Raw genomic sequence first — 57,671 nt, 5'->3', positions numbered from 1 at the left:
TGATTCTTCAAACGATTCAAGGGTTGCAGGCAATTGAGATCAAAGATTTTTTTCATTCTAATGTAGATAGCTCTTATATAAAAAAACATTTTGCGTCAACCGTAGTGGAGGAAGATGAAAGTAAAAAGAAATATTTTCAATCAATGCTGACGGAAATTCAGGAAGCTCTGACATTCATTGAACGATTTGGTGAAAATTCTTCTAAAAAGAAGCCCTTAAAAAGGCAAATACGTACATTAAGCTCTCTTGAAAAAAGTTTTGACGAGTTGAGAATCACTGAATATTTAAGAGAAATTGCTTCACTTAAAAAGGGACTGGACACGATTGATTCTACAAGAAAAGAGTTGTTATCAAGGGAAAAATGGTTAGCTCGTTGGCAGTATTTAGATATTATTCCACAAACCAATTCATTAGCGAGTACCGAACTTTTATTGGGAACAATCAATTCAGCCAATCAAAGTGATTTTTTAGCGGATATAGAAAAGGTAGCATCTGTTTATGTTGAAGAAATTTACCATAGTCAAAATCATGTCTATTACAGCTTGATTTATTTGAAGAGTCAATCAGATGATCTGGAAGAAATCACGAGTAAATATAGCTTCAATGAGTTTCGTTATCCATATGATATTTTACCAAAAGAGGCATATCAAAAAAATAAAGAAGAATTGACCGTACTTGTTGAAGAAGAAAAGAGATTGAAAATCAGCTTGTCTTCTTATCGAAATCATTTGGAAGAACTATATTTTGCTGAGGAGATGACTTATGCGTATATCCATCGAGAAGGCGCAAAAAAACATCTGCTAAATACGTCTTATTTCTTTGTTATGCAAGGGTGGATTCCGATTGATGAGAAACAGGAGTTGACGGCTTCTTTGCAAAAGGCATTGCCTATAGATGAGGTTTATATTACCTTTGATCAACCAACTGAGGATGAGATTAAGACCGATATTCCTGTGAAATTAAAAAATAATTCTCTTGTAGCTCCTTTTGAAATGCTGACGGAAATGTACAGTTTGCCAAAATATGATGAAGTTGACCCAACGCCAATTATGACGCCTTTTTACATGGTATTTTTTGGTATGATGGTGGCGGATATTGGATATGGAGTGTTGATGTTGTTAGGTGCATTGCTTGCGCTTAAACTACTGGTGTTACCAAGAGGAATGAAACGTTTTGCGGATTTCTTTCTAATACTGTCTTTTCCAACCATTATTTGGGGCTTTATCTACGGTTCGTTCTTTGGTGCTACGTTACCCAAGATGATGTTTGGCATTCAGTTACCGTTTCCCATTTTATCAACGACTGAAGATGTAAATACAATCTTGATCTTGTCTGTTATTTTTGGGTTTATCCAGCTGTTAACAGGATTGATGGTCAACGGAATTGAATTAACTAAACGAAAACGCTATTTAGATAGTATTAGTGAAAGTTTTGCTTGGCAAGGTTTATTGGTGGGGATTTTAATTTCCGTCTTAGGTATGTTGATCTTTAACAATGATGGGTTGGTTACAATTGGAATTGTTGTAGCAGTTATTTCTGCCATATCAATTATTGTAGTACCGATTATTCAATCGAAATCAAAAATTAAAGGATTGGCTAAAGGTCTATATGGATTGTATGGTTTAACAGGTTATATTGGTGATTTAGTCAGTTACACACGTTTGATGGCCTTAGGGATTTCAGGTGGAAGTATTGCAGCAGCGTTTAATATGTTGGTGGCCTTTATGCCGCCTGTAGCTCGCTTCACTGTAGGGATCTTATTGATTGTAGCCTTGCACGCTTTAAATCTCTTTTTAAGCTTGTTAAGTGCTTATGTGCATGGGGCACGGTTACAATATGTAGAGTTTTTCGGGAAATTTTATACCGGCGGTGGTCGCGCATTCAAGCCGTTGAAAACAGAAGAGAAGTACATGAATATCGAAAAAAAATCAAAAGTAAAAGAATAGTGGAGGAATAAAAACATGATGGATTACTTAATTAATAACAATGGTGGAATTCTTTTTGCAGTTTTAGGAATGGCTATGGCAACAATTTTAGCAGGAATCGGTTCAGCTAAAGGTGTTGGATTTACCGGTGAAGCAGCGGCTGCATTAACAACGGAACAGCCTGAAAAGTTTGGACAAGCATTGATTTTACAATTATTACCAGGGACACAAGGGTTATACGGGTTCGTAATTGCTTTCTTGATTTTTATTAACTTAGATAACAGTATGTCAATGGTTCAAGGTTTGGATTACTTTGTGGCATCTTTGCCTATTGCTTTTGCTGGTCTATTTTCAGGTATCGCTCAAGGACGTGTTGCAGCAGCAGGGATTCAAATCTTAGCTAAAAAACCTGAACATGCAACAAAAGGAATCATTTACGCTGCCATGGTTGAAACATATGCCATTCTTGGGTTCGTTATCTCATTCTTACTTGTACTAAATGTGAAGTAACAGGAGGAAAAAAATGGATGCAATCGAAAGAATTGTCGAACAAATTCTAGAAAAAGGTCAAACTGAAGTTTTAGAACTGAAAAAAGTAGAAATTAAGCGAATTGACCAAGAGTTTGCAGAGCAAGAAGAAGCGCTTTTTTTACAAGAAAGAAAGTTAATCGAAAAAAATGAAGAACAAACAATTAAAGCTTTTAAACAAAAACAAAATCGTCAACAATTAGAGATCAAACAAGGGACGTTGAATCAAAAGCAAGGTTATTTGGAACTGCTTTTTTCAGAGGCAATCGAACGAATGAATCATTGGACAGAGGCAGAGTTTCAAATTTTCGTAAAGCAGATTATTAGTCAGTTACCTGTTGAAGGAGATGCTCGGTTAAAGTTAGGTGAGTATTCACAAGAGAAATTAGACGATCAATGGCTGGCAGAACATACTTCTGACAAACTGAGATTGGTACTGGAAAAAGAGTATATACCAAATGTTGGTGGATTTATCATTGCCAAAGATGGTATTGAATACAATTTTCTATTCCCTAGCCTTGTTCAAGAAATCAAGAAAACAGAGAGCTTTAAGATAGCTGAAATGCTGTTTCAATAAATTTAGTGTTGAATGAGCTAAGCGACTCGCTTCACTTTTTTTAGTTGAAACTGAACGAGTCTATTCAGCTTCACTATTATCTAGCTTCACAGGCTAGCTTCTCGGAAAAAAGATAAATTATGAAAGAGACAAAAAACGTCTCAGTCATAATTTCCTATTTTTCAGTCGAAGCTGAACGAGCCTGTTCAGCTTCACTATTATCTAGCTTCACAGGCTAGCTTCTCGGAAAAAAGATAAATTATGAAAGAGACAAAAAACGTCTCAGTCATAATTTCCTATTTTTCAGTCGAAGCTGAACGAGCCTGTTCAGCTTCACTATTATCTAGCTTCACAGGCTAGCTTCTCGGAAAAAAGATAAATTATGAAAGAGACAAAAAACGTCTCAGTCATAATTTCCTATTTTTCAGTCGAAACTGGACGAGCCTGTTCAGCTTTTAAATTTAGGAGGATCATGATGAAAGAGACTGCTTATAATCAAATCAATCCTTTGATTCGTCTTAAAGAAACAGAACTTTTAAGTAAGGCACAATATGAACAATTATTAAATGCAAAAAATATAGAAGAACTAAAGGATATTTTAAAAAATACTGTTTATGGAACCTACATGACGGATGATTTTGCGGACAGATTTGAATATATTTATTCAAAAGAAAAAGGTAAGTTATATGAATGGTTGTATGAAATGGCTCCAGAACCTGAAATTATTGCGATCTATACGTCTCGTTCAACTTTTCATAATTTGAAAGTTTTAACGAAAGCTGAACTGACAGGGAAAAATCTAGATCATTTGTTTATTGATGACGGACGTTATTCCATAGAGACATTGAAAAGTGCGATTCGTACAAAGGTATCTAACGAGCTACCAGAAACTTTAATGAATGCCATTCTCGAAGTATTGGATTATTTTCAAGAATCGTCTGTACTTCAAGCCGTTGATATTATTTATGATCGTAACTTCTTGACGTTCCAGCGACAACTTGCTGAGAGGTTGGGATATGATGATATTGTGGCAGAAGTTACAGCATTTATCGATTTGACGAATATTTCTACTATGGCTAGAGGGATTATTCAAGGGCATCATGAAAATTTCTTGTCAACCGTTTTATCTAGCTCAGGCAGTATTACTAAAGATAGATTTTTAGAATACACTGAACAACATTTATCCATCTTTACCGAATTTATTCTTAGCACGACATATGGTGGATTGGTAACTCCGATTGTTTCTACTGAAACGAAAGAATTAGACTTGGTTTCTTTTGAAAAGGTAAAAGATGATTATCTGACAAGCTTGTATGATAAAGCTAAAATTATGGCGTTTGGTCCGTTGCCACTACTTGCATTTTTAAATGCGAAGGAAGTGGAGTGGAAGAATTTACGTTTGATTCTAGTTAGCAAACGAAGTAATTTTCCAGTAGAAGTTGTTAGAGAAAGGATGCGGATGACAGATGGCATATAAAATAGGTGTAATTGGTGACAAGGATTCTGTCATGCCATTCAAGTTATTTGGTTTTGATGTTGTTTATGCAATTTCTGCAAAACAGGTTAGAGAATCAATCGAGTCGATGGCGAAAAATAATTTTGGTGTGATTTTTATTACGGAAGATGCATCTGAGCAAGCTGTTGAAACAATCGAACGTTATAAAAGTGAAGTCACTCCAGCGATCATCTTAATTCCAAGTCATAGTGGGACAAAAGGGATTGGTTTGAAAGAGATTCAGGATAACGTGGAAAGAGCGATTGGACAGAATATATTATAAGACATTGAAAAGATTAAACGAGCTTACTAAGCTTTACGTTTAATCTAGCTTAACAGGTTAGATCCTCGAAAAAAAGATAAAATCGGATTGTGGCGAGAAATACCACTCTCAGATTTTCCTATTTTTTAGTCGAAGCGAAACGAGCCTGCTAAGTTTTAAGGAATAGGAGGAATGATTTTGCAAACTGGTAGAATTGTTAAAGTATCCGGTCCTTTGGTTATGGCTGAGAATATGTCTGATGCAAGTATTCAGGATATTTGTCATGTTGGAGAACTGGGTGTTATTGGAGAGATCATTGAGATGCGGGGAGATGTTGCCTCGATTCAAGTATATGAAGAAACAACTGGAATTGGACCAGGTGAACCAGTGGTGACGACGGGAGAAGCACTGTCAGTTGAACTAGCGCCGGGGTTGATTTCAGAAATGTTTGATGGGATTCAGCGTCCGTTAGATACTTTTGCAGAAGTAACAGAAAGTGATTTTTTAAGCAGAGGAGTTCAGATTCCAGCTTTAGATAGAAAGAAAAAATGGGTCTTTAAACCGTGTGTTTCTGTTGGCGAAAAGGTTTCAACGGGTGACATTATAGGTCTTGTCCAAGAGACAAAAGTGATTCCGCATAAAATCATGGTGCCATTTGGAATCAATGGGACAGTAAAAGAAGTGAGACAAGGCGAGTTTACAATTGAAGAAACTGTTTATGTTATTGAAACAGAAAACGGTGAAAAAGAGTTTACAATGATGCAAAAATGGCCTGTCCGCCGTAGTCGTCCAATTTTAGAGAAATTAAATCCTGACGTACCTTTACTTACTGGACAACGAGTGATTGATACTTTTTTTCCTGTAACTAAAGGGGGAGCAGCAGCAGTTCCAGGACCTTTTGGAGCTGGTAAAACAGTGGTGCAGCATCAAATTGCTAAGTGGGCAGATGTTGATTTGGTTGTTTATGTAGGGTGTGGAGAACGCGGCAATGAAATGACGGATGTATTAAACGAATTTCCTGAATTGATTGATCCAAGTACTGGTGAATCAGTTATGGAACGAACTGTATTGATTGCTAATACTTCTAATATGCCAGTAGCAGCCCGTGAAGCATCCATTTACACAGGAATCACCATTGCGGAATACTTCCGCGATATGGGCTATTCTGTGGCAATTATGGCAGATTCAACCTCTCGTTGGGCTGAAGCATTGCGTGAAATGAGTGGACGTTTGGAGGAAATGCCTGGAGATGAAGGTTATCCTGCATACTTAGGTAGTCGCTTAGCGGAATATTATGAACGTGCTGGGCAAGTCGTAGCATTAGGAAAAGATCATCGTGAAGGGAGTATAACAGCAATCAGTGCGGTTTCTCCGTCAGGTGGGGATATTTCTGAGCCTGTTACTCAAAACACATTACGTGTTGTAAAAGTTTTTTGGGGATTGGATGCAACATTAGCTCAAAAACGCCATTTTCCATCGATTAACTGGCTACAAAGTTATTCTTTATATGACTCAGAAGTCGGTAAATATTTAGATCAGCAATTACAAGTTGATTGGTCTGATATGGTTATGGAAGGTATGCGTATTTTACAAGAAGAGTCACAATTGGACGAGATCGTTCGTCTAGTTGGTATTGATTCATTATCGGATAAAGATCGTTTGACTTTAGAGGTTGCTAAATCAATTCGTGAGGATTACTTGCAACAAAATGCATTTGATGATGTTGATACGTTTACTTCAAGAGAAAAACAATACAAAATGCTTCGCTTGATCTTAACCTTTTATAAAGAAGGTCAAACGGCTTTAGCTTTAGGTGCCTATTTATCCGAAATCATGGATGGGACGATCGCTTTGAGGGATCAAATTGCTAGAAGTAAATATGTACCAGAAGATCAAATCGATCGCTTAGATAGCTTGGTGGATGAAATCAAACAAGTTTTAAAACAAATTGTTGCAGACGGAGGGATGACGAATGATTAAAGAGTATCGTACGATTAATGAAGTTGTTGGTCCCTTGATGATTGTTGAAAAGGTTGAAGGCGTCAAATATGAAGAATTGATCGAAGTTCGTATGCAAAATGGAGAAATTCGTCGTGGACAAGTCTTAGAAATTAATGGAGACAAAGCGATGGTTCAGATATTTGAAGGAACTAGCGGCATCAATCTTCGAGATTCAAAAGTTCGTTTTTTAGGTCATCCTTTAGAATTAGGTGTATCAGAAGACATGGTTGGTCGGATTTTTGATGGTTTAGGTCGTCCTAAAGACAATGGACCTGAGATTCTGCCAGAAAAAATGGTAGATATCAATGGTGAAGTTATTAATCCTGTCGCTAGAGATTACCCAGATGAATTTATTCAAACGGGTATTTCTGCTATTGACCATTTGAATACCTTAGTTCGTGGTCAAAAATTGCCCGTATTTTCTGGTTCAGGTTTACCTCATAAAGAATTAGCGGCACAAATCGCACGCCAGGCAAATGTTTTGAATAGTGATGAAGATTTTGCGGTTGTCTTTGCAGCGATTGGAATCACGTTTGAAGAAGCGGAGTTTTTTATGGAAGATTTCCGTCAAACAGGTGCCATTGATCGTTCGGTAATGTTTATGAATTTAGCCAATGACCCGGCAATTGAGCGTATAGCTACGCCAAGAATGGCGTTGACGGCAGCTGAATATTTAGCCTATGAAAAAGGGATGCACGTGTTAGTGATCATGACAGATATGACTAATTATTGTGAAGCTTTACGTGAAATTTCAGCGGCACGACGTGAAGTGCCAGGGCGACGTGGTTATCCAGGTTATCTTTATACAAATTTAGCAACATTATATGAACGTGCAGGGCGTATTCGTGGGTTAAAAGGTTCTGTGACCCAGATTCCGATTTTGACAATGCCAGAAGATGATAAAACGCATCCGATCCCTGATTTGACAGGATATATTACTGAAGGACAAATCATTTTATCGAGAGAGTTGTATAAGAGTGGTATTCAGCCGCCAATTGATGTACTACCTTCATTGTCTCGTCTGAAAGACAAAGGAACTGGAGAAGGGAAAACACGAATCGATCATGCGCCGACAATGAATCAATTATTTGCAGCGTATGCACAGGGAAAACAGGCGAAAGAGTTAGCTGTTGTACTTGGTGAATCAGCGCTGTCTGATGTAGATAAAATCTATGCAAAATTTGCGGATCGCTTTGAGAAAGAGTACGTAAATCAAGGATTTTATGCGAATCGTTCAATTGAGGAAACATTAGAATTAGGGTGGGAACTTTTGTCAATGTTACCAAGAACAGAATTAAAACGAATCAAAGATGACATGTTGGATGAATATTTGACCGAAGGAGAGTGATCGAAAGTGGTGCGATTAAATGTAAACCCCACACGAATGGAACTCTCTCGACTAAAGAAACAGCTTGGAACCGCAACTCGTGGTCATAAGTTATTAAAGGATAAACAAGATGAACTAATGCGCCGATTTATTTTACTAGTCAAAAAAAATAATCAACTGCGGATTGATGTCGAACAAGAATTAACGACAGCATTATCTAATTTTGTCTTAGCTAATGCTACTCTGAATGAAGCCTTTATCGAAGAATTAGTAGCAGTTCCTGCAAATGAGGTAACACTTGATGTTATTGAAAAAAATATTATGAGTGTGACTGTTCCAATCATGAATTTTCACTATGATGAAACAGTTGTTGAAGCACCGTTGAACTATGGTTATTTAAATTCTAATGCTGAACTTGATCGTGCTTTTGATAAAATTTCGACTATATTACCGAAATTATTAGAATTAGCAGAAGTTGAAAAAACCTGTCAGTTAATGTCAGAGGAAATTGAGAAGACTCGCCGTCGGGTAAATGCGTTAGAATATATGACGATTCCTCAATTAGAGGAGACGATTTATTATATTCAAATGAAATTGGAAGAAAATGAGCGGAGTGAGATCACTCGTTTGATTAAAATCAAGAATATGGGCAGTTAAGCTAAAAAAACTAAGTGGGAACAAAGCCAAGGTGCATTTGTTCCCACTTAGTTTTTTTATTTTTCAATGAAAATAGTGTAATCACCGCGATAATTAGTAAATCCAGCTTCTACGACGATATAATAAAGTTGATTGAAACTCTAATGTATTTTATTATTATTACTACTAACGTTGATTAAGTTAAGTTTATTTTTTATGTTTCATGGGGATAGTCACTACTTTGTACAGCCCATAGTTGATCAGTTACAGTCGAAATAAAGGGGATTCCAGCATCCGTCTGTCCATTAGTAAAGACAGTTAGAATAAAAGGATGTTCTGTTTCTAAGATTCCGATATCATGGAGATAACCTTCATAAGAACCGATCTTATGAGCCACTTTTCCAGACGTAATGGGCGTATCCATTCGTTCATGAAAAACAGTATTTTTCATATAGTTATAAATTGTTTGATACTCTGAGTTTGATGCTTTTTCTTTGTATAAAATATTAAGGATTTTTGCTGCGTCTTCAGAAGTGAGCTTTGCATCATCCCAATCTGTTTCTTTTTGCAAGAAGTGAGCATAAAGGGCTTGTTTGGCTTTGACTCCACCACCAAAAGTGTCATACAGCATATTTTTGGCGATATTATCTGAATAAGTGATACTATATTCCTGCAATGTTCGCACCGAATATTTTGGCTGAATATTATTGATGATGATCCCAGTACCGACTTCATAATCTTCTTTTTCATTAAAAGTAAGCTGATCATCCCATTTTAAACTTCCAGCTTGCACTTTATCAGCAATCATCATCGCTAAAGGTACTTTGATTGTGCTGGCACTGTAAAATTCTTTCGTTCCATTAACCGAAATTTGTTTACCTGTAGTTAGATCTACATAAGTCATACCTACATCACCTTTGAAGGAATTTACAGCGTCTGTCATGGTTTGATTGATTTTATGATAAAAGACTGTAAGTTCTGGATTTTCTTGTGTTTGTGGTTCTGGGCCTTTAACTATTGAAGAAGAGGTAGTCTTGGTTGGTTTGCTGATTTTTTCACTCGTTTCTGTTTCGTTTGCGTAATCTACTGTATGAGTAGAAAAGAAGAATGAAACAATCAAAAAGAAACAAATAGAGAAAATCATTCCGTATAGCGTCATTTTCTTTTTTTCCAAATACCATTCGTTCCTTTCTAAATAATTAGATTGTAAACGGATCATATCAAATAATGATTAAAGGAAGCTTAAAACCGCTAAAGTCTTTCAATAAAAAATACGATCACAACCATTTAATCATTTTTCTCTTCCTTTTGCAAGATTTGTTGAGACAATGGTTAAAAGGATAAATGATGAGATAGTGTTTATGATTTGTTTCAATAAAAAAGAAAGAACTAGGACGAAAAATTGTCGTCTTAGTTCTTTGTCTATAAGTAAGAAGAGTGGTCATGATTTTCCAAATGTTGCTTTAACCTCTCAGTATCTTTAATCAAAGAGTGACCGATTGTTGTATCTCTTACTTTTAAGCGTTTCAATTGTCTATCAACTATTTGTCTAGTGGAAATAATATCATCATTTTTTTCAATAGCCGTTTCTTTATCAGAGAAGGGCTTATGAGCAGCTAATTGCATACCGAATGAATTGTATAGTAGGGTATACCCGCCAATTCCAGTTACTTTTTGATAAGCTCGTGAAAATCCACCATCAATCACAATCATCTTGCCATCCGCTTTAATTGGAGATTCTCCTTTAAGCAGTTTCACAGGTGTATGTCCGTTAATAATATGGGCATCTGTCTCTTTGAGATCGAATGCATTTAAAATCTGTTGACATATTTCCGAGCAGTTTCTCAATTCATAGTAAGGATTTTTTTCTTCAACATGGGTTTCACTTTCCTTGATGAAATAGCGTTCAAAAGTTTTCATTGCTTTTTTTCCAAAAAGAGAAGAACTTTCACCACACCAAAGATACCAGACGATATCTGTTGAAAAATCTTCTGTTTGCCACGGTTGGTCAAAGGCTTGTTTAATGGTTGTTTCAAAAAAATCAAGTAAGCTTTTGCCAGAAAATGTTTTTCCATCAAAAATCACAGATTGAAAAGTTCCATCTTCATTAAGAGGAATACAACCGTGAATTAGTAGGTTGTGATTGTAAGGAAGATAAAGAGAACCCTTTTCTATGAGAAATGCCATATGTTGATTTAACTTTTGAGCATGTTGAAACTGTCGCATTAAATCAGTAATGATTAGTTCTTCTTCCAAAGTCAACGTATAAGGATCTTTCCAATCAATGGTTTGAAAACAAGTATTTACAAGACTGTATGTCTGATTATGGATTGTAAGTGTGTTGTTATTCACTTTGTCTAACAATAAGCGATGATCCATTTGAAATTCCGGCCGACGTCTAATCAGCTGTCCTTCTAATTTCTCTTGAATGATTGCCATTGCTTGTTGGATTTTCATGGCATCAGTTATCTCCCAAATGGTAAGACTTCTGTAGGGATTTTCTTTAGGTTTAAAATGGATATTTTCCTGATAAGTTTTACGGCTAAATGATTTTAATAAATGTAAATCAATACCGTAAGCATCTTCTAAAAGATCAAGATTACCATAGCGAGCACAAATTCGCAGTACGTTAGCTAAACACGCCTTTGATCCACTCACCGCTCCTAACCAAATAATATCGTGGTTGCCCCACTGAATATCAAGAGAGTGGTAGTCCATCAAAGAGTCCATGATTTTGTCAGGATGAGGGCCTCGATCATAAATATCTCCAATTACATGCAAGTGATCAATCACAAATCGTTGAGTTAAATAAGCCAAATCAGTGATAAATCGTTCAGCTTCACCAAGTTCAATAATTTTTTTGATAATCTGACGATAATAGGCTTTTTTATCTGTATCTTCGTCATACTGATAGATCAATTCCTCCAAGATATATGCATAGGTTTTAGGTAAGGCTTTTCGAACTTTGGAGCGAGTGTACTTACTGGATGAAAAACGAACGATGACCAACAGGTGTTCAATAGTCTCAAACCACCAATTTTTCGATAGTTGTTGGCATCGTTTTAAAGAGTGCAATTTTTCTTCAGGATAATAAATCAAAAAACACAGCTCATCCATTTGTTCAACAGAGAGTTCTTGATCAAAAAGGGTATGGACTTTAGTACGAATGCTTCCAGATCCATTTCTTAAAATATGGTTGAATGCATCAAATTCACCGTGAAGATCGCTGATAAAATGTTCCGTTCCTTTAGGTAAATTCAAAATGGCCTCTAGATTGATAAGTTCGGCAATCAATTCATTGGATTGAGATTCATTCATCTATAGGACTCCTTAGTGTTCGTTTTTGGTCAGATTTTCAATGATGGTTGTTGTTTCTTCGATGGATTTTTTATCAACATTGATTACTAAAGCATTATATTTTTCAAAAACACTAGCTGCATAATTTAGTTCTTCTTGGATACGATCAGCATTTGTGTAGGCGGAGTCTTCTTTTAATCCTAATGAATGCAAACGAGATTTGCGAATGTCCATCAAGCTGTCGATATTGGTTGTCAGACCAATGATTTTTTTAGGGTCAATTTGATCCAATTCAGCCGGTAAAGCAACTTCTGGAATCAAAGGCAAGTTGGCTACTTTGTGGTTTCTATTGGCCATATACATACTCAGTGGTGTTTTTGATGTGCGTGAAACACCTAATAGTACATAATCAGCTTCTAAAAAGCCTTTTGAATCTTTACCGTCATCGTATCGGACAGCAAATTCAATTGCAGAAACACGGCTAAAATATTGTTCATTTAATTTATGAATAGCTCCCGGTTCTTGTAAAGGCTGAATACCAAAGGTTCCTTCAACGATTTCGCTTAATGGACTCATATAGTCGACAAATTGCAACCCAGTTCGTTTGGCAAAGTCTGCGACTAAGTTTACCAGTTTTTTATCTACCAATGTCGTAACAACAACTGCTTTATCATGTAAAGCATCCCTTAAGATAGGTTGTAGTAATTCCTCATCTGTAATGAAAGGAAAACGTTTGATGTCACTCATGTCAATACTTGGGTATTGAGCTGAGACTGCAGAAATAATTTTTTGCGCAGTTTCCCCAACTGAATCTGATACTAAATAAATTTTGATTTTGTCATTTTTCATTAATGTACGCTCCTCTTTTTTCTTCACTATTTCTATAATTATTTTTAATAGTTTTCTTTTTCAATATCATTACCAGCATGGATAAAATAAGCCATCATTTTCGTTTTAGTCACCTTACCAATAACTTTTTTAGGTTGATCGATTTCTACAACAGGTAAAGTGTCTATATTATGCTGAATCAATAAAGCTCCTGCTTCCAAAATTGTTCGTTCCCCTGTGATGGTAACAATATTAGGCATGCGAGTCATGATCATAGCGACTGGTGTTTTTTCGGTATTTGGATTACTAATTGCAGCCCGCAGTAAATCTTTCCTAGATAAAATGCCGATTAATTCATCGTTGTCATCTTTAACATATAAAGAGCCAACGTCATAAATGAATAAATTAGTTACGGCATCGTAAACCGTGGTACTTTGATGGATTGAAATCGGCGGCAACATAATATCTTTGACTTTCTTTTTATATAATTTTTCATAAAGCAGTGGTTCAACCGTTTGCCCTGTGTAGAAATAACCAACTTTTGGTCTAGCATCAAGCAAACCGGTCATCGTTAAAATGGCTAAATCGCTTCTTAAAGTGGCACGACTAAAACCAAGTGTCTTAGCAATACTATCACCGCTGATCGGCTCATTTTCCTTGACGATTTTAATGATCTCCAATTGTCTTGAGGTAAGTTTCATTCTATCGACCTACTTTCTTAATGTGACACACTAATGATTATATATTTCTTATAAAAATAAATCAACCGTAAAAAAAAGTTTCATTTTTGATTCTTGACTTGCAATGTGATACACAATATAATTGTTTTTAGATATATGTGATACACTATTTGAAAAGAAGGAGCGTTGTTCATGAACTATGTGGTTGATTTTTCAGAAGGAAGCAAAGAACAAGTCGATTTATTAGGAGGCAAAGGAGCCAATTTAGCTGAAATGACAAAGTTAAATTTGCCCGTGCCTACAGGATTTACGATTACAACAGAGGCATGTTTAGATTATTTAAAAAAGAAAGAACACATGTCAAATGAACTATATGAAGAAATCAAGCTACACATTAGTAGCATGGAAGAAAGAACGAAAAAAAGATTTGGTGATATAACAAACCCTCTATTAGTTTCAGTGAGAAGTGGTTCAAAGTTTTCTATGCCGGGAATGATGGATACGATTTTAAATTTAGGTCTAAATGACGAGACTGTTATCGGATTAATGAAAAAAACAGGTGACGGTCGTTTTGCCTACGATTGCTATAGAAGACTATTGCAAATGTTTGGCGATGTTGTTTGTGGTATTGATAAGAATCGTTTCGAAGATCAGTTAGATTTTTACAAATCAAAGAAAAATTATGTTGCTGATACAGAAATGCAAGTGGAAGATTGGCAAGAATTGGTAGCGGTTTATAAAAATATTTTTCTAGAAGTAACTCATCAACCATTTCCGCAAGACCCTTATGAACAATTGGCTTTTGCCGTAGAAGCTGTTTTTCGTTCGTGGAATAATCCCAGAGCAATTACTTATCGTCGGCTCCATGATATTTCAGAATTATTAGGTACCGCAGTTAATATTCAGGAAATGGTATTTGGAAATTTTGGTTCTGAGAGTGGAACAGGCGTTGCATTTACTAGAAATCCTGCAACAGGAGAGAAAGGGATTTTCGGCGAATTTTTACTAAACGCTCAAGGTGAAGATGTGGTGGCAGGAATCAGAACGCCTCAAGCAATTAGCGAACTTGAAGTGTTGATGCCTGATGTTTATCAAGAGTTTTTAAAGGTAAGTCATTTGCTTGAAAATCATTATAAAGACATGCAAGATATCGAATTTACCATTGAAAATCGTAAACTTTATCTTTTACAAACTAGAAATGGTAAACGAACTGCTAAATCTGCATTCAAAATCTGCATCCAATTGGTTGAAGAAGGAATTATTTCAAAAAAAGAAGCGATTCAACGAATCAATCCAACCATGGTGACTCAATTACTTCACCCAGTATTTGAACCAGAACAATTAGCACATGCCGAGATTTTTGCTAAAGGATTACCAGCTAGTCCAGGAGCTGCCAGTGGTAAAATCTATTTTACTGCGGAACAAGCAAAGAAAGCCAGTGAACAAGGTGAAAAAGTCATTTTAATTCGTCAAGAAACTTCCCCAGAAGATATTGAAGGCATGGTTGTTAGTGAAGCGATTGTGACTTCTAGAGGAGGTATGACTTCCCATGCTGCAGTTGTAGCTAGAGGTATGGGCGTTTGCTGTGTTGCTGGATGCGAAGAAATTTATGTAGATGAATTCTTAGAACAGGCAAAAGCTGGTGATGTTGTCATACATCAAGGTGATACGATTTCAGTGGATGGAACAACAGGAACCATTTATAGAGGGAGTATTCCTTATGTTGAAGGAGACGAGTGGCAATTACTTGAAACAATTACAGAGTGGGCAAAAGAAGAAGCTGCTATTAGTGTAAAAGCAAACGCTGAAACACCAGCAGATATAAAAACTGCATTGAGATTAGGTGCAGATGGTATTGGTTTAGCAAGAACTGAGCATATGTTTTTTGGTGAGGAACGAATTTTTGAAATGCGCAAAATGATTCTTGCAGAAGATGAGAAATCTCTATTAGCACCTTTAAATAAACTAAAAGAATTCCAAAAAGTAGATTTTTTAACAATGTTTACTTTGTTAAAAGATAAATCCTGTACCATTCGCTTGCTGGATCCGCCACTGCATGAATTTTTACCTAAAACAGAAGAAGAAATCATACATTTGGCAAATGCTACAAAGCGGACGGTGGCAGAAATTCATCACCGAATTGAAGAATTGCATGAACAAAATCCAATGCTAGGACATCGGGGGTGTCGCTTAGCAGTTACCACTCCGCAAATTTATGAGATGCAAGTTGCTGCAATTATTGAAAGCGCTATAGATGTCTCTCGAAATGAATCAGATATAACTATTGTACCTGAAATCATGATTCCTTTAATCGGAAGTCAAGAGGAGATGAGTTGGCTAAGAGAACGTTTAGTTCAAACGATTCAAACGATTTTTGACACTGAAGGGCAAATCGTACCGTACAAAATAGGAACGATGTTGGAAATACCAAGAGCTTGTTTAACTGCTGAAAAAATAGCGGAAGTTGCTGATTTCTTCAGTTTCGGTACGAACGACTTAACCCAACTAACCTATGGTTTTTCACGGGATGACTCAGTCAAATTTATAGGTGCATATCAAAATAAACAACTGCTAAAGGCAGACCCATTCCAACATATTGATGAAGAGGGGGTTGGGATGTTAATGAGAATTGCTGTTGATAAAATCAGAGCTTTTGATCCAACAATTAAAATTGGGGTCTGTGGTGAAGTCGGTGGAGACCCCCAATCAATTCGCTTCTTAAAAAAAATCGGTGTGGATTACATTTCATGTTCTCCGTATCGGATTCCGGCTGCTATTTTAACAATCGCTAAAGAGAAATAATCAGCAACTGATCTAAAAATATTGCTATAAAAGCAATATTTTTGGATCAGTTTTATTTTTTTGGTTCGTGATAGTCTGTTTTTGTTTTAGTAAATGGTATAATTTATAGGAAATGTTTTTGAGAAAGAAGTGACATAGATGAACAAGCGCTCAAAGAGCTATATTTTAATAGGCGTATTGTGTTTCTTTTTTATTCTTTTCATTGGATGGAATCTAAAAAGTGACACAGGATTTTTTGCCAAATATTCATCTGGAGAAAAACAACCTACTCATAATGTAGTAACAAAATCAGAGTTGGAAACGAACATCGACCAAGAAATCAAAACAAGTCATTTTCAAGGAACAGCTTTATTAGTTAGTCAAGGCAATATTTTTTTTCAACAAGGCTATGGCTATGCTGATGCAGAAAAAAAACTTGTCAATAAAACAGAGAGTGTATATCCTATTGCTTCTTTACAAAAAATAATTACTGGAGCGATTATTTTAGAACTAGTCCAGGCCGGGGAACTCAAAATGGATACGACTTTAGCAAGCTTTTATCCAGAGCTTAAGTATAGTCAAACGATTACAATCAGAGATATGCTTAATCATACTTCTGGTATTCTAATGCCAGAAGAAGAACCAGCAACACTTTTAAAAACTCAAAAAAGTCAAATCGATAATGCGTTAAAGTCGTTAGCAGTAATGCCGGATAAAGAGTTTATGTATACAAACGGGAACTATACATTACTGGCAGGAATAATTTCTAAAATTAGTGGACAAGAATATGAGGACGTAGTACAAAAACGAGTCATTGAAAAATTGTCTTTAAAACACACTTATTTTTGGGATAACTTGCCAAAAAATGAAACGAAAGTACAACCATATTTTTACGAAGGACAAGACTACCAAACTGATTCGTTTTCAGCAAATGAAAAGTTGTTTTCAAGTTTGTTAGGTGCTGGGAATATGTATATGTCTACGGCGGACTTTCTTACATTCATTCAAAGTCTAGCCAATGGTCAACTCTTTGACCAAAAACAATATGAACAGCTCGCAGATGCCAAAAGAGAAGGATATCAAGCAGGTATATTTTATTTTGATGGACTAAAGTATTCAGAAGGGAATTTAGGGGCTTACAATACGGTTGTCTATGGTGATCTCGCTAATCAAAATCTAGTGATTTTATTTGCTAATCAAGCACCTGTTAATGGAATGAGTGAGTTAAGTAGAGGTTTATATAATCAATTACTGAATAAGTAAGACGTTTTTTGTGCATAGGATGAAAAATAGATAGGAAGTTTTTCATTTTTATGCTATCATTTTTAATAAATCTATTAAAGAAGGTGAAGAGATGCCGCTATTATTTGGAACGGCTGAATTCAATGAAAAAGAACATTTGACGATTGGCGGGTGTGATACTGCTGTTTTAGCAGAGAAATATGGGACACCATTATTTGTATACGATGTTGCTCATATTCGCCAACGTGCTAGAGGATTTAAACAAACATTCAACTCTTTAGGCGTAAAAAATAAGGTGATTTATGCCGGTAAAGCATTTTGCTGCATCGCCATGTATAAACTTTTGGAAGAAGAAGGATTAGGGTGTGATGTTGTCTCTGCAGGAGAAATTTACACTGCAATCAAAGGTGGTATGTCGCCAGATAATATCGAGTTTCATGGGAATAATAAAACAAAAGAAGAACTTGTTTACGCTGTGGAACAAGGAGTAGGAACGATCATTATTGATAATTTTTATGAAATCGATCTATTGAGCGAGATTTTAAAAGGAAAAGATAAAAAGCAAAAGGTCATGTTTCGTATTACGCCAGGAGTAGATGCCCAAACCCATGATTATATTTTAACAGGACAAGTAGATTCCAAATTTGGATTTGATGTAAATAGCGGAAAGGCTACAGAGGCTTTAGAAAAAATCTTAGCAGATGAACACTTAATTTTACAAGGGGCACATTGTCATATTGGTTCGCAAATTTTTTCTGCGGAAGGCTTTTTAGCTGCTGTTGAGAAAATGATGCTGATTTTAAATGAATGGAAAAATCAGTTTGATTACACTGTGAATATTTTGAATATGGGTGGTGGGTTTGGTGTGAAATACACTGAATCTGATGATCCTCTGGAACCAGAAGTTTTTGTAAAGGCTATTGTAAATGCAGTAAAAGCTCAATGTGAATTATTAGATTACTCATTTCCAGAAATTTGGATTGAACCTGGCCGCAGTATTATCGCTGAGGCTGGAACAACGATTTATACCATTGGCTCGCAAAAAGTGATTCCTGATGTTAGACATTACATCTCTGTAGACGGTGGAATGGGTGATAATATACGCCCTGCTTTATATGATGCCAAATATGATGGTTTTCTAGCTAATAGAATCAGTACAGAAAAGCCGGAAGAAGTGAGAATTGTAGGGAAATATTGTGAATCTGGTGATGTCTTGATCAAAGAAATTGATTTACCTCCAGTAGAAGCTGGAGATCTATTTGCTATAACAAGTACAGGTGCATATGGTTATTCAATGGCGAATAATTATAACCGTAATGTAAAACCTGCAGTTGTTTTTGTAGAAAATGGCCAAGATAAATTGGTGATTCGTCGTGAGACTTATGAAGATTTGATTGCGTTGGATTGTGAATAGTAATAAGAGGTAATAAAAGACGTTGTGCCGAGATTTATTGTTTTTGTAGAGTATGAGGAAAAAGTGATTTTTACTTTTAGCTGTCCAGTCACCCAGCAGTCTATAATAGTTAAGTAAGTGAGTAGCCGTAACGCTACTCACTTTTTAGTCTTTTAGATTACCAATAAAATTGTAATGGATATCAATAGTCAAGATTCGATTTCGCTTAGTTCCTTCAGGCTTGTGAATGATAATTTTGTCAATCAACTCGTTCACAATCTCCACACTCAACGCTTCCAGTTGAGTGTATTTCTTGACTCTATCCATAAATCTTGAAACATCTAAACTTTGATTTTCTTGTGCTGAAAGATTTGTTTTAGCGACCGAAATAGTATCAATCAGTTGTGTTTGTTCTTCTTCGTAAGTCTGACTCATTTTCATAAAGCGCTCATCGGTTAATTTCCCAGAAAGAGTATCTTCATATAATCGTTGGATAATTCGGTCGATCTCTTCATAGCGTCGTTCATCAGCTAAAAGCTTTTGGCGTTGATGATTCATCGTTTTACTTGATTCTAGTTGGAATTTTTTCTCTAGTTTTTTCAAAAAGACTTGTTTATCAAAATTGATTGTCTTTAGGAGTTGATTTAGCTCTGTTAAGACAATGTCTTCTAAGTCGGCTTTTCGGATATAGTGTGGATTTTCGCAACGATCAAAGGTTCGGGCATATTTAGAACATTTATAATGATCTAAATTCTGTCCATTCTTTTCAAAAGCACAGTAGTAATGCTTGCTACCACATGTCTCGCAAAAGACCAATCCCGCAAACAAATTCTCATGTCCAATTTTAAATCTAGGATTACCTGACACTCGCTTATGTTGTCGCATTTTTTGTACGATATCAAAAGTTTCTTGGTCGATAATCGCCTCATGGGTGTTCTTGAAAATCAACCATTCTTCTTTAGGAAGCTTGATTGTTGTTTTATCTTTAAATGATTTTCTTCGAGTTTTCCCGTTTACAGTATGTCCTAGATATTCCATTTTTCCAATAATATCTACCACCATAGATCTATTCCAATTGTATATGCCTAAACTTACTACTTGAGTATTTTCTCCTAGTGAAATTCTTCGTCTCGAAGGTGTTTCGACATGATCCCTTTCTAAGTCTCTGGCTATTTTGTATAAAGTTTTCCCAGCTTTTACTTCAGAAAAAATCCTCTGGACAATTTCTGCCCCTAGAGGATCAATGACCCACTTCTTAGGATTCTCTGCATCGCGCTTATACCCATAAATGGCGTGGCTTATCATCCGTTCGCCAGCTTTTGCCTTCGCTTGCTTAACGGCTCGGATTTTTTTACTGGTATCCCGTGCATACCACTCATTGAAGAGATTCCTCAGTGGAAGTAGGTTGGCGTCATTATCCGATTGCTTACTACTATCAAATCCATCATTCACGGCAATGAAGCGAACGTCGTTTTCAGGAAACGTAATCTCAATAAGTTTTCCAGAATCCAAATAGTTCCGAGCGAGACGACTCAAATCCTTCACAATGAAATTTTTGACTTTGCCTGCCTCAACGAGTTCGACTGCTCTTGAGATAGCGGGACGGTACGATAAACTCGTACCAGTAATCCCGTCATCTACAAAGTAAATCGGGTTGATCAGTTGCTCTTTTTCAACAACCTCCAATAAAATTTTCTTTTGATTGGCAATCGAATCACTTTCATTTGCATTTTTATCATCGTTTGATAACCGACAATAAACGACGGTGATATTTTCTTGTTGCGTTAAATCTACCTGTGTATAGTCTTTAATTGTCAATGTACGTGTGTTCATATAAGTGTCCTCCTCTTATTTGTTGAAATAGTTGATTTCACCTATAACCCACTGACAGTATACCTCTGCTCGGAGTAAAAGTGGAGTCTTGATTTTGTCTATTTTCCTTGTAAAATAAGTCGTTCTATAATGGATCGAAGAGATTGATTACCGATAAATTTTCGGTGGATGATATAGGTGGTGGAACCAATTTTTCTGACAGTCGATGGTTTATTTTTCTTTGTCATGTTCATCACCTTCTTTCTCTGGCAACTCACCACCACCAATAATCAATAAGGAAAATTCCTCAAATGTAATCACTCGAAAGAGTAAAATGGACTCACCTAATTTCTGAGTTAAATGCTTGAGTAGCGTATCTCGTCGCTTGGTACTCGGCACGATCCAAACAATAAAGGGAAAGACGCCGTCATGTTGACGCTGTTCTACACCACTCTGAAAATAAGTTAAATAAGCTTCCTGACACTTCTTCACAATCCGATGAGGGGGCTCGCTATCCAAATCAATTTCGAGAAAGTAACTGTCAATATAGTCATCCACCAACAGTTCCACATACAAATCTGGTTTGAGGAATTTGAGAATACCTCGTTGGTTAAAGGTACGCCAAGCGGCAGGTTCAAATTGTGAGAGATGAACTTCCAGTTTATCTTGTAGTTGAAGTTCCATCAGTTGGGTATAGATTTCTGAAATAGCTAAGTGGTGAGTGATATTGAAATAGGATAATTCTGTGATTCGTTTCTTTGGATAAGGTTTATCAATCTCTAGCCATTTATATACTAATTTGTATCCAGCTGGTGTTAAGCTAATCACTCGGCTAGACGAGCCTTTTTGGATTCCTCCAATACGTCTCTCAAGAAAGAAGATAACACCAGCGGTATCTAATCGGTTAATGAATCGATTGGTTCGTTTCTTTCCAGCAGTCTGATTTGGACTATCATGAAAGAAAATCTGTCTGATTTGTTCCGTAGATAAAAAGCGACATTTTCTTAAAAGAAGTAGTAACTCTTTATCCTTATCGGTTAGTTGTTGATCCACTTCTATCAGTTGTTTTCTGCTCACTCGTTTATTTTCTGGCTGATTCTGTTGATTGTTCATAAAACATCTCCTCCTTAAATTCTTTCATCAAAACTCTATCTGTCTATTAAAATAGACAGAAGAGTCTCCGTCCTTAAAGTGATCACTTTCCTTTATCGTCGGGGAGTCTGGTAGTTTTTATCTTTACCCGAACACCCACCCGAAGAGTCACTCTTTTTCTTCCGTTTTTCCTTGTTTTCGTCGTCCTATCTTCAGTTCTGGTTTCGTTTCTTCTGTAGGTAATACTTCAGAAACACTCGGATAACCGAAAGTCTCTTTCATCATTTCGTTAATTTCTGAAACTGGCATTCCGTACCGTTTTCGACTTTCATTTTTTACCATTTCTAAATCAGTAATTTCCGGTGTGGGCGGATCAGTAATACCACTCATCCATCCTGTAGGCTTGCCTCCGACAAGGAAATTACAATAGACGGAGTATGGTGGAATCTTGCGAAAATCAACAGCTTGCAGATCTGGCGAAGCGAGTGCGGCGAAATCTTTCGCATCTGAACTATTCAGCTGAAATAGAATTTTATTCTGTGTATTTGTATCTAATCCTGAACGTAAATCAGTAGGCATTTGATTTCGGTATTGATTGGCAATGTGGATTGCCATGCGGTACTTCCTTGCTTGGGCAAGTGCTTCTGAGATATCTAATGGCAGGTGCAAAAAATTCTGCGCCTCATCCAAATACAAACTACATATCTGCCGTTCTTCAATCGGTACTGTCGACCGATTCAGGCAAAGCATCCAGACCATCGAGATAATCATCGCGCCAAGCAATGAAACGGCTTCTGCGCCCAACACGCCCTTATTGAGGGGGATTAAAATGATTGGACTCCGTCCTGTTTTGAAAAAGTCGGTCAAGCTCCATTTGGGTTGCTTTTGCGCCAGACAATTCTTCAACCCTTCTCGTAAACTAAATTGACGGAGTTTATTCAATACAGGGCGAAGTTGTTGTCGTTGTTCATTTTCACTGAGGTCTTCCCACTGCGCCCAAAAGTGAAGCAATTCCAAATTTGTTACTTTTTTCAACATTTTTCTGCGGTAGCGATCATCGGTAAAAAGTAGAGGCAGGTGTAAAAGTGTGACGTCATCGTTTGCTGCGAGCGTGAGTAATCCACTGGTCAATAAGTCTTGTGAAAACACGCCAAAATTGTCTTTAAAAACCCCTTTGAAGATACTTAGTATCGCTTCTGCAATTAAGGATGGATCGACTTCCTTCGAGAGAGCCAACGGATTAAATCCTGCCACCGCTTCTGGATCACAAGGGTCAAGGTAAATCACATCTTGTAAACGGTCTTTTGGAATTCTTCGACAAATATCATTCGTGAGGTCACTATTAGGCTCGCAAATCAACACAGGACGTTTTGCCTTTATATCACTCATGATTTCGTGTAGGAGGGCATTTGTTTTCCCGACTCCTGCAGGACCGACGCACCACGTATGGCGACAGGCATCTAAGGGGGAGATCGTCAGTTTTCTTCGGCTATTTAGATTTTGATTCAAAGTAGTCCCAAAGGAGCGTTGCTCGTTTTCTGGTGGATCAACCATCCAAGGAGGTGGCAATAATAATCGTGGATGAATCGGTGGGACACCTTCGTAATCAAGTGCCTCTCCAGTCGGTAGAAAGAATAAACTCGCGCATTCCGTCACATTTACTTGTAATGGCATTTGCCAAGGGGTAGAAGCGACATTCAGTCTTTCTGCTTTATCATTGACTAACGTTAACTGTAGCTTTGGTTGTTCCATTTTCCGAAAGACACTGAGAAGTGCTTCAAATTGTTTATTTGCTTTTATTGGACTTTTGACGGAACTACCAAATCGGACAACACAGCCCACCCGATGTGTTCTGATCTTTTCTTGAATCATTGCTCGGGTTTCTGTTGATGCCCGTGGAATATTTCCTAAAATCATAGAAAAGAGTGGTGTATGTGGATCTGGAATATCGTTTGGGACTTGCATCGGCTGATAATTTCTACCTAACAATACTTGGATGACTACCTGTTCCTTCTCTTGTTTTGAAAGAATCGCTAACACAGCTTGGGTTAACGATTCAATAGCGGTCGTTTGTAGGGGGAATTTTGAACGATGAGAACTGAGCTTTTTTGCCCATAAAACAGGTTGACGTTCTGGTGCATCAAATGAAAATTGTTCGGAGAAATCTTGTGACCCATACGAACTGAATACCGCTTCGATTTTGGAAAAATCCTGCTTGTCTGCACCAATGTAATAGTGAACGTTTTTGTTAAATCCTCGAATTTCTAAGACAATCGTGCCTCTAGGATGCAAAGTAAACAGATGGTGGATCACCTGTTCCACTTGTTCTTGAGAAAAGGGACGACTCCAAGAGAATTCTTTAAACACTAAGTTTTCTGGTAGATGCTTCATACGATCACTTCCATTCGTTGGCTTTGGCAATGCGGTATGAGACAATACAGATGGTCAATATTGCCGCCATGATGACCAGTACCCACCAGTATTGAAGAACTAATCGAGCAGAAATATTTAGCAACAGACACATACAGAAAAATAGGAATAGGTAGCCTACTAGCTTTTTCATGGCTCATTCACAACTCCCTCTGTCGATTCTTTTGAGAAATCCCTAAAATGGATCGAGTAAGCAGGGACAGGATAGTTTTTCATTTTAATGTCACAAGCGACTTCATTGCCCCAAATTTTCCAATTATAACGTGGACGGCGAGCGAACAATTCCAAGTATTCACCTTCTGAACAGCGCTCAATGATGTCATAGACTTCTTCTGGTTTGTGGCTGTGGTCTTGAAGAGGTAGAAAGCCCCAGTTCATTTGTCCTTTGAACTGAATCGGTGCTTTGCCTCGTGTGCCGAGTAATAAGTGTTCCGTACAATTTCGTAAATAGACACCTAACCCAAGCCGAGGCTTAACCCAAGTAAAAATACTGCGTGGCGTAAAGCCCCATGCACGAAGCACGTCATATCCTGCTTCTAAGGTGGCGTTGGTCACCCAAAGCCAACAATGAGCATTGTCTTCCACAAGATCTGCGACTGGCATGGCTTTAATTCGATCCAGCGTCATCAAGTTGTAATGCTTGACGGCGCCGTAGTTTCCTTTTTGTTGGATATCCCATGGTGGATCAGCTAAAATGGTTTTAAATTTTTTAGGTTGGTTTTGATTCATGATAATCAGTCCTTTCGCTTTTATGCTTGTATTCTAGTGACCATTAAATACTATCGTTACGCAGGTTTCTAGTGTAAAATTGTGTGAGATATTGACCGATAAGACACGACTTTACAGAGGTACACAGTCAGATAAGAGGGTTCACTATCCAACTGAAAAGTTGTTTTAGAAAGAGTGTCAAAATATTTTTTTTGACACTCTTCATTCGCTTTACAGCTCTTTATTGTGTCGCAAAAATTCATCCATCATGGCTTTTCGAGTGGCGAAGGCATCGGCATCCAAATCCACTTTTTGTTGGAGCAATGAGGCATAGAATTGTTCTTCTTCGGTGTATTCTGGTTCATTATTCACAGGTTTGTCTTTCTTAAAAAAATCAACAATAAACCAGTAAGCAAACAAACCAGTTGTGGCAATACCAATAATTAAAAAGAAACACATAAAACTAGTGACAATATCGAAATGCATATTAATTTCCTCCCAATCTTTGATTTGCTCGAATCGTGTATTCATCTACAATCATTTTGAGGCGTGGTTCAGCAGTTGGTGCCATATCTGAGAGCTGTTGCTCTAACATTGATAAGTTGGCAATGTTCGTCATAGCGGTGTTCGTGATAAGCGACATACCGTTCTCTAGCAAGTTTTTACGCACCACGGCGCGCACGATCTCGCATGAATCTTTGTGTATTTGACGTTTCGTAGCGATGGGCATATGATCCGTTGAAAAGTTGGTTGGACTAAGGGCTGCGGAATAATCGTTTTGTTCTTGGTTGTTCATTTAAGTAACCTCCTAGACCATATACTCGAGAATATGGTATGATTTTTTTATCAACTAGCTGATGAGAAAATTCTAGCATGTTGGTTTTGGCATTTGTTGCTAAAACCATTGCTAAAATCTTGCTAATTTCGAGGAGGATAAATATGTTCAACATACCCGCCTATTTTCAGATTGTCTTAGAGGAGTCTATGGAAGTTGGGGAGTGGAAATTTCCTAAACATATAAGTGAAGCAATGTCTCATGTTTTAGTGGAACATTCGGATGATTTTTTAACAAACTACTTTTATAACCAATTTTTTCAAGGAAGCAACAAAGGAAAATCGCTATATGATGAGATTTCAGAAATGATGAAGAGACAAACTCATTCAGAATATATCTATGGTATGGCTACTCGCTTTTCATTGATTAATGATCGGAATAGTAAATTTAATGCGGAGAAAGTCGCAGAAAAATTGTTACGAGCAATAAAGAATGGAAAAAATTTATCAGGGGATATTCGGCAAGGATTGATTTCTTCTTACTACGCAAATCGTAAAGAGACAATTTATTTGTTCCTTTCCGAAGCTTTATATTATGCCTTAGCAGTTCAGAAAAAAGGAAATACTACTTATCGACAAATGGAAAAAGTAATGAGAAAAGAACACCGTTCTCCTTTATTTAAAGAAAAATTAACATGGCTTGGTCTTTCAGAAGAGGATATACAGGCAACGGAGTTTTCTCCTCGCTTAGTGGAGGCATTAAAAATAGTGACTAAAAAAGATATTGAAGTATTTCTTCAAGTAGCATCTCTTTCGCTTTATGATGAGGATGGCAACTATTATTTATATAAGCCAACCACAGAAGAAGAATTTGAGTTGTATAAGAAATACGGTATAGAAAATAAAGAATTCTTATTAATGAATGAATGTGGTTTTGTAGATGTGGGCGTTCCAAGAAAGAACAAGATGGCTGTTTTCGATGATGAACTTGTTGGTTTTCAGAATCTTAATCTAGTCTTAGCTATACGTACAAAAGAAAAGCAAACCTGTCAGCTGAGCTACAGTGACTTTTCATTCACAACGGTTGGAGAGGAATTAATGGAGATCATTGAATTTAATTCATCTAATGATTTCTTCATTGAATTAGCCAAAATCATGAAGAAACAATGGCAGAGAGTTCCATTGATTATGTCCATTTTTGATGTTGAAGATTTGGAAAGTTTTGAAGATATGACAGATATTGATTGGTCAACAGCACTAATCATTTAAAGTGGTTAAACTAGTCCTCCTTTCATGTGCTGAGTGCAGAAAAGATACTTAGTGAGCGCTGTAGATTGCCCAATCATCTAATGAAAAATGAAAAGGAATCTAAACGAGCAATCACGTTAATGGAAAAAGTCGGTGGCATTTCCCGCATTCAGCACACGAAAATCTAATTATTCATCGATTTTTATTCACAATTGAACTTTTGCCTTAATTGAGACACTTGAAAATCCTTACAGAGCTGTTTACTTCCTTCACCAGATAAGTCAATCGCAAAGTCAGGGAGTGGGAAATTACTATTACCTAGCTCAATTCTACTTTTCACTCGTCTAAACTGGTCATTCGCACGTCCATTACTATCTACTTCGGGCTGCACACCATCAAAGTTCACCAAGGTATTATCATTATATAAACTGACAGAGAAATTGCTTTTGTTGTAGAACGTTCGTAGAACCATAAATGCCTGCGCAGATGGAGAGACAGACGTTCCTAAATCAATAGTTGTTCGACAGGCATAAGCTACTGTTTCTAGTGATTGTTCACATTTTACAAGACTGGCATTATTTCTACCAGTTCTTGTTCGTCCATCAACGCCTAAATTCACAGATGATCCGATTTTATTTGGATAGAGAATTAATGAACTGGCACCATTGTTAGAACCATTAAATGGCTGATCTAAGCTTTCCAGATTTCCACCATTCACAAAAGAAATAAATTGTGTATGTAATACTGCTGGGTGATTGGTTGTCCATATTTTCTTGTCATTCTTCGGGAAGGTGTAGGCACCATCTTTAAATCCAGTATTATTCAAATCAACAATTAGGTTTGTGGTATCTCCTAAATCCGAACGCATAAACCATTTGATCTCTACTTTATTAAAGACGGATTGAGATTTTAATGGAACGACTTTCATGCCACCCTCTGGAATCTCACCAAGAAAATCAGCTGTCTGAGTTTCTAGTTTTACACAGGTATAGGCTTGATTTAAGTCTGCATCATTCGTAGATGTTTTTGTTTGGATAATGGTTTCTCCATCTATACTGCCAATTCCTGCGTGTCCTAACATCTGACAGCTCTGATCCTGTGTCCTTTTAGCTAGTTCTGCAGCTACTTTTTCACATTGCTTTGCCGTTGCACCTGTCTGATTCTCGCCACAATTATTCAATTGCCAATTTAGAAATCGTTTGGCATCTTCCACACCAGCCTGAGCGGAGTCGTAGGCACTTTGAGAAAGGTCTTGTTGGGAGGCTTGTTGCTGATCACGAATCATTACTCTGATAAAACTGGCGACAACGACGCTGACCAATAAACACGCAGCAACCACTAAAAACATGGAAACACCACCTTCTTTAAATTTGGCAAATTGACTTTTCTTCATCTTTTCTTCCTTTTTCATTTATTAAAACCTCGGTGATAACTCTCTCGTATAGGTTGTTCTGTATGCACCAGCATTCGTTGAGTTTGCTTTTGCCCATAAATAAGTATCGGCTCTGAAATTATAAATTTCTGCAGGTGTACCTGATTCTTCGCGCAAACCACCTGCCGTACGATAGGAATAAAGAGCTTTTGCTTTTATAGGTCCATTGATTTTAAGCGGTGTATCGCAGTTTTTAGGCAGAACAAAGGACTTGTTCCTGACCAAGGTACCATTTTTAGGTTCGGCGCAAGTCACAACTGATTCATCCGCAAGTAGCCAAGCGTCTAATTGGGTTACATTAGGTGCGATATTAATCGTTTTTCCAATGAGAATGACTTGTTGAATATCTGATAGTGAAGAGGGGGTATTTTTTATAGAGATATCTGCAGTAATATTCAATGTTTTATCTTGTCCGTCAATAATGACTGTCTTTCCAGTTGTGATTTGTGAAGAGACTAAAGCATTTACATCAATGGTGGACGAAATACTCTTACACACGATAAATCTTGGATTGGCTGATTCTTTACAGCCATTCGTCACGTTCGTAGTGTAGCGAGCTTGTAGCTTACTGACCACATCATTAGAGGGTACCGTTCCATAACTGCCTAATGTAGCGGTATTATTTGAAAAGGTTAATGACTTGTTCATTGCACGTCCAGTAGTCGGACCAGAAGCAGAACCAAATCCTACGATGTTTGAGCCACTGAGCCCTACATATTCCACCCATGAGCCAAAAGAGTTCTCTTTATACTTGAAAGGACTTGATGTTTGAATCCCTTTTTCTGCATAAGTATTGCCACCCCAGACTTGCATTTTAGGTTCCTTCATAGCGATCAAGCAGTAAGGCGCGCTATGTCGCCAATCCTTATTAGTGTTTTGTTGGTCTTCCGTTTGTCCAGCAGTCATTTTATAGGGACTAACAGACAGGGCGATACAATAGCGTTGTCCTAGCTCCGCATCTTCTGGAAGAGCGAAGTTTTTCGCTAGGTTAGCAAACGTGGTTGTGCCAGTGAAAATTTGATTGCCTTTATAGGTTTTGTTGTCGCACTTACTTTCCGCTCGACTCACACCATGTGCTGTGTCATAAGCATCACAAGAATCGGATCGATAATAGTGCTTATAGTCACTTTCAGGGTCAATCCAATTCGTAGCCGTTGGATTAGCTTCTTTTTCACTAGGCACTGTCCATTCAGAAATCACCCACTGAGTATCTTTTGTCGTTGATGGAACCTCAATTGTTGGGACTGGGGGAGTGGGCGTTTCGCCAGGTGTTGATGGGATATCTACACCACCACAAGGAGTTGTAGGTGTGACCATGCAGGGCTTGATTTCGTAATCATAAGCCACATAAGCACAGCGCCAATCACTCCAAGCTTCAGATCCACCATCTTTTATTCGTCCAGTGTATTGACGTTGGCAAAAATTCTTTCCGACATCCTCCGATTTAATTGTATAATTTGTTGGCGGTTTGCCGTTATTATTGCGACTATATATGCCTGTAATTCCACTGAGTCCATGATAAACTGAATTACTTGCCTCATAGGAATAGCTACCACCGTTTTTGTTTATATTTGGCGTGTTGGCAGTATTTCTAACCCAGTGACTTTCAGGTGAGGCTACACCGTTTGTAGGGGATGCTGTTCTGGCATAAAGCAGATTATACCCGAGTGTTCCGAAACCATGTTTATTTGTTCCATCTGCTGGGGCAACATAATTTGTAGTATTTGTGGCAGTATGTTTCCAATTTAACGTTTCGCCAACTTTAGCAGTAATATTTTTACTTTGATAAGTATTATTGCCTGTGAAGCTACCTTTGATTTGAGTATTTAATGATAATTGCCACGGTTCAGCGACTACTTTAGCACAAACCCAATTGGAATAGCCACTTCCAGCATTGTGAGCTATTTTACTTACCCACATTCTTTGGCATATAGTCTTACCAATATCATCTTTATTTGTCGTGTAGGATGTAAAGCTTCCATTATCCCCAGAATAGGGAGAGATTTGGTAGAATCCTGTAACATTATTTACTGTAGAATTTTGCCGGATGAGAGGATTGTTAAAGGAGGCTAGCCTTGCGCCTTTACCGTTTACATTTAAACTATAATTCACTCCAGATCCACTTGTATCTGATCTGTGGCGAAAATATAACGTTTGACCAGCGGTAACCTTAAGTGGGTTGCTTTCTCCATTTGTGCCATTTACTGTGGCCTTATTGGTTGAAATATATGATTTTCTAGAGCTAGTCCAATTTACTGGGTTTGATCTTGTTATTCGAACAGGGGTGTTTTCAGTCGTACAAGCTCCGTCGATTCCAGTAGGTGAATACCCCCAACAACGACGAACACTAATAAACTTATTGTATGTCTTACCGTCTGCAGGAACACTACTTACATTAATTGAAATTTGCGTACCTTGACCAGCACTAGAGAACCAACCTGGAGCCTGTGTTGCTCCTCTACTAAGCCAATTTGCGCCATTTATAGAAAATGGTAAGCTACCTGATGCCTTAGCGTCAGTAATGTTTGTAGCATAGACAGTACGTCCAATATTGTAATAATGAATAGAGGTATAGATAGAGCCATAAATCGTTGCAGAAACAGAATTTCCTGTTGTAGAAATATTTACATTGTTTGCATAGATATTCGAGGAAGTATTATTTACCCACATAGCTCCTCCGGCTGCTCCACAACCTGCACCAAAGGTATCACACCACGTTTTAGTGCTTGCTTCCGAGTCGTTTCTCGGGCTATTACTCGTAGCTGCAAAAGTAAAGCTTGAGATCATCAAGCTCGCGATCAATGATACTACTCCAATAGAAATAATAGTGACAATCTTATTCACTGGTTACTCCGGCTGTTGATTCTGGAGTTCCACCCAGAGTATCATCTGAATTAACTACACCTTGTCTCATTTGATCAGAAATAGCTGCTATACTTTTTATAGATAGTATGTTATCAAATCTTAAATCAAGGCTATGCCCAGATTCGCTAAGCTCTTTAATTGCCATAAACTGTTTTTCAGCAGTCCCAGCGTCATTGTCTAAGACTGCTGAATAGAAAGATATGTAATGGCAGTTTATATCTTCTTCCCAATTTTCACGATTTGAAATGTCATTAGCTAAGACCTTATATTCTGAGGCTGTTTTTTCCTCTGTCAAGGCGGACAGTTTTTCGTTACTTTTCGTTATGTCGTCTGTTCCGCAGATATTTATATTTCTTGCTGTCGGTGTGTCTTGATTATTTTTCTGGGTTAATAAGACAATATTTAGTGTTACCGAGAATAATAAAGTTAATAAAAGAACACCAATAAATAGCTTTTTCAGCTTGTTAGTTGGTGTTGGTCGTGCGTTATTCTGTTCTTGTTCATTCATAATTGTCTCTATTTTAGCATAAAAGTTTTCAATGTCCTAATGAGCTTTCGGATAAAATTAGACGAGAAAAAAGCCCTGTCATAATAAATCTGACAAGGCTTAAAAATTAGTGAGTTTGTTTCCGTTTGAAGATGAATGTACCAATACTAGCAATTCCCACGAGAATCATTCCTAAAAGGGTAGTTGGTGTATTTATTTCACCAGTTTGAGGTAAGGAATTTTCTCCTGCCATAGCATTCGGAATTTGACCATTTTTATTTGAAGATGGTTTTTCGTCAGCTGTAGCAACATTTCCGCCAGTTTGGTTTCCTGATTTATTTCCAGAATTCGTATTGCTTGCGGAGTCTCCAGTGTTTGTTCTATTAGCGTCGCTATTTCCATTTCTTCCAGAATTATTTCCGCCAGCGCTATTGTTTCCGCTGTTTCCAGAGTTGGATCCATTGTCGCCAGTATTATTACTGTCGTTATTGTCATCGTTGCCACTTGTAGTTTTCTTAACTAATTTTGATTGCGTATCAGTTAAGGTTTTAGTAGCGGCGTCTACAGTAGCTTGAGTCAAAGTGGCTTTTGTATTTTGAGCTTCTGCTTTAGCTAGAACAGCTTCCGCGTTTGCTTTTGCTTCTGCAAATGGTTTCCAAGATTCTGGTGTATAATCAGCTTCTTTTAATGGATTCGCAGTTGCAATAGCTGCTTTCAATGCGTCAAGGTTTAAGTTTTCGTCAATTGGTGGCGCTATTTCATCTTTCTTATATTCAAATTTGAAAATTAACCCGTCTCCTAATGTTAAGGTTAACTCGGGGTTACTTACTAATGTATATCCAGCAATCGTTAGTGCTTTCTCTGTAGCTGCTTCCCATTCTTTTCCAGTTTTGGAGATGGTCGGCGCAATTTCTTTACCATTTTCATCCACATACATAACATAATATATTATGTCTTCTGTTGGGGTAGGAGCTTCAACTAGTTCTCCGATTGCACTCAACACATTGTTTGCGAACATATCTCGAACACTTTGCAATACATTAAGCAGTCCACCTTGTTCATCAAATTCAGGGCCGTCCATTCCTAAAGAGATATTTGGACTTTCATTGTAGTAGTTTATCACTCCATCCCATAATGACCAACCGCCGGCAAACTGACCGTTAATTTTTTCCATAACAGTAGTCCAAGATTCAGCAGTATAATCTGCTTTATTCAAACTTGTGTAGCTATTATAAGCTGCTTCTAAAGCAGTTCTGTCAATATCTTTCCCAAAAATTTCATGGTATTCCTTAAGAGGGGCCAGTTCGTCAGCCACTTCTAACTCAAGCGACACACCAGTAGTTTCATCTGTTGTTTGTTCGGGTAAAATAGGTGTTTGAGATAATTCAGTTTCAAGCAATGATTTTTCTGTAAGCTGAGTTTCTATTGGTTGTTCGATCTCGTCCACTTCAACAATGGGTTTCTCAGCGACAACTACTTCTTTTGCAACAATTGTTTCTGAACCCTGAATTTCAGGTTCTTGAATCTCTACTACTTGGCTACTTTCAGCCAGTTGAATTGGCTCTTCTGCTAGTTGTTGCGTCGCTGAAACTTCCTCTGCATTTGCAATTGGAGCCAACAAGAGTGGCGCAAATAACGTGACAATCATCCCAAGAGAAACAACTTTTTGACCTTGTTTCTTCGACAATAAACGTGTAGTTCTGGTTTCTTTCTTCATAATTATTCTCCTTTTCGGCTACTTGCCGTTTTTATTTTTTTATGATTAAACGTAAAAATCTATATAAAAAACGGGCTAAAACAGCACGAATAAGGAGAAAAACTTCTCACTTATTATAAAAGTGCTACTTTAGCCCGTTAGAATTGTCTAATGGTAAGTATTGTTGCACATTATAGCGTGTTTTCACTATTTTGTCAAGTTTTTTTGCTTGACAGGTGATTTGTTAAAGAGTAACGCCGTGTATTTCTAGACGCTACTCTCTAAGTTAACGATCCTTTTTAAAACGTATGTCCGCAGTGCGGGCATTTAGCTGTACCAGAAATTTGGTTGGAACTGTAAGATTTTCCACCGCACTTTGGGCATTTTCTTGGTTTACTTGGATCATACCCAAATTGACCTTCTGTGTAATATGTGTGTTGTGCCATTATCTTTCACCACCTCTCAAGTTTGATGAACGCTTTGTCTAGCTGAGTTCCTTTACACGTCTTTGAACTTCTAGTTCTCTGTGAACGGAATCAATTTGTGTGAGTAGCTGATTATACAGATTCAAGAATTCTGCCCGAAGAGGTTTAAAGTCACCAAATCTAGCCAGAAATGGATAAGTTTTTCTGATTTCTTCCGATTGTAGGATGATTTCTTCTAAAGAAGAAAAGTCTCCTGAACGAACAGCCACTTCTAACTCCATACAAAGCCCATCAATATTGTCCATCAATCCATGTACTTTTTTTACGGTTCTTCTCCGAAAATACAATGCACCACCTACTACAAATACAATTAGTACTATAATCCCCAATTTATCGCCTCCTTATCTGTCCAACTTCTCCATCGAACCAACGACAAATAGATAGCTAAAAGAAAGCGCAAAAACGCCAATTCCAAAAGGTAGTAACCTTCTAGAATCAGCGTTTGAAATTTAATGAATTATGTATTTTTAGACCTCTACGAAACGTTGGTTAAGTAGAGTATTGGTTAAGATAAAGTTTACCACAGGTTAGGAAATAGTGGAAGTCTTTTCTTACATTTTTCTTCTGGAAAGGTTGTTGCGACGGGCAACATTATAGACCGTAGATTCCGCTACCTTACATCTTTTCGCGATATCTTTAATTGGTATAGAGTTAAGAATATATAAATCAATAATTTTTTGTTCAGTTTTTTTAGGTAAACCTTGATTGCCTAATTTTTTACCTTCTAATTTGGCTCGTTGTAAGCCATCTTTTGTTCGGGATCGGATATTATCTAATTCCATTTCAGCCACAAACCCCAGAGAGATGCACAGCATTTTACCTACAAGAGTATCTGTTTCTAAATTTTCCTGTAAGCTGATGAGCCGAATATTATGTTCGTTAAACTCTTCGATCAAAGATATTAGGGTGAACATTCTTCTAGTTAATCGATCTAGTCGGTATACACAGATTGAAACATCTACTTTTTTACTGCTCAGCTCCTTGGCTAGAGTAATTACATTCATTAATTCTAGTCGATTATCTTTTCCGCCACTTTCTTTTTCTGTGAATAAGACATGACAATCGCTTAATGCTGTCTTCTGAACTTCCATTCCAAGGCGTTGTTTGTCTTCTTGACTGGACACACGGGCATAACCGATTTTAATTGAATCCAAGCTTTCTAATTCTTTAATCTGTTTCTTTTTTAGTTTTTCCATGACGAAAACCTCCATAGTATTATTTTGTGTTACTTATATATAGTAAAGCAGAGATTGTTTATAAAAAAATTTATGAGTTTTTTACAATATGTAGCTATTTTTTGATATACTGGTTTTATAATAAACTCAACGAAACTTCACTATAAATGACGAGAGGAGGCTTTTTTATGAGCAAAATTGCTTCTAGTACTAGCCTAGCAACCGCTGCTGTTTCAGGTGTTAAATCGGTCACTATCAATAAAGGACAACAAGTCTCTTTGGGGCAAAGTACAATAGCCAGTATGAAAACTGGAATGGAAGTCAATAACCAATTGTTGTCAGATTTAGCTCAACTAGTTGAATGTGTAACAACTCAAAGTGAAAAATTCCCCAAAATTGCAGAACTTATTGCGCTTCGAGACAGTCAGATTAAATTTTAAGAGGTGAAATAGTTGGAAAATAAGATGAATGATCAAGAACGTGTGAAATATAATCGGCTAATTTTAGAAAATGAAGAGTTAACTAATGAGCTTAATAGCGGAAAAAGAAAAATAGAAGAATCTATTTATAACTTAGAAGAAGACTTTCATAGAGGTTTTCAGGAGCTAAGCAGTTTAAATGATGAAAATTCAAGATTTGGTGGCTCCAAAACTAGTTGGTTACAACGTAATAATGAAGAACAAGAGCGAGCATTTCGTCAATTACTACGCGAATCCAATGAACAAATTGCATTAGCTTATAAGAAAGAAACAAAAAAGATGGATGAAGAACGAGAAATGCTTTATAAGAAACGGAGTGATATTCCTTGGGATTAGTTTATTCAAGTGGTGAGTCCGCAGAATTGATTCAAGCTTTAACCAGTAATCTGGCGAGTGGAAAAGAAGCAGTCAATCAATTAAAAACTGGCAGCCAAAAAATAGTTGCAGCAGTTGATGGACGAACTCTAGCAGGAGCTGCTTATACTGCTGGAAAAGGAGTATTTAGCGATCTGATTATTCCAACAATTACACGGGCAACGACTGCTTGTGAAGCAATCGGACAAGAATTACAAAAATATAAATCAGCTGATCAAGCTATTTCAAGTGAAGGCTATTTAAATGAAGATAATTTAAATCAACAAATTGCGACAAAGAAAGCAATGAAAGCTTCTGTAGACTTTGCCTCATCTGTCGCAAGAACAGCTTCAAGAAATAATCCAGTTGCAGCAGTACTAGATGCTTTACTTGATTTTCAGAGGAATTTAAATCGGATGTCAGATAGTATTCAAGAAGATATTGATCAACTTCAAAAAAAATTGGAAAAGTTACACACCTTTTCTTCTCAAACAAATGGGCTATTCAATAACAGTCTTAATGATTTAAAGATAGCAATGCAAGGTGTTCTAGTGTTAGATAGCACGATTGTAAATCCTGATGGCTCATATACCTTGCCAGTTGGAGTAGATAAAAGTTGGTTTACGAGCCAAAAAAATATAGCAGCATTTAAGAATTCACCAAACTATGCTTTTGCACACATGCCAAAAAATATGACACCTAAGGAAACGGAAAACTGGTTAATCGAAAATCTTCAAAAATTTGGACCTGACTTTTTAGATTATTTTAAAGATGGAACGGTATCAGCCATAAGTTTTAGAAATGGTCGTGCTTTTCTAAATGGCGTTGCCATCTCTCAAGATTCATTAGGTAGATTGAAATGTGGAAATAGATTTTTATTTAAACCAACTCAAAATGGAGGTCACACTTATAATCTAGGTAAAGACTTCCAAAATAAGTCTGGTATTGATTTGGGAGACTATCACTACTCAAGGCTTCCAAACGGAAAGTTTAATTTTGGGGAGATGAAAGCAGCAGGGGGTGCAGGCTTTAAAGATGCCTTTAATCCTATTAATGATTTTAAAGGATGGGGAGATGCTTCAAAAGTTAGTAAGTTTGGAAAAGGTCTAGGAATTCTTGGAACGGGTTTAACAATAGGAAATAATTTTGCAGATAACATAGACCTATCTGATGGGCTTGGTGTAGGAGAAACAGTCAATTTTGTGACAGATACTGCAATAGATATTGGTTCAGGTGCAGGAGCTTCTGCGGTTGGCGCAATGGTTGGTTCAGCCTTCTTGCCACCTTTAGGAACAGTTGTTGGAGCTGGTGTAGGCATAGGGGTAAATATGCTTATAAATCATCCATTTGGTGATCCACCTAAAAGTGCCGTTGATCATGTGAAAGATGGTGTGAAGAATGTTACAAAAGGAATTGGAGATAAGATAAGCAATTTAGTAGGAGGATTTAATTTTGGGTTTGGAGGTTAATTCTATGGAGAAGAATATTAAAAGTGAATCGATAGATGAAAAAAATAAAGCCTATTTTAAATCATTTATAGCTACTAGAGGAGGTATTGGCTTGCTGCAAATATCTTTAGCAGGCTTGGTTATTGCCCTTCTTTGTTTGCCTATAACTTGGAATGTTGCTGTTCTAGGCTATGGGATAAATCCACTCGAAAGTAAAGTTAATATCTTTATTATCTGTATTGCTATTTTTATGTTGTTGACATTTTTATCTGTTAATTTAAAATCCATCAAGCGAGTCTTACTTCAACACCAAGGATTTTTAGGTATATTGGGAGTAGTCCAATCAATTTTACTTACAAGCATATTAATGTTTATGTTCTATATGATAACTCAATGGGATAATCCTAATGAAATTTGGTATGGATCAAATTTTTCAGTTATCATTATAATATTGTTTAGTTTAGGGTATATTGGTTGTTTGATTTATAATTTTTATTGGCTAAAAAAACAATTAGAAGTAGGGTTCTCCAAAGAGCGTACCACAGCTAACTATTTTGCTCAATCTAAAGTTTATGAATCAAAATCATTGTGGATAATCTTTGGCAGTTCAATGATAGGTGCTTTTTTGACGGGAAATTTAGCAAAAATATTTGGAGTGTTGTTTGGCTTGTTCTTGGGAGCTGTTTTTTCTAGATTAACTATAGAAGTAGGATATTCTGCTTATTTGCTAAATAAGAATAAAGACTACTGGATAACTTATATTGATGAGCCCAAAAGATCATGGAAAAAGATAATAAAATTGCGTTCAAAAAAGATATCAACATATGTAGTGCTTATTGTGTTATTGATTTTTGCTATAGCAGAGATAGAAGATATGTATGTTGTGCCAGAAATCTGGAATATTATATTTTCATATGTCACTCTAGTACTTTTCATCTTACTGATATTAATCTTAGTTTGGTGGATTGTAAAAAAAATAAAAAATAAGAATGTTGGGAGAAAAAGATGAAATTAAAAACAAGGCAATTTAGCCTAAACAATGTCATTGGATTTACTGCAACTCTTAACTCTAAAAATGACATTTTTGACCAAGTATCTGAAATGAGTACAAAATTCAAAGAAGTATTAATCCAGAATGGGTATTATGCAGATACACCTATTATTTTTGAATATAATCCGTTTGAAGAATCAAATGACATAACTATTTTATCTGCCGTTGGCAATAAAATAAATATTGTTGGAGAAAATAGGTCACAATTCTTTTATAAAGAACGATTGGACTTTACTACAGATTATTTTTATCGTCATTATGACCAAGAAGAAACCATACCTTATAACGAAATTAAGAAAAAAATTGAAGAGGATAAGGGTATTTTTTTAACAATTTATCATGTTCTTCTGGATTTAGACGGCGACATCGTTATCGACTTATATTGTGAGGTAGACAAACTATGAAATTGTTACCAACAGTGTTTACAGCAGAAAAAATCGGCTTTCAAAATGTTGTGAGTAAGAGAGCAAAGTTTCATTATTCTGAAATGGAAAAGAATTATGAAAATTTTGTTTCTGGTATTGCTGACGAAGGTTATAATGTAAAAGGTCCCTATTTTTATAGCCTTAACAACGTTCCAACAGATGAAATGGTAGACATTGAGATGTTTTTTCCAATTATTGAAAATACCTTCGAAGCAAATGGGTATCAGTTTGCCTCATATTTTGAAATTAAACAATTATTAAAAACAATAATTGTTGACGATTTTGATAAAGTAACGGAGCAATCTTATGCAGAATTGTTAGCGACCTTAGAAGAAAATAATTTGAATGTAGCAACACCTTTTTATCATATATTTCCAAAAAATGGGAGTAAATATGTCAATTTATATATTGGCTATTATAAAGAGGTACCACACTAGAATTATATCGCTTAGATTTTTAAACAATCACTCCATGAAATAAGTATTTACTTCATTTATGAAATTAAATATTATAGATGTTATTCCTGAACAGGTTTGTAAAATTTGCAAAAAATCCTTGTTATGGATTGTAATCATCTAGTCGATACTCACCACTATATAATGTAGTGAGTTTTTCTTGATTTGGTTTAATCTGACAATGAATTATTTGTGATATTTCTAGAACATTACGATTTATTCGAGCTATATTTGTAACAATTATCTTATCTATTTTTTCCAATTTTCAAATCATGCATTAGTTATTGAAAAGCTAGATGATTCATGTTAACTCCACTTTCGTTATTGTCTATGTAATGTTTAAGATTTGGGATATTGTTTTTATATAGTGCGTTTTACCTTTTGTTTGATTCCATTATATCTGATTTATTCATATCAAATTAATAAAAAAATAATGGAAGAAAGCCTATTTTCGTTGGTTTTCTTCCATTTTGATAGGAGGACTATTTTTCAATTTTTGATGAAGCAATTTCTTTTGTGAATTTGGATTGTTCTAACGCTCCCCGTGTTTCATAAATCCTTGTAACCATTTCGTCTGCTTCAGCCTGTTCAGGACTTCCAATTGGGTAAAGTGGCATGTACCTATCTGTAATGTCATACATATATTCATTAAGCAATGTTTTTAATAGGTCGAGTCGAGCGGTATCCATTTTTTTACCAATGGTTTTCACTTTAAGTAGCTGCCATTGCTCTATAGATTCTACTGAATCATCGGAAACAAGATTTATGCTAAAAATCGTGATTGGTTCTCCTGTTGTTTGCAGTTCACTAAACCCTTTTACTTCAAGAACTTCAAAAAGGATTTTTTCTGAATTTTCAAATGTCAAACGATCATTTTTTTCTATACTCTTAAATTGGTCATTCTTTACATATTTTAGATTTAGATAAAGATTTTCAGTACAACAAATCTTTTCAAAAACATCTTCTTCAATGTTGGGTAAATACAAATTCTTCATTTTTCATCTCTCCTATCTAGATAATGACGACATACTCTTGAATAATTGTTAAAGCTTCCTCATAAGACTTCGCATTTTCTTGCACGTCTTTCCATAGTTGATTAGCTTCGTCCAAGAAACCCTTTTGCTTTAGTTCTTTACTTACAATTCCCAGTAAATTGAAAATATTTCCATTTTCTCCAATTAGTTTTACTTCCAAATTCGTTTGCTTCAATCACATCTCCTCCTTAACGTACTTGCCTGTATACTTGGCAGTGCTGGATATCATAACTCGTTTGGTTAATGAAATCAAGTCTGTTTTTTGTCTAAATAACGGGATTTTTCCTTTGAAAAAAAATCTTTAAAAATAGACTGGACTTCCTTCTCATTCAGAGTTATCAACGTGATGTTAAGGAACGAAAGGAAAGAAATGTACGAAAATTTTAAATCGAAAGTAACCTTAAAAAAACTAAGCGAAGAATTACGCCAAAACATTTATTGGGGGAACTTCCCAGATAAAGAAGCCTTTGCAAGCGAAACATTGGGCGAGCATATTCCAGCAGAACAATTACCAAACTTTTTCCAAACCATCGATGTTTGTGACAAAGGAATGACCCTTTGTTTTACGAAAACAGAAACAAAGGTAAAAGATGATTTTTGGAAAACAACTGATTATTATTTTACGATTGAAGCTAATTTTTCAGAAATTGAAAAGTTGCTAAAGAATGTCAATCGAAGTGAAAATGCGAAAGACATGGTAGAAGGATTACAAGAATTATTAAACCAAAAAATATCATTTGTAGCAGAAGCATAAAAGGAACGACCTAGAAGGATTGTAGCGAGTAAAATCGCTACTTTTTTCGTTCATAAAACTAACTGTTTGCGCGTAAAATAGCACCAGTGAAAAAACAGTCAAAAGTCGATGAAAGATTCGGCTTTTTATTTATATTCAAACACAGCGCATTTTGTGAGGATACACGGCTATTTATGTAAAGAAAAGCAGCTGACGAATAATCAGCTACTTTGGATTATAAGTATATTCAATTTAAACTATTGGGTGGCTACTTACCTATGGTGGTTTTCTGATAGATCAATTACTCTCTGTGTGCTCTTTTTCGTATTCAAAAAAAGAAGCTTCAACTAAGTCGAACTGACCAATTTCATTTTTTAAAGAATTTGCAGCTTTGTTTTTTCCTATTTTATTATACGAATAATATAACAGATACTTACTTTCGTCATCTAACGAATACCAAACGAGAGAAAGTAACTCTGCAATTACTTCATAATCTTTATTCTTAAAAAAAAGAAGCCAACTATACTCAACTACTATAGGAAGATACTCAATTGTACCTTGTTTTTTATCAAAAACATTTTTTAGATATTCATATCTGTCGTCAAAATCAATTGTTTCTGATTCAAGCAAAGAAAAATATTTTAGTTGAAGAACAAACCGTGTATCTTTTTCATAATTATCTAAATAAAGATCAGCCAGCTTAATTAATTGTTCATTTTCACACAGGTGAAAGCAAACAATGAGTTGTCTAAGTAAAAATAATTCCGAGGGTGTTTTATTCGTATCAAAGTCAAATGGTACTTTATTCTCCAATAGCCAATCTATATCTTCTGCTTTCTTTTCTAGCAGATATAGCAAACTAGTATTTTTAATCTCATTTTTTAAATCTTTAAATGCTGATAGAACTCTGTCTAGCGAAAAGAAAATTGCACAAATTGATAGTACTAGCTCTAGTATGCTACCATTCATATTTTTTTGATTAGTAATAGTTGCAATAATTATAATAGAAAAAGCTACTATTTTTTTGAGACTTATCTGTACTTTGTTTTCACTTGAATTCATAAAAATCAATAATAAAATTGCAAAGTATGTAATTGCAATAACGTAAAGGCTTATACTTGGAACTAATATTTTCATAAATAATAAAAATGGAAATATCGGAAATATTATTCTGAATACAAATTTAGCAAAAACTCTAAATTTAGTTTGCGGATAAGAAAATTGGTATATTCCCGTAAAAAAACTACCGTATTCAATAATGCTAAAATAGGAACCACTCCCTATGGGGATGAAATAAAATAATACAGAGAGTAGGCTACCTGTTATTACTAATACTGGAAATGATTCTTCAAAAAAAATAAAACTTAAAATACTCTGCAAACTCATTAATAACACCATCATGTATATTCTCTTCATATGGAGAATATTCCCTAGTGAGTTTACTAATATAAAGAAAATTACAGAAAAAAATGCGTACTTTAGTATTTCCATCTCCATCGTGAAACTCATCGTAGGTAAAGGAGAATTTATTATTACTTCCTCCCTTTGAAAATTGTAAAGTGCTTCGAAACTTTCAAAAAGAGTATTTACTAAATTGCTGAGTTCTTCAACTATGGTACTTTTTCTTGCTAAGGATATCATTCCAGCAAGAATCAACATAAAATAGAGTATAATTATTACAGTCATAAAATCCTTGGTTCTTTTTTTCCCACCGCTATGAAACTCAATAAATAGTCTTATTTGATTCAATCCAATTTTCCTCCTATAATTCATTTCAATTCAGATTGTGATTAGTAAAAATCATATTTCCATTAGCCGTTAAAAGTAAATCTTTGATTTTATTCATACCAGTTATGCAAAAAAGTATTTCTATTTATTCCTATTTTTATCATTACTACATACGCTCCCCATTCGGATAGTTATTTAATTGATCATGAACATACATATTTTCAAAGTTTATGGGAACTTTTTTGTTGGGCTCTAAAAATTGAGATACCCAAAAAACTAATTTCTTCTTCATATTAGAGATATCTTTTTCTTGCTAACTTTGAGGTGGTAGTTTGAGATACTATGTTAGTTGCTATTCTATCTACAACGCACGCTCGTTTTCGATAAATCTATTTTGTATAGTATTCAACCCGCTTTCACAAAATTATAACAAAAAGTATGTGTTTAATTTATATTATGCTGATATTTCTATCTATTGTCAATTTCCTTTATTCAAAAAAGTGAATAGTCACTGGAATAAATGTGTTAATTTCACTTCTAAAAATATTAACTTAATGGTAGAATTAGATTATAGAATAAAGTCTGTTATAAAATAAAAAGGAGCTGCAACATGAACGAGATAAAATGCCCACATTGCCATAAAGTTTTTACTGTTGATGAATCTAGCTACGCTGATATCTTAAACCAAGTTCGCACTAAGGAATTTAATGAAGAAATTCATGAAAAGCTGGAACAAATTAAAAATCAGCATAAAAGTGAGTTGGCTTTAATGGAAGAAAAAACTAAAAATTTTTTCGATAAACAGATTCTACAAAAAGAAAAGGAGCTTGCTGAGCTTCAAGCTAAGATTGATTCTGGTGAACAAGACAAGAAAATTGCACTTTCTTCTGTTGAAGCCACTATGAAGGAGAAACTAGCTGAGCAGGAAAAGAAAATTACGGAACTTGAGACAAAAGCCCTATCTATCGAAAAAGAGAAAGAATTTGAAGTTAGGAATGCATTAGCGGATAAAGAAAAGGAGTTATTAGAACTAACTGCAAAAATGAATGCGCTTCAAACGGATAACAAACTAAAAATCACAGAAGCTAATTCGGAGAAAGAAAAAGAAATAGCTGAATTAAAATCAAAACTTCAACTTCAAGAAAAAGAAGCTGAACTTGAAAAGAGTTCTATTAAAGAAAAGTTCGATAGCGAGATCAAACAAAAAGAAGAAACGATTGCCTTCTATAAAGATTTTAAAGCCAAACAATCAACTAAAATGGTTGGAGAAAGTCTTGAACAGCATTGCGAAATAGAGTTTAATCGTCTCAGAATGACAGCCTTTCAAAATGCAGAATTTGGTAAAGATAATGATGCTAAAACCGGTAGCAAAGGCGACTATATCTACCGAGAGAACGATGAGAATGGTACAGAGATCATCTCTATAATGTTTGAGATGAAAAACGAAGGTGATGAAACTGCCACCAAAAAGAAAAATGAACATTTTTTCAAAGAATTAGACAAAGATAGGAATGAGAAAAAATGCGAATATGCCATCCTCGTCACTATGCTTGAGTCAGATAATGAACTTTATAACAATGGAATTGTAGATGTTTCATACGAATATGAAAAAATGTATGTGATTCGACCTCAATTCTTTATTCCAATTATTACACTTCTTAGGAACGCAGCGCTTAACTCTCTTAAATATAAGCAAGAGGTTGTTTTGATGCGTGAGCAAAATATTGATATTACTAATTTTGAAGAAGACTTGAACATATTTAAGGAAGGTTTTGCGAGGAATTATGATTTAGCTAGTCGAAAGTTCAAAACTGCAATTGATGAAATCGATAAGACAATTACACATTTACAGAAAACCAAGGACGCGCTTGTATCTTCCGAGAATAACTTACGACTAGCTAATAACAAAGCGGATGATTTAACTGTGAAGAAATTAGTACGAAAAAATCCAACGATGAAAGAAAAATTTGATCTACTATAAGATTTTAAAAGGAGTAAAACATGAAATTAAAACAGCTAAAATTAAAAAACTTTCGAGGGTATAGTAGCGATACGTATCTAGAAGTAAGTGATTTGACAGCCCTTATTGGGAAAAATGATGCCGGAAAATCTACGGTCTTAGAAGCACTTGAGATTTTTTTCAATAATAAGTTGGTAGTATGTGAAAGAGAAGATCTATCAGTTAAAGCAACAAGCGACTGTATAGAAATTAGTTGCATATTTTCAGATTTTCCTGATTCTTTAACGATTGATACTGCATCTTCTACTACATTAGAAAATGAAAATTTATTGAATCAAGATGGTTTATTAGAAATAAAAAAAGTATTCAAATGTTCCACTAGTAAGCCTAAACCAGCAACTTTTATTTCTTGTGTCCATCCAAGTGCTAATAATTTTAATGATTTGCTATTATTAAAACAAGCAGACCTTAAAAAGCGTGCTACTGAATTAGGTGTAGACGAATCCAAATATGATAAAAGAAATAATTCTAGCATAAGACAAGCTATTCTTGAACTACCTTTAGTAGACTTAGATAAAAAAATCCAGGACATTCCTGTCGATGCACAGGATGCAAAAAAATTATATTCATCCTTGGAAACATTTTTGCCAGTTTTTGCACTATTTCAATCTGATAGAAGTAGCTCAGACTCTGATAAAGAGATTACTGATCCTATGAGTATAGCAATATCTCAAGCTCTTCAAGGTCTTGAAGAAGAAATGAATAGAATAAAACTTGAGGTACAAGCAAAAGCAACTGAAACTGCCTCAAGAACATTAGAAAAACTTAAAGAAATGAATAGCGAGTTGGCAGAATCTTTAACTCCAGAATTTAAGTCAGATCCTAAATTCGACTCACTCTTTAAGCTAACAATCAAGTCTGATGACGACATATCAATAAATAAAAGAGGTAGTGGAGTTAGAAGGCTTATATTGTTAAATTTCTTTAGAGCTGAGGCGGAACGAAAATTATCTGAAGATGAAAGAAACAGTGACATAATCTATGCGTTTGAAGAGCCAGAAACGTCACAACACCCATCTCACCAAAAAATGTTAATAGAATCTTTTATAGAACTGTCAAATAAGGAGAACTGTCAAGTTTTACTAACTACTCATACACCAGCGTTAGGAGAACTTCTTCCTCTTGAAAGTTTGAGACTGATTGAAAAAACTGATGGGGTTGCTTCTATTTATAAAGAAGGAGATGCTACTTATGACAAAATCAGAAACACGCTTGGAATATTATCGGAACAAATTCCTAACACTGCAAAAGCAATTATTCTGGTTGAAGGAAAAACAGATCTTGTTTTTTTTGATCATTTATGTAAGGTTCTAAAAGATAACAACCAAATCAATTCCACATTTTCAGAAAAAAATATCGTACTAACTCCAACGGGTGGTTGCGATAATTTGAAAGCTTGGGTAACTAAAAAAGTCGTAAATAATTTAGGGCTACCTTTTGCCATATTTCTCGACTCCGACAGGATGAATGAAGGTGAGAAAACGAAGAATACAAAACTTGTATCAATAAATCGGAATCAAGGGGTTAAAGCATTTCACACTAGAAAACGAGAGGCTGAAAATTATCTACATTCAGATTTATTTAATGGAGAAGTTGAAATAGGAGACTATAATGATGTAAAGGAAGAGGTCAATAAATACAATAATATGGTTAGTAGAAAAAAAGTTTTAGAAAAATATTGGAGACAGATGAGCTTCGATCAAATAAGACAACGAGAAATCTTCCGAGATGAATCAGGAAAAGAACGTTTTGAACTTACAGAAATAATTCAAGAATTACTAGATATAATATAATTATACCAATATAAGCTCGATGTAGTTATTCAACTTAGCTGAACCGATGAACATACAGTAAAAAGTCGATGAAAGACTCGACTTTTTATTTATCTTTCCATACAACACATTTGGTAGGAACACAGAGCAAATAAAGCAAAAACAACTGACGATAATGGTCAGTTGTTTTGGGTTATAGGTTATTTCGGACTGCTTAGTGACTGGTTAGCTTTCACTCATACTCTTTTTATTGTCAAACAATTCTTTGCTGAGTACATTCGTACTTTTTTTCTTAAATAAGAGTATAATTAACTCTAGAGTTAAATCTTATAATTGAGGTGATATATTTGAAGTGGATTGCGTTAATAGTAGTTATTCTATTGATTTTAATCATTGTAGTGTCGATTTATGCGGCAAGTTTTTTCTTGAACGTTGCACTTTTTAGAGACAACAATTGGTATGAAAAAACAGGTCATGAGATGATGAATCCGGATAATTTTAATAAAGGAAAATCTCAATACGATCTTACTGAAGAGAAACAGAATCTGCAAGGAAATGAATTTTGGCAACAAGATTTTTGTCAAGATCATTGGTTGGAAGTGGACGGAGAAAAATTATACAGCCGTTTGATTATTCCGCATCCAAAAAGTAAAAAATGGGTAATTTGTGTTCATGGTTACCGATCATTTGGGCAACGAGACATGGCATTTGTCGCATCAAAATTTTCTGATCAGCAGTACAATATTTTAGTTCCTGATTTGAGAGCACATGGAAAAAGCACGGGTAACGTGATTGGAATGGGATGGTTGGACCGCTTAGATTTATTGAAATGGATTCAAGAAGTAACGACTATTGAACCAGGAGCTGAAATTGTTTTGTTTGGCGGATCAATGGGGGCAGCAACTGTAATGATGACAAGTGGTGAAACATTACCAGAAAATGTAAAAGGATTAGTTGTTGATTGCGGTTATTCATCTGTTTACAGTGAGTTTGGCGCTATGTTGCGTTCGGCTTTCAAGTTACCAGCATTTCCTATATTGACTATCGCCGATAACCTTGCTAAGAAAAAAGTTGGCTATTCACTTAAACAAGCATCTTCTATTAATCAGTTAGCAAAAAATAATTTGCCAACATTATTTATTCATGGCACAGGGGACAAATTTGTTCCTCATGAAATGCTTTATGAAAATATGGAAGCTACAAATGGTGTGAAGGAAAGTTTAATTGTCAATAATGCTCCTCATCTATCCTCGTTTATTTATGAGCCAGACCATTATTTTGATACTGTTTTTGAATTTATTCATCGTTATTGTTAGGAAAGGGGAACTCATATGGATGCAAAAAATAAACAAAAGAAGTTAAGCTTAGGTATTCTATTGATTTTAATTGCAGCTACTTTAAGTAGCTTAGGTCAATTAGCGTGGAAATTTGGTGCAGATGGAACGGGGAGTTATTCAATTATCCTTTATGTTCTTGGATTTATTGCAGCAGGAGCAGGTATGTTTTTTATGATGGCAGCCTTTCGTTATGGTGAAGTTTCAATCTTACAACCAATGATGAGTTTGGGATTTGCCTTGTCAATCGTATTAGGAGCGATATTTTTAAATGAAAGTATCACTTGGTACAAATTAGTAGGAACAGGCTTCATTATTGCTGGATCAATTCTTTTAGGTATTGAAGGAAATGAGGATACAATATGATTGATTATGTAGCAATTTTGACGATCTTAGTTATTACAACATTTTCAGGAAGTGTTGGGGCATTGGCTTTGAAAAAAGGAATGAATGATCTGCCGCAATTGAGTCTGAACCTTGTATTAAAAAATGGTTGGATTTATTTAGGTTCTTTCTTGTACCTTTTAAGTGCAGTGACGAATATTACGTTGTTAAAATTTTTAGATTATTCTATCGCTTTTCCAATGACATCTCTAACCTATGTGTGGACAGTAATTATTTCTTATTTTGTTTTTAAAGAGAAGCTGAGTATTCGAAAGATTTTGGCAGTCATTTTGATTATTGTTGGCGTGTTTATTATTAGCCAATGACTATGAATAGGAGGGATTAATTATGGTGGTTAAAACAAAGGGAATCGATAAAATAAAATTATTACAAGCGATAACAACGATTGTTACTGGAATTATTATGTTAAATGCGGTATTGAAAAATAAAAAATAAACGTATCGACAATACAGAACTTACTGGAATTGTTCCTTTATATTAATAGTGTGGTCAGGACATGTCATCGTAATTATGTAGGAATGGACAATATGAAAAAAGTAATCTTGTTATTTTTTTAGGTTGGTTCCATTAGTGGGATTTGAATTTTAACGTAATAGTCCACAAAGTGCGAGCGGGGCATGTTCGGATATGCTTAAAAAGAAATTTGTGTTATTTTAATTTTAAAAAATAACGTTTGATTGCACTTTATTGTTTGGTAAGTAAAAGAAATATTTAAGAAGCAAAATAATGAACTAGACAACTTTTTAATAGTTTATTTACAAGTAGTGTAAACAGTTTAGCCAGTTAATTATCTGGTTAAACTGTTTTTTTGTTTAACGTGCTTTATAGAATAGATATAATAAAAAACCTCTTAATTGCTATTACTGAAATAGCAGTTAAAAGGCTGTTACTTTTATCTATTGTTCATTATGAAATTGGCGATTGCTATGTTGCACATTAGTAGCAGCTCCACTGCAAAAACAAAGCTATATCATGATCATGGTTAACGAATTCCTAAAGCAATTCGAGCATATCTTGACATTTTATCTGTCGTCCAAGCGGGGTACCAAACCAATTTTACTTCTGGATTTTTTACCTCAGGAATTTCTTTTAAAGCTTCATGGATTTGATCCGTTAAAACATCGGCTAATGGACAGCCCATTGTTGTTAGTGTCATTTTGACAACTGTATCTCCGTTTTGTGCAAAATCCACTTCATAAATTAATCCTAAATTAACGATATCAATCCCAAGTTCAGGGTCAATAACTGTTTCTAAGGCAGTTAAAATTTGTTCTTTAATGTCTTCTATTTCTTCAGCAGACCATTCTTGATTTGTTTCAGTCATTGTATCTACTCCTTTTCAGTTATAGTCCGTCGATCCTTATTTATTCGCAAGAGTAACTGCGTACATATACAGGTTGTTCTTTCAATATAATACCTTTTTTTAAATGTTTTGTAAATGAGAATCTTTTTCAATAGAGTCATATTGAAAATAAAAAACAGTCAAAAGTGGGGAGGTGTTTAACTAAAATTGTAGAGTAAAGAGCATTAGCTCATTTTTGGTAGCATTAATAATATTGTGTTGAGTAAAAGCTTCTAAGAAAATCGCATCACCTTCATTTAAAATTAACATTTCATCTTTAAGCTCAACAGTAGCTTCCCCTTTTAATACGTAATTTATTTCACAAAGGTTATGAGCAATTTTTCTGCCGCTAGAGGATGATTGAGCATCAATATAAATCTTTGAAATAACCATGTTATTCGTATGTACAGGTAAATTAAACAACGTATCATAGTAAGTTGAATTTGTTTGCCATGGATTGTAGATCGTGCCTGAAGAGTTTCGAATAACTTTATAGCCATGTTCTGACGTTTCGTCATCTTGGATGACTTGAGGTGCTTCGTTTGCTAATAGTGATGCGACAGTGACGTCTAATGCATCAGAGATTTTTCTCAGAGCTTCAAGAGAAGGCCGGTTGGCACCACGTTCGATTTGTGACAAGAAGCTAGCTGAGTATCCTGTCTTTTCTCCTAGCTCAGTTAATGTTATCTTTTTTTCTTTCCTTAAGTTTTTGATTTTTCTAAATTCCATATACAGCCGTCCTTTATTTAGAGTCCTTTTTCACTCATATTATCTCGGATTCATTACAAAATTACAAGCACTTGAACCCGTGTTAAGGAAAGCACATATTATTCTCATCATTATATTGACATTTACATAGAGTAATCTTAAAATTGTAACAAATAATTCAAACTTTGTGGTAGAATTTAATTCTAAATTAAAAAAAGACTGTTTATTTCGTCTTTAAGAAAGAATTTTTATTTTAGAGGTGCTGAGAAAGTGATGGCAAAAATGAACATAAAATTAGGGGAAGAATACTGGGGGGAACGAAATGAAAATTACTAAAATAAATGTGGAGCCAAAATCTGTACGATTGAAAGAACCAATTACTATTTCACTTGGCACAATTGAATATTCAATGAGCGCTATTGTTGAAATCGAAACGGACGAAGGGATTATAGGATATGGGGAAGGCTCACCAGGCATCTTGATTACAGGTGAAACATTAAAAGGTACAACGGAATGTATTCAATTATTTGAAAAAAAATTATTAGGTGTTGATCCTTTAGACATCGAAAAGATTCACAGTATTATGAATTCAATGGCGGCGCTTGCGCCTTCGGCAAAGACGGCAATCGATATTGCATGTTACGATTTATTTGGAAAGAAAGCCAACCTACCTGTTTATAAACTTTTAGGTGGTTATGACTCTTGTGTTAAAACAGATATGACAATCGGAATCGATACTCCTGATAAAATGGCAGAAAAAGCGAAACTAGCTGTATCACAAGGGTTTGACACGTTGAAAATTAAAGTTGGTACAGGATTTAATTTGGATATTGCTCGAATCAAAGCAATTAGAGAAGCTGTTGGCAGTCACATTAATCTTCGTTTGGATGCCAATCAAGGTTGGAAACCCAAAGAAGCGGTGAATACAATCAATCACTTGTCAGAATATGACATTGAATTAGTCGAACAGCCAGTTGCGTATTATGATATTGAAGGATTGGCGTTTGTTACTAACAATGTGTCTATTCCGATTATGTCGGACGAAAGTTGTTTTGATTCAAAAGATGCATTACGTTTGATCAAGAATCGTGCGGTGGATTTTGTCAATATCAAATTAATGAAATGCGGAGGAATCCACGAAGCATTAAAGATAAATAGTATTTGTGAAGCGGCAGGCGTTGAATGTATGATTGGATGCATGGTAGAAGAAACGAACATTGGTGTAACAGCTGCAGCTCATTTGGCAGCAGCAACTAAAAACATCACCAGAGCAGATTTAGATGCAACATTTGGATTAAACGAAGTAGCAATTTCTGGGGGAGTAGGTACAGAAGCTACTAGTCTCATTTCTTTATCTAATAAAGCCGGATTAGGTTTGAGTAAGTAAGAAAGGTGAGTGTCAAATGTATTATGATTTAAGTTATATGAGTGTACCGTTGCCAGAAGATGTTGTTAAGTTAAAAAATTATGGTGATTTTGAAGGTGCTGAAAAGTTAATTACGCATCTGCTATCTAATGAATTACCGGAAGCATTGAGAAAACGTTTAGAAATTGAACAAGACATCATTCGTATTGTTGGGATCAACGAATATCCTTTCGGTATGGAAGAAGCTAATAAGATGATGAAAGATACGATTAAGGACTATCAAGAAAAAGAATTGACACTGTTGAAAGAAAAAGGAAAAGTAGACTGGATTTATATTGATGGCAAGGTGCATTTTCAACGTCGTTTTTTGATGAATTTAATCAAAACACAGGCTGATTATGAAGCGAGATTAATTGTTAAAGAAGATAGTGAAGTAGACCGCTTGAGAAAACAAGAATTGACTGAAAATGTTCAGATAATGAAGGAAAAGGGCGGTAGAAAAGTAAAAATTCATTTAAAAACGAGTATTCAAGTGAAAAAAGAATACGAGCGTCCAGGAGAAAAAGTACGAGTGCATCTGCCGTTACCTAAAGATTGTAAACAAGTTTCTGATATTAGAATTTTAAAGACGACGCCAGAAGCAACGTTTGTTGCTCCTGAAAAAGAAGCCCAACGTACAGTTTATTTTGAAACAATTTTAGAAGAAGGTCAACTTTTTTCAGTTGAATATAGTTATATCAATCAAGTAGATTATGTTGAATTAGATCCAAGTCAAGTATCTGAATTGCAACCAGAATTTGAGTTAAGCGAACAATTGCCTCATATACGTTTTACTCCCTATTTGGAGCAACTGCTTGCTGAAATTTTGTCTGGCGAGATGAATCCAATAATAAAGGCACGAAAAATTTATGATTTTATCACTACCAAAGTCAATTACTCATTTATGAGAGAGTATTTTACGATTGATAATATTTCAGAATATGCTGCGGTCAATTTAAAGGGGGACTGTGGGGTTCAAGCAATATTGTTTATCACTTTATGTCGGATGGCTAATATACCCGCAAAATGGCAATCAGGACTATATGTGTCACAATACTATACTGGTTGTCACGATTGGGCACAATTTTATGTGGCTCCTTACGGATGGGTTTTCGCTGATTTATCTTTTGGCGGGGGAGCACGTAGAAACGGGGATTTAGAGCGCTGGAATTATTATTTTGGTAATCTGGATATTTTCAGAATGCCTGCAAATAGTGAAATCCAAAAAGAGTTTAATCCTCCTAAGCAGTTTTTACGAGCTGATCCAATCGATAGTCAACGAGGAGAATTCGAATATGAAAACCAAGGCCTTCCTTATGCATACTTAGATGTGAAACAAGAGTTAATTGCAATGGATGAACTTGTGTAAATAAATAAAAAAGAAGGAAAAGGTGGAATGTATGAAAAAAGGGGTAAAAAGAAGTTTGATACTAGCTACAACACTACTGTTGCTTTCAGCCTGTGGGGGGGAGAAAAGCAATAAAACAGATGGAGACACAGGTAAAGGTAATTCAAAAGGACAAAAATCTTCCAGAGTATTGAATTTGATGGAAGCTTCTGAAGTAGGTTCTATGGACACAATTTTCACACAAGATGAACCAAGTGTAAATGCGCAATCTAATGTTTTTGAAGGGTTATATCAATTGGACGAAAAAGATAACGTTATTCCTGCTGTAGCAAAAGCAATGCCGGAAATTTCGGAAGATGGTAAGACCTATACGATCAAGCTTAGAGATGATGCAAAATGGTCAAATGGCGATAATGTAACAGCGAATGATTTTGTTTTTGCGTGGAAAAAGATGGCTGATCCTAAAAATCAAGCGAATTACTTTTTCTTGATGGACGGGACAATTCTTAACGGAACTGAAATTGTAAATGAAGAAAAATCAGCAGATGAATTGGGTGTCAAAGCGTTAGATGATTACACACTTGAAATTAAAATGGCTAAACCAGTCACTTATTTCACGTCGTTATTAGCGTTCTCACCATTCTTTCCACAAAACGAAAAATTTGTAACTGAAAAAGGCAAAGAATATGGAACGTCTAGCGAGAATATCGTTTCAAACGGACCTTTCCTAATGGAAAACTGGGATCAAGCGTCAATGTCATGGGATTTAGTTCAAAATCCAAATTACTATGATGCAGATAAAGTGAAATCAGAAAAAATCCATTTTGAAGTACTAAAAGAAACGAATACAGTATTTAATCTCTATGAATCAGGGGAATTAGATGTAGCGATTCTTACAGGAGATTTTGCAAAACAAAATAAAGATAATCCTGATTATGAAGCAATCCAGCGTTCAAAAGTCTACTCATTAAGAATGAATCAAAAAAGAAATGACAAAGCATCGATTTTCGCAAATGAAAATGTGCGTAAAGCTGTTGCATACGCTCTTGATAAGAAAAGCTTAGTTGAAAATATCTTAGCAGACGGCTCAAAAGATATTTACGGTTATATTCCTAAAGATTTCGTCACAAACCCAGAAACAGGTGAAGACTTCAGAAAAGAAGCTGGCGATTTAGTAAAAACCAATGAAAAATTAGCTAATGATTATTTGGAAAAAGCTAAAAAAGAATTGAATGGTGATGTAACGATCGAGCTACTATCCAAAGATGGTGATGGGGATAAAAAGGTTGCCGAGTTTATTCAAGGACAATTGGAGAAAACATTACCAGGCTTAAAAATCAATGTAAAAACGGTTCCTTTAAATAACTCAATCGAGCTAATGAAAAAAGGGGATTATGAACTCTCGGTCAGTATGTGGGGACCAGATTACCAAGACCCGATGACTTTCTTAGAAAGTTCTGTCAGCACAAAAAATAAAACAAGTTACCGTAGCGAAAAATATGATAAATTGATCGATGATGCATCGAACAAATATGCCAATGAGCCTGAAAAACGTTGGGAAACATTGATTGCTGCTGAGAAAGTATTAGTAGAAGAAGATGTTGCATTGATTCCGTTGTATCAACAAGCAAGAGGACAATTAGTACGTCCAGGTGTTGAAGGCATCGAATATCATAACTTCGGAGCAACTAGCACTTACAAAAATGCTTACATTAAAGAGTAAATGATTAATGTTATATAGTTTCTTAAAAAAACGAAAATCTTCTAATAGAAAAACTTGACCTCAAACAAATTTGCTTGTATTATACTACTTGGGCACCTTTAAGAAGGTCAGAAGTTTACAACGAATTTCAGCTCCCTATTCATTTTGGATAGGGAGCTTTTGTTTTTTATGGTTAGTAAAAAAGAATCGTTGTTCACTCATCTCTACAAATCTATTTGCAGAAAGGGTTTTTTTATATTATGACAAAATATATCTTTGTTACAGGCGGCGTAGTTTCTTCGATTGGTAAGGGAATTGTCGCAGCATCATTAGGACGTTTATTAAAAAATCGTGGCTTGAAAGTAACGATTCAAAAATTTGATCCATACATCAATGTGGATCCAGGAACAATGAGTCCTTACCAACATGGAGAAGTTTTTGTCACAGATGATGGTGCCGAAACAGATTTGGATTTAGGTCACTATGAACGATTTATCGATATCAACTTAAATAAATATTCAAATGTGACAACTGGGAAAATTTATTCAGAAGTGTTAAGAAAAGAACGTAAAGGTGAATACTTAGGGGCGACTGTACAAGTTATTCCTCACATCACGAATGAAATCAAAGAAAAAATTATGCGTGCAGCCAGCATGACAGATGCGGATATCATCATTACAGAAGTTGGTGGAACAGTTGGTGATATTGAATCATTACCGTTTTTAGAAGCATTGCGCCAGATGAAAGCTGATGTAGGTAGTGATAATGTTATGTACATCCATACAACGTTGATTCCATATCTAAAAGCTGCTGGTGAAATGAAAACTAAACCAACACAACATAGTGTAAAAGAATTACGAAGCTTAGGCATCCAACCAAATATTTTAGTTGTTCGTACAGAATTACCAGTTTCTCAAGGGACAAAAAATAAATTAGCACAATTCTGTGATGTTGCTCCAGAAGCAGTTATTGAGTCACGAGATGTGGAAACTCTTTATTCTATTCCATTAGCGCTACAAGCACAAAACATGGATCAAATTGTCTGTGATCATTTGAAGCTAGATGTGCCAGCTGCAGATATGACAGAATGGCGTGAACTGGAAGAAAAAGTACTAGGATTGAAGAAAACAACTAAAATCGCTTTGGTGGGAAAATATGTAGAACTTCCTGATGCATATCTTTCAGTAGTAGAAGCATTGAAACATGCTGGATTTGCATTTGATTCTGATATTGCAATCGACTGGATTGATTCACAAGATTTAACTGCAGATAACGTTGCCGATACTTTAAAAGATGCTGATGGAATCTTGGTTCCTGGTGGTTTTGGTGATCGAGGCGTGGAAGGGAAAATAGAAGCCATTCGTTTTGCTCGTGAAAACGATGTACCTTTCTTAGGTATTTGTTTGGGGATGCAAATGGCTTGTGTAGAATTCGCTCGTAATGTGGTTAAATTAGAAGATGCTGGTTCAGCAGAAAATAATCCTGACATTCTTAATAACATTATTGATTTAATGGCAGATCAAGAAAACGTTGAAAACCTTGGTGGAACATTACGTTTAGGTTTATATCCATGTAAACTTAAAAAAGGTAGTGTCACAGCATCAGCGTATGAAGGGCAAGAAGTTGTGCAAGAACGCCATCGTCATCGCTATGAATTCAATAACAAGTACCGTCAATTATTTGAAGAAAATGGCTTAGTCTTTTCGGGTGTCTCTCCGGACAATCGTTTAGTTGAAATTGTTGAATTGCCAGAGAAAAAATTCTTTGTTGGTTGCCAATTCCATCCAGAATTGATTTCTAGACCAAACAGACCACCACATTTAATCAAAGCATTTGTTGAAGCAGCTTTAAACAATCAGTAATGAAAAAACATATTATTTTTGAAGGCTATCAACTCTTCGAAGTTTATGGGATCCAAGCAAAGTTTAGACTGTTTTTGTTTTACTGTTTATTCGGATTTTAAAGGTCTGAGGTATAACTCGAAGAGTTATACCTCAGACCTTTTTTACATCTTTTACTTAGTGGTTTCCCATGGAATTACAGCTTGAAAAAAATAAAGGAATGATTAAATTGATTTCATTTACTATTTAGTTGCTTTACGATATATAAAAACGTTGATTTTTTTTATGGAAATGGGATAAAAATTTTTTATCCGAAACAGAACTGAAATATGATCAGATTTGGATTTTTAAATAAAATATTTATGTTCTATTATTATATAGATGATTAATTACTATTTGTTAAATACATAGAAAATAGTCTTTTATTTCAGTAACTTTGTTTCAGTAAATAGTGGGTTAGTAGCTGACTGTAATCAAAGTATAAGTATGTCATTTTAAACTAAATATAGCAGTAATAGCAAAAATGGAATCCTCTCTAAAACCAAAGATGGTCTTACTTCCCTAGTGGCTTATTATATTATTTGTGTGAATCAGGAAAATCGCAGATAATAGTGGCCCAGCGAGGTGGATATTCCAAATTATTAGTCAATAAAGTAAGAAATAGCATCGTTCAAGTTGATTTTATCTAAGATAAGATAATGGGGAAAAAGTGATTCTGAATGTTTTTCTGGGAAGGGGCCGTTCAGATAATGAATTCTCCACACAAATAGTATGGATACTTGAAAATGTACTTTGGCGAAAAAAAGGAGATGAAAAAATGCTTAGTTTTAAATCATATAATGTATTTATATGATTACGCATAAAATAGGAGGAAAGAAAATGAATAAAAAAAAGTGGTATCTTATCTTAACACTAATTATGGTACCTATCAT

General features: G+C 35.5%; 50 protein-coding genes (1 of these 50 running past the window's edge). 28 read left to right on the top strand and 22 right to left on the bottom strand.

All coding sequences use genetic code 11. The annotated features are described in order from the left end of the window. The 8 genes from BCR23_RS03070 to BCR23_RS03035 form a co-directional block, all read left to right on the top strand. A protein-coding gene (locus BCR23_RS03070; protein WP_069634049.1) for a V-type ATP synthase subunit I crosses the window boundary here: on the top strand, positions 1-1,946 show its 3' portion. The gene continues 58 nt to the left of window position 1, outside the view; the window shows 1,946 of its 2,004 coding nt (coding positions 59-2,004); its start codon lies beyond the left edge, outside the window; it ends in the stop codon at positions 1,944-1,946. A 15-nt stretch (positions 1,947-1,961) separates the two neighbouring features. After that, a complete protein-coding gene (locus BCR23_RS03065; protein ID WP_069634048.1) occupies positions 1,962-2,435 on the top strand; it encodes a V-type ATP synthase subunit K in 474 nt (157 codons plus the stop codon). A 13-nt stretch (positions 2,436-2,448) separates the two neighbouring features. Then, the gene (locus BCR23_RS03060) at positions 2,449-3,030 is read left to right on the top strand and encodes a hypothetical protein (RefSeq protein ID WP_069634047.1); all 582 of its coding nucleotides are present in this window, start codon (positions 2,449-2,451) and stop codon (positions 3,028-3,030) included. Positions 3,031-3,484: 454 nt separating this feature from the next. Further along, entirely contained in the window at positions 3,485-4,486 is a 1,002-nt protein-coding gene (locus BCR23_RS03055; protein WP_069634046.1) for a V-type ATPase subunit, read from the top strand. After that, a complete protein-coding gene (locus BCR23_RS03050; RefSeq protein ID WP_069634045.1) occupies positions 4,476-4,787 on the top strand; it encodes a V-type ATP synthase subunit F in 312 nt (103 codons plus the stop codon). The genes BCR23_RS03055 and BCR23_RS03050 overlap by 11 nt, the downstream gene beginning before the upstream one ends. A 177-nt stretch (positions 4,788-4,964) precedes the next feature. Further along, positions 4,965-6,746, top strand: a complete 1,782-nt coding sequence (locus BCR23_RS03045; protein ID WP_069634044.1) for a V-type ATP synthase subunit A — start codon at positions 4,965-4,967, stop codon at positions 6,744-6,746. After that, complete coding sequence (locus BCR23_RS03040) at positions 6,739-8,115, top strand: V-type ATP synthase subunit B (RefSeq protein ID WP_069634043.1); 1,377 nt, start codon at positions 6,739-6,741, stop codon at positions 8,113-8,115. Before BCR23_RS03045 ends, BCR23_RS03040 begins: the two co-directional genes overlap by 8 nt. A 6-nt stretch (positions 8,116-8,121) precedes the next feature. Further along, positions 8,122-8,751 (top strand): V-type ATP synthase subunit D, encoded by a 630-nt coding sequence (locus tag BCR23_RS03035; protein WP_069634042.1) that lies wholly within the window; start codon positions 8,122-8,124, stop codon positions 8,749-8,751. 193 nt (positions 8,752-8,944) lie between these two features. Here the strand turns inward: BCR23_RS03035 and BCR23_RS03030 are convergent, their stop codons facing one another. The 4 genes from BCR23_RS03030 to ccpN all read right to left on the bottom strand — a co-directional run bounded on the left by BCR23_RS03030 (position 8,945) and on the right by ccpN (position 13,556). After that, entirely contained in the window at positions 8,945-9,904 is a 960-nt protein-coding gene (locus BCR23_RS03030; RefSeq protein ID WP_167352146.1) for a serine hydrolase, read from the bottom strand. Between the two features lie 248 nt (positions 9,905-10,152). Then, complete coding sequence (locus BCR23_RS03025; protein ID WP_069634041.1) at positions 10,153-12,048, bottom strand: fructose-bisphosphatase class III; 1,896 nt, start codon at positions 12,046-12,048, stop codon at positions 10,153-10,155. Between the two features lie 12 nt (positions 12,049-12,060). Further along, on the bottom strand, positions 12,061-12,876 hold the full coding sequence (locus BCR23_RS03020) for a pyruvate, water dikinase regulatory protein (protein ID WP_069634040.1): 816 nt from the start codon (positions 12,874-12,876) through the stop codon (positions 12,061-12,063). A gap of 44 nt (positions 12,877-12,920) precedes the next feature. Continuing rightward, a complete protein-coding gene (ccpN, locus tag BCR23_RS03015; protein WP_069634039.1) occupies positions 12,921-13,556 on the bottom strand; it encodes a transcriptional regulator CcpN in 636 nt (211 codons plus the stop codon). A 171-nt stretch (positions 13,557-13,727) separates the two neighbouring features. Here ccpN and ppdK point away from each other — a divergent pair, with 171 nt between their 5' ends. The 3 genes from ppdK (at position 13,728) to lysA (ending at position 18,972) form a co-directional block, all read left to right on the top strand. Continuing rightward, entirely contained in the window at positions 13,728-16,337 is a 2,610-nt protein-coding gene (gene ppdK / locus BCR23_RS03010) for a pyruvate, phosphate dikinase (RefSeq protein ID WP_069634038.1), read from the top strand. 138 nt (positions 16,338-16,475) lie between these two features. Continuing rightward, positions 16,476-17,579 carry a serine hydrolase domain-containing protein gene (locus BCR23_RS03005; protein WP_069634037.1) on the top strand — a complete coding sequence of 368 codons (1,104 nt, stop codon included), beginning with the start codon at positions 16,476-16,478 and terminating at the stop codon, positions 17,577-17,579. Between the two features lie 91 nt (positions 17,580-17,670). Then, entirely contained in the window at positions 17,671-18,972 is a 1,302-nt protein-coding gene (lysA, locus tag BCR23_RS03000) for a diaminopimelate decarboxylase (RefSeq protein ID WP_069634036.1), read from the top strand. 144 nt (positions 18,973-19,116) lie between these two features. Here the strand turns inward: lysA and BCR23_RS02995 are convergent, their stop codons facing one another. From BCR23_RS02995 to BCR23_RS02970, 6 genes are all read right to left on the bottom strand, one after another. Then, on the bottom strand, positions 19,117-20,784 hold the full coding sequence (locus tag BCR23_RS02995; RefSeq protein WP_069634035.1) for a recombinase family protein: 1,668 nt from the start codon (positions 20,782-20,784) through the stop codon (positions 19,117-19,119). Between the two features lie 210 nt (positions 20,785-20,994). Further along, positions 20,995-21,876: a replication-relaxation family protein gene (locus BCR23_RS02990; RefSeq protein WP_083241873.1), complete on the bottom strand. Its 882-nt coding sequence runs from the start codon at positions 21,874-21,876 to the stop codon at positions 20,995-20,997. A gap of 147 nt (positions 21,877-22,023) precedes the next feature. Beyond that, on the bottom strand, positions 22,024-24,246 hold the full coding sequence (locus tag BCR23_RS02985; protein WP_069634034.1) for a type IV secretory system conjugative DNA transfer family protein: 2,223 nt from the start codon (positions 24,244-24,246) through the stop codon (positions 22,024-22,026). 168 nt (positions 24,247-24,414) lie between these two features. Next, the gene (locus BCR23_RS02980) at positions 24,415-25,014 is read right to left on the bottom strand and encodes an MT-A70 family methyltransferase (RefSeq protein ID WP_069634033.1); all 600 of its coding nucleotides are present in this window, start codon (positions 25,012-25,014) and stop codon (positions 24,415-24,417) included. 210 nt (positions 25,015-25,224) lie between these two features. After that, positions 25,225-25,479, bottom strand: coding sequence for a hypothetical protein (locus BCR23_RS02975; protein WP_069634032.1), 255 nt, complete (start codon positions 25,477-25,479; stop codon positions 25,225-25,227). 1 nt (position 25,480) lies between these two features. Beyond that, positions 25,481-25,789: a hypothetical protein gene (locus tag BCR23_RS02970; RefSeq protein WP_069634031.1), complete on the bottom strand. Its 309-nt coding sequence runs from the start codon at positions 25,787-25,789 to the stop codon at positions 25,481-25,483. A gap of 143 nt (positions 25,790-25,932) precedes the next feature. Here BCR23_RS02970 and BCR23_RS02965 point away from each other — a divergent pair, with 143 nt between their 5' ends. After that, positions 25,933-27,036: a DUF2806 domain-containing protein gene (locus BCR23_RS02965; RefSeq protein ID WP_069634030.1), complete on the top strand. Its 1,104-nt coding sequence runs from the start codon at positions 25,933-25,935 to the stop codon at positions 27,034-27,036. Between the two features lie 181 nt (positions 27,037-27,217). Here the strand turns inward: BCR23_RS02965 and BCR23_RS02960 are convergent, their stop codons facing one another. From BCR23_RS02960 to BCR23_RS02935, 7 genes are all read right to left on the bottom strand, one after another. Then, positions 27,218-28,426, bottom strand: a complete 1,209-nt coding sequence (locus tag BCR23_RS02960; protein ID WP_071870079.1) for a hypothetical protein — start codon at positions 28,424-28,426, stop codon at positions 27,218-27,220. A gap of 3 nt (positions 28,427-28,429) precedes the next feature. Beyond that, positions 28,430-31,291 carry a hypothetical protein gene (locus BCR23_RS02955; RefSeq protein ID WP_069634028.1) on the bottom strand — a complete coding sequence of 954 codons (2,862 nt, stop codon included), beginning with the start codon at positions 31,289-31,291 and terminating at the stop codon, positions 28,430-28,432. Beyond that, entirely contained in the window at positions 31,284-31,820 is a 537-nt protein-coding gene (locus BCR23_RS02950; RefSeq protein WP_069634027.1) for a hypothetical protein, read from the bottom strand. Before BCR23_RS02950 ends, BCR23_RS02955 begins: the two co-directional genes overlap by 8 nt. Before the next feature lie 106 nt (positions 31,821-31,926). Continuing rightward, positions 31,927-33,516, bottom strand: a complete 1,590-nt coding sequence (locus tag BCR23_RS02945) for a MucBP domain-containing protein (RefSeq protein WP_069634026.1) — start codon at positions 33,514-33,516, stop codon at positions 31,927-31,929. 278 nt (positions 33,517-33,794) lie between these two features. Continuing rightward, positions 33,795-33,941, bottom strand: a complete 147-nt coding sequence (locus BCR23_RS14685; RefSeq protein ID WP_167352145.1) for a hypothetical protein — start codon at positions 33,939-33,941, stop codon at positions 33,795-33,797. 38 nt (positions 33,942-33,979) lie between these two features. Continuing rightward, positions 33,980-34,309, bottom strand: coding sequence for a hypothetical protein (locus tag BCR23_RS02940; RefSeq protein ID WP_069634025.1), 330 nt, complete (start codon positions 34,307-34,309; stop codon positions 33,980-33,982). A 222-nt stretch (positions 34,310-34,531) separates the two neighbouring features. Continuing rightward, the gene (locus BCR23_RS02935) at positions 34,532-35,176 is read right to left on the bottom strand and encodes a recombinase family protein (RefSeq protein WP_069634024.1); all 645 of its coding nucleotides are present in this window, start codon (positions 35,174-35,176) and stop codon (positions 34,532-34,534) included. A 167-nt stretch (positions 35,177-35,343) separates the two neighbouring features. Between BCR23_RS02935 and BCR23_RS02930 the strand changes: the two genes are divergently transcribed. Genes BCR23_RS02930 through BCR23_RS02905 form a run of 6 tightly spaced genes read left to right on the top strand, consistent with a single transcriptional unit; the run spans position 35,344 to position 39,349 of the window. Beyond that, positions 35,344-35,595, top strand: coding sequence for a hypothetical protein (locus BCR23_RS02930; RefSeq protein WP_069634023.1), 252 nt, complete (start codon positions 35,344-35,346; stop codon positions 35,593-35,595). A gap of 24 nt (positions 35,596-35,619) precedes the next feature. After that, a complete protein-coding gene (locus BCR23_RS02925) occupies positions 35,620-35,970 on the top strand; it encodes a hypothetical protein (RefSeq protein WP_069634089.1) in 351 nt (116 codons plus the stop codon). Then, positions 35,961-37,457, top strand: a complete 1,497-nt coding sequence (locus tag BCR23_RS14580; RefSeq protein ID WP_069634022.1) for a T7SS effector LXG polymorphic toxin — start codon at positions 35,961-35,963, stop codon at positions 37,455-37,457. The genes BCR23_RS02925 and BCR23_RS14580 overlap by 10 nt, the downstream gene beginning before the upstream one ends. A 4-nt stretch (positions 37,458-37,461) precedes the next feature. Then, positions 37,462-38,445: a hypothetical protein gene (locus BCR23_RS02915; RefSeq protein ID WP_141706674.1), complete on the top strand. Its 984-nt coding sequence runs from the start codon at positions 37,462-37,464 to the stop codon at positions 38,443-38,445. Next, positions 38,442-38,891: a hypothetical protein gene (locus BCR23_RS02910; RefSeq protein WP_069634020.1), complete on the top strand. Its 450-nt coding sequence runs from the start codon at positions 38,442-38,444 to the stop codon at positions 38,889-38,891. Before BCR23_RS02915 ends, BCR23_RS02910 begins: the two co-directional genes overlap by 4 nt. Next, positions 38,888-39,349, top strand: coding sequence for a DUF5085 family protein (locus tag BCR23_RS02905; protein WP_069634019.1), 462 nt, complete (start codon positions 38,888-38,890; stop codon positions 39,347-39,349). Before BCR23_RS02910 ends, BCR23_RS02905 begins: the two co-directional genes overlap by 4 nt. A 500-nt stretch (positions 39,350-39,849) precedes the next feature. Here the strand turns inward: BCR23_RS02905 and BCR23_RS02900 are convergent, their stop codons facing one another. Both BCR23_RS02900 and BCR23_RS02895 read right to left on the bottom strand, forming a co-directional pair. Further along, a complete protein-coding gene (locus tag BCR23_RS02900) occupies positions 39,850-40,362 on the bottom strand; it encodes a hypothetical protein (protein WP_069634018.1) in 513 nt (170 codons plus the stop codon). A 16-nt stretch (positions 40,363-40,378) separates the two neighbouring features. Beyond that, positions 40,379-40,576, bottom strand: coding sequence for a hypothetical protein (locus tag BCR23_RS02895; RefSeq protein ID WP_069634017.1), 198 nt, complete (start codon positions 40,574-40,576; stop codon positions 40,379-40,381). 195 nt (positions 40,577-40,771) lie between these two features. Here BCR23_RS02895 and BCR23_RS02890 point away from each other — a divergent pair, with 195 nt between their 5' ends. Next, positions 40,772-41,155 carry a hypothetical protein gene (locus BCR23_RS02890; protein ID WP_069634016.1) on the top strand — a complete coding sequence of 128 codons (384 nt, stop codon included), beginning with the start codon at positions 40,772-40,774 and terminating at the stop codon, positions 41,153-41,155. A 276-nt stretch (positions 41,156-41,431) separates the two neighbouring features. Here BCR23_RS02890 and BCR23_RS02885 read toward each other — a convergent pair whose 3' ends face one another. After that, a complete protein-coding gene (locus BCR23_RS02885) occupies positions 41,432-42,883 on the bottom strand; it encodes a hypothetical protein (RefSeq protein ID WP_069634015.1) in 1,452 nt (483 codons plus the stop codon). Between the two features lie 589 nt (positions 42,884-43,472). On the opposite strand from BCR23_RS02885, the gene BCR23_RS02880 reads away from it, so the two are divergent. From BCR23_RS02880 to BCR23_RS02860, 5 genes are all read left to right on the top strand, one after another. After that, positions 43,473-44,843: a DUF2130 domain-containing protein gene (locus tag BCR23_RS02880; protein WP_069634014.1), complete on the top strand. Its 1,371-nt coding sequence runs from the start codon at positions 43,473-43,475 to the stop codon at positions 44,841-44,843. A 20-nt stretch (positions 44,844-44,863) separates the two neighbouring features. Continuing rightward, complete coding sequence (locus tag BCR23_RS02875) at positions 44,864-46,675, top strand: AAA family ATPase (RefSeq protein WP_069634013.1); 1,812 nt, start codon at positions 44,864-44,866, stop codon at positions 46,673-46,675. Between the two features lie 326 nt (positions 46,676-47,001). Continuing rightward, the gene (locus BCR23_RS02870; protein ID WP_069634012.1) at positions 47,002-47,970 is read left to right on the top strand and encodes an alpha/beta hydrolase; all 969 of its coding nucleotides are present in this window, start codon (positions 47,002-47,004) and stop codon (positions 47,968-47,970) included. Between the two features lie 15 nt (positions 47,971-47,985). Further along, positions 47,986-48,354 (top strand): EamA family transporter, encoded by a 369-nt coding sequence (locus BCR23_RS02865; RefSeq protein WP_069634011.1) that lies wholly within the window; start codon positions 47,986-47,988, stop codon positions 48,352-48,354. After that, the gene (locus BCR23_RS02860) at positions 48,351-48,698 is read left to right on the top strand and encodes an EamA family transporter (RefSeq protein WP_069634010.1); all 348 of its coding nucleotides are present in this window, start codon (positions 48,351-48,353) and stop codon (positions 48,696-48,698) included. Before BCR23_RS02865 ends, BCR23_RS02860 begins: the two co-directional genes overlap by 4 nt. Positions 48,699-49,375: 677 nt before the next feature. On the opposite strand, the gene BCR23_RS02855 is transcribed toward BCR23_RS02860, so the two are convergent. Beyond that, positions 49,376-49,717: a metal-sulfur cluster assembly factor gene (locus tag BCR23_RS02855; protein WP_069634009.1), complete on the bottom strand. Its 342-nt coding sequence runs from the start codon at positions 49,715-49,717 to the stop codon at positions 49,376-49,378. A 180-nt stretch (positions 49,718-49,897) separates the two neighbouring features. Then, positions 49,898-50,464: a helix-turn-helix domain-containing protein gene (locus tag BCR23_RS02850; protein WP_069634008.1), complete on the bottom strand. Its 567-nt coding sequence runs from the start codon at positions 50,462-50,464 to the stop codon at positions 49,898-49,900. A 301-nt stretch (positions 50,465-50,765) separates the two neighbouring features. On the opposite strand from BCR23_RS02850, the gene BCR23_RS02845 reads away from it, so the two are divergent. The 4 genes from BCR23_RS02845 to BCR23_RS02830 all read left to right on the top strand — a co-directional run bounded on the left by BCR23_RS02845 (position 50,766) and on the right by BCR23_RS02830 (position 56,760). After that, positions 50,766-51,830, top strand: coding sequence for a dipeptide epimerase (locus tag BCR23_RS02845; RefSeq protein WP_069634007.1), 1,065 nt, complete (start codon positions 50,766-50,768; stop codon positions 51,828-51,830). A 16-nt stretch (positions 51,831-51,846) separates the two neighbouring features. Then, positions 51,847-53,217: a transglutaminase domain-containing protein gene (locus BCR23_RS02840; protein WP_069634006.1), complete on the top strand. Its 1,371-nt coding sequence runs from the start codon at positions 51,847-51,849 to the stop codon at positions 53,215-53,217. A gap of 31 nt (positions 53,218-53,248) precedes the next feature. Then, positions 53,249-54,919 carry a peptide ABC transporter substrate-binding protein gene (locus BCR23_RS02835; RefSeq protein ID WP_069634005.1) on the top strand — a complete coding sequence of 557 codons (1,671 nt, stop codon included), beginning with the start codon at positions 53,249-53,251 and terminating at the stop codon, positions 54,917-54,919. Between the two features lie 239 nt (positions 54,920-55,158). Beyond that, positions 55,159-56,760 (top strand): CTP synthase, encoded by a 1,602-nt coding sequence (locus tag BCR23_RS02830; RefSeq protein WP_069634004.1) that lies wholly within the window; start codon positions 55,159-55,161, stop codon positions 56,758-56,760. The last annotated feature ends 911 nt before the right edge of the window (positions 56,761-57,671 follow it).

This window comes from Enterococcus quebecensis (genome assembly GCF_001730365.1).
Lineage (GTDB): Bacteria > Bacillota > Bacilli > Lactobacillales > Enterococcaceae > Enterococcus_L > Enterococcus_L quebecensis.
This window is presented reverse-complemented; position numbering and strand designations above follow the sequence as displayed.

Bases quoted from the DNA above. Each gene is read 5' to 3' on its own strand.
- BCR23_RS02985 (WP_069634034.1), bottom strand. From the start codon at position 24,246: ATGAAGCATCTACCAGAAAACTTAGTGTTTAAAGAATTCTCTTGGAGT.
- BCR23_RS02935 (WP_069634024.1), bottom strand. From the start codon at position 35,176: ATGGAAAAACTAAAAAAGAAACAGATTAAAGAATTAGAAAGCTTGGAT.
- BCR23_RS02990 (WP_083241873.1), bottom strand. From the start codon at position 21,876: ATGAACAATCAACAGAATCAGCCAGAAAATAAACGAGTGAGCAGAAAA.
- BCR23_RS02910 (WP_069634020.1), top strand. From the start codon at position 38,442: ATGAAATTAAAAACAAGGCAATTTAGCCTAAACAATGTCATTGGATTT.
- BCR23_RS02880 (WP_069634014.1), top strand. From the start codon at position 43,473: ATGAACGAGATAAAATGCCCACATTGCCATAAAGTTTTTACTGTTGAT.
- BCR23_RS02945 (WP_069634026.1), bottom strand. From the start codon at position 33,516: ATGAAGAAAGAAACCAGAACTACACGTTTATTGTCGAAGAAACAAGGT.
- BCR23_RS02915 (WP_141706674.1), top strand. From the start codon at position 37,462: ATGGAGAAGAATATTAAAAGTGAATCGATAGATGAAAAAAATAAAGCC.
- BCR23_RS03065 (WP_069634048.1), top strand. From the start codon at position 1,962: ATGATGGATTACTTAATTAATAACAATGGTGGAATTCTTTTTGCAGTT.
- BCR23_RS02840 (WP_069634006.1), top strand. From the start codon at position 51,847: ATGTATTATGATTTAAGTTATATGAGTGTACCGTTGCCAGAAGATGTT.
- BCR23_RS02835 (WP_069634005.1), top strand. From the start codon at position 53,249: ATGAAAAAAGGGGTAAAAAGAAGTTTGATACTAGCTACAACACTACTG.
- BCR23_RS02855 (WP_069634009.1), bottom strand. From the start codon at position 49,717: ATGACTGAAACAAATCAAGAATGGTCTGCTGAAGAAATAGAAGACATT.
- BCR23_RS02975 (WP_069634032.1), bottom strand. From the start codon at position 25,479: ATGCATTTCGATATTGTCACTAGTTTTATGTGTTTCTTTTTAATTATT.
- BCR23_RS02900 (WP_069634018.1), bottom strand. From the start codon at position 40,362: ATGAAGAATTTGTATTTACCCAACATTGAAGAAGATGTTTTTGAAAAG.
- BCR23_RS02830 (WP_069634004.1), top strand. From the start codon at position 55,159: ATGACAAAATATATCTTTGTTACAGGCGGCGTAGTTTCTTCGATTGGT.
- BCR23_RS03020 (WP_069634040.1), bottom strand. From the start codon at position 12,876: ATGAAAAATGACAAAATCAAAATTTATTTAGTATCAGATTCAGTTGGG.
- BCR23_RS02905 (WP_069634019.1), top strand. From the start codon at position 38,888: ATGAAATTGTTACCAACAGTGTTTACAGCAGAAAAAATCGGCTTTCAA.
- BCR23_RS02860 (WP_069634010.1), top strand. From the start codon at position 48,351: ATGATTGATTATGTAGCAATTTTGACGATCTTAGTTATTACAACATTT.
- BCR23_RS03040 (WP_069634043.1), top strand. From the start codon at position 6,739: ATGATTAAAGAGTATCGTACGATTAATGAAGTTGTTGGTCCCTTGATG.
- lysA (WP_069634036.1), top strand. From the start codon at position 17,671: ATGCCGCTATTATTTGGAACGGCTGAATTCAATGAAAAAGAACATTTG.
- BCR23_RS02925 (WP_069634089.1), top strand. From the start codon at position 35,620: ATGAATGATCAAGAACGTGTGAAATATAATCGGCTAATTTTAGAAAAT.
- BCR23_RS02850 (WP_069634008.1), bottom strand. From the start codon at position 50,464: ATGGAATTTAGAAAAATCAAAAACTTAAGGAAAGAAAAAAAGATAACA.
- BCR23_RS02845 (WP_069634007.1), top strand. From the start codon at position 50,766: ATGAAAATTACTAAAATAAATGTGGAGCCAAAATCTGTACGATTGAAA.
- BCR23_RS02995 (WP_069634035.1), bottom strand. From the start codon at position 20,784: ATGAACACACGTACATTGACAATTAAAGACTATACACAGGTAGATTTA.
- BCR23_RS03050 (WP_069634045.1), top strand. From the start codon at position 4,476: ATGGCATATAAAATAGGTGTAATTGGTGACAAGGATTCTGTCATGCCA.
- BCR23_RS03025 (WP_069634041.1), bottom strand. From the start codon at position 12,048: ATGAATGAATCTCAATCCAATGAATTGATTGCCGAACTTATCAATCTA.
- BCR23_RS03060 (WP_069634047.1), top strand. From the start codon at position 2,449: ATGGATGCAATCGAAAGAATTGTCGAACAAATTCTAGAAAAAGGTCAA.
- BCR23_RS02875 (WP_069634013.1), top strand. From the start codon at position 44,864: ATGAAATTAAAACAGCTAAAATTAAAAAACTTTCGAGGGTATAGTAGC.
- BCR23_RS02965 (WP_069634030.1), top strand. From the start codon at position 25,933: ATGTTCAACATACCCGCCTATTTTCAGATTGTCTTAGAGGAGTCTATG.
- BCR23_RS03005 (WP_069634037.1), top strand. From the start codon at position 16,476: ATGAACAAGCGCTCAAAGAGCTATATTTTAATAGGCGTATTGTGTTTC.
- BCR23_RS02865 (WP_069634011.1), top strand. From the start codon at position 47,986: ATGGATGCAAAAAATAAACAAAAGAAGTTAAGCTTAGGTATTCTATTG.
- BCR23_RS14685 (WP_167352145.1), bottom strand. From the start codon at position 33,941: ATGGCACAACACACATATTACACAGAAGGTCAATTTGGGTATGATCCA.
- BCR23_RS02890 (WP_069634016.1), top strand. From the start codon at position 40,772: ATGTACGAAAATTTTAAATCGAAAGTAACCTTAAAAAAACTAAGCGAA.
- BCR23_RS02980 (WP_069634033.1), bottom strand. From the start codon at position 25,014: ATGAATCAAAACCAACCTAAAAAATTTAAAACCATTTTAGCTGATCCA.
- BCR23_RS02930 (WP_069634023.1), top strand. From the start codon at position 35,344: ATGAGCAAAATTGCTTCTAGTACTAGCCTAGCAACCGCTGCTGTTTCA.
- ccpN (WP_069634039.1), bottom strand. From the start codon at position 13,556: ATGAAACTTACCTCAAGACAATTGGAGATCATTAAAATCGTCAAGGAA.
- BCR23_RS03055 (WP_069634046.1), top strand. From the start codon at position 3,485: ATGAAAGAGACTGCTTATAATCAAATCAATCCTTTGATTCGTCTTAAA.
- BCR23_RS02950 (WP_069634027.1), bottom strand. From the start codon at position 31,820: ATGAATGAACAAGAACAGAATAACGCACGACCAACACCAACTAACAAG.
- BCR23_RS02970 (WP_069634031.1), bottom strand. From the start codon at position 25,789: ATGAACAACCAAGAACAAAACGATTATTCCGCAGCCCTTAGTCCAACC.
- BCR23_RS02960 (WP_071870079.1), bottom strand. From the start codon at position 28,426: ATGAAAAAGGAAGAAAAGATGAAGAAAAGTCAATTTGCCAAATTTAAA.
- ppdK (WP_069634038.1), top strand. From the start codon at position 13,728: ATGAACTATGTGGTTGATTTTTCAGAAGGAAGCAAAGAACAAGTCGAT.